We start from the raw sequence: 57,671 nt of genomic DNA, 5'->3' as shown, positions 1-57,671 counted from the left end.
AGCTTTGATGATATACTTTTTTATCTTGCGGCAGCTCTCCGCTTCCAAAACGCACGGCTCAGCAATTTTGTAGATATTGTTGATGAAAAAGAACAGACACAATTTGCAGCGTTTCATATTACTCTTTCTATAATACGGTTTATATCGCTTTTCGAGGAACCGACTTCACTATCGTTGGCTGGTGTGAAGATTTTATGATGGGGTATCAGGTTGTACCAGCACAGCGTTATGCAGCAAAATATAATAAAATTGTAAATAAAGTAATACGCATTGTGCCGGAATTCAGCAACATGATTTATTAATTTGGAAAGTTTCTGTAAACCAAGTTAAGCAGTGTGAAATCCTAACTTCCCAATGTCGTATGTGCAATGACGTCATTGACCGGGGGTGCATTATAGTCATTAGGCACGGCATTTTTCTTGTTTCTGCTGTGTTACGCTTCTTTACAACTCCGCCGTTTTTTCTGCCAATGGAGGAACAGTCAACAGATAAAGAAAGCCAAGGCAATTTTTTATGGAAGTGTGGCGGGAATCTACCTTACCATTCACAGTATTTTGCAAATTAATAATTTTGAAACAAAACTCAAACATTAGGCAAACAAATATCTGATATGTTATATAAAACAATGGCAGAGTGGGAGGTGGATTTATGTCAAATAGGATACGTTCTATCCGTGATACCAATAAATTCATCATTGAAAAGGTCGGGAAAAATAAAAGCTGGTCAATGCACATTACCGGTGCATCCTGCATGGGAAATCTTTTTGTAGGTATAGGGAAATTGGTCATGGGAATTATGTCCCTGTCTTTTTTTACCTGCTTCAGTGCTTTTTATACATTTGGAATGGTAATAGCAAAAGTCTATCTGCTTAAAGGCTTGATTCAGGAAAATGCACAGGAAAAGCAGTACCGATATTACAAATTATCTGGTATGATATTGATTGCAGCGAGTGTGCTGTATGTGATTTATTCCACCCGGCTTTTATGGCATCCTATGGTCAGCCATTATGACAAATATATTGGACTTGGTATTGCTACCTTTGCCTTTACAGAGCTTGGATTAAACATTCGAGGAGTTATCGTGGAGCGTCATAACCATACGTTACTTTTCCACGCAATCAGAATGATTAATCTGGCGTCTTCGCTGATCTGCCTTGTACTGACACAGACAGCCATTCTATCTTTTACTCATGATACTATGCCGGACTATGATCCGTCTGTCTCAAATGGGCTGATGGGGATTTTAATGGGAACAGCAGTAACTTTGATTGGCTGTGTCATGTTGCGGCGTGTGCAAAGACTTAAACGAAAATAGGAAACGGAGGAAAATAAATGATACACATTCTGGTGGTTGATGATGACTGTAAGCTGAACCAAACAGTCTGTACTTATTTAAATGACTGTGGTTTTCAAGCAAAAGGCGTTTTGGGTGCTGAGGCTGCTTATGATGAAATGTATAACAATTTATACGAGCTTATTATATCGGATATTATGATGCCGGAAATTGATGGTTTTGAGTTTGCACGGACAGTACGGCGGCTCAATAAAAACATTCCCATTTTATTTATGTCTTCCAAGGATGATATACCCTCCAAGCAGAAAGGTTTTCAGTTAGGCATTGATGATTACATGGTAAAGCCGATTGAACTGGCTGAATTGGAAATGCGAGTCCGGGCGCTCTTAAGACGGGCGAATATTGAAATGGAACGCAGATTGGTGGTGGGCAATCTGGAACTGGATGCAGATGGCATGACGGCGGAAGTCGGCGGCGAGGAAATTATGGTAACTACAAGGGAATTTAATATCTTATATAAGCTGCTCTCTTATCCTAAAAAGACATTTTCCCGCGCCCAGCTAATGGATGAATTTTGGGGGATGGAAAGCGAAACCAGCCTAAGAGCGGTGGATGTTTACATCACGAAGCTACGGGATAAATTTTCTGTTTGTGATGGCTTTGAAATTAAAACCGTGCGCGGACTTGGTTATAAGGCGGTATTATTATGAGGGAAAAGAAACAGTTTGCAGACCGGCGTGTGAAGAAAAAGCTATTTCCGATTTCAACCTTTATTTCCGTTTTCTTCGCATTTGCTGTGTTTACTACCATTCAAATGAAAATATTGGGAAAGTCTATTGATGCTGCCAATATACCAAAATCAAATGAAATTGCTATTTTTGTGGTTTGGCTTTTATCAGCGGCAGCTTTTACGCTGTGGACAAATATCCAAATTACAAGGCATTATCAAAAACCAATTGAGGAATTTTCGGAGGCTGCCCGCAAAGTGGCGTCAGGTGATTTCTCAGTTTATCTTGCCCCGCACCACACAGCCGATAAATCCACGCATTTGGATGTACTATTTGAGGATTTTGATAAAATGGTGGAAGAACTGGGAAGTATTGAAACACTGAAAACGGATTTTTTCTCAAATGTGTCGCATGAAATAAAAACACCCCTTGCGGTAATCCAGAATAACGCAGAGCTTTTGCAAAAAGACAGCCTGACAGAAGAACAGCGCAAGGAATATGCAGAAACAATCCGTCATGCGACAAAGCGGCTTTCTAATCTCATTACGAATATGCTGAAGCTCAATAAGCTGGAAAAGCAGGCGATACAGCCGCAGCCACAAATTTATGATGTCTGCGAACAACTTTGCTCCTGCGCCCTTCAATTTGAGGATATGTGGGAGGATAAAGGAATAGAATTTATAGCAGAAATAGAGGATTACGCCAAAATAGAAGCGGATGCGGAACTGATGGATTTAGTATGGACGAATCTACTCTCCAACGCACTTAAATTTACTCCACAGGGAGGAACTATTACGCTGCTCCAAACCTCAGAGCCGGAGGAAGTTATTATATCTGTAAAAGATACCGGCTGTGGCATAGATGAGGAAACCCTTCGCCATATTTTTGATAAGTTTTATCAGGGAGACACCTCCCACTCTACTGAGGGCAACGGTCTTGGCCTTGCTCTTGTTCAGCGTATTTTACAGTTATCTGATGGCAGTATCACAGTAGACAGCACCGAGGGGAAAGGCTCAACCTTTACTGTCCGGCTGCCGGTATCCTATCGCAAGGAGGCTTGATGAAGAATCATGCAGGTTGAAAAAGGAAACAAAACCTTTGTCGGATATGAATATAAGAAAATTACGGTAAATAAAAATGCGGTGTCTATGTATCTGGACTGTTACAAAAACTTCGGTTGGTTCATCGATGAAAATGTAGCAGATGAAAGCGGAAAATCCCAGATATCGATACAGATGAAGCGAGACCGGAAGCTCATAAACAGAGTGGAGCTGACACGCTTGCAGAAACATTTTGAGGCTTGTGCAAACGAGATAGAAACTCTGGAAAAATCTAAGACTTCCACTGCGGCTGTGTGCGCACTCATTGTTGGAGTGATTGGCACTGTATTTATGGCTGGCTCCACCTTTGCCGTAACACATGAACCGCCCGTTATATGGTTGTGTGCCGTACTTGCCGTGCCTGGTTTTGCAGGGTGGGTGCTTCCTTACTTTCTGTACCATTTCATGATCCGGAAACGAACGAAGAAAGTGTTCCCTATCATCGAAGCAAAGCGGGAGGAAATATACGAAATATGTGAGAAAGGGCATTCTCTTTTATAAAAATGATGATGCAGATGTGCCGATGCTCCGATTGGAGTGTCGGTGCTTTTTTTTATTTCAGATTAATATTACGCAAACAATATTCAAGCAATACCGAAACAAAAGCCAGATATACTAAAGGCATAGTCAGAGACAAAAAAATCAAAAAAAGGAGAATAAAATCATGAGTAACTTTAACGCAAACGGGCAGGAGCAAAAGAAAGCGGAAAGTATCCGCCGCCAGTACATTTCCCATGAGGACAACAAAATGGAACAGCTCCAAAAGCTGGATAACAAAGTGAAAGCACCGGGTAAGGTAATTGCCAGCATCCTTGGTGTCATTGGAGCCCTGGTCATGGGGGCAGGAATGGCACTGGTCATGGTATGGGGCAACATGACAATGGGGTTGGCTTTAAGCATCCCCGGTCTGGTTGTGGCACTGCTGGCAATTCCGATTTATGCCTTGATTACAGCCAGCCGTAAAAAGAAATATGTATCTGAAATTATGCGGCTGAGCGACAGCCTGATGCACCAATAAGGAGGGGAAATCATGCAGGAAAACAGCTTTATCGGATATGAATATCAGGAGGTATCTGTCAAACGCAGCATGGCCTCCGTATATGCTGATGGATATAGTAATTTTGGCTGGCAGATAGATGGCACGACAGAGCAGCCCGGTAAAATGGGTTCTATTTCTATGAAGTTTAAACGAGACCGTAAAATCCGCAACAAGGCGGAACTTACAAGACTTCAACGCAATTTCGATTCATGTGTATCGGAAATTTTAACGCTGGAATCCTCTAAATATATTATGGCCTCTGTGGCAGCTTATGCTGTGGGAATTATTGGTACTGCTTTTATGGCAGGCTCCGTGTTTTTCATTACTGCCAATATGCCCATTCCATGCGTTATCCTTGCTATTCCCGCTTTTGCTGGTTGGGTGCTTCCCTATTTCCTCTATCGGGGCATTATGAAGAAAAAAGCATCTCAGGTCACACCATTGATTGACCAGAAGTATGATGAGCTTTACACAGTATGTGAAAAAGCAAATGGCCTTTTAGACGGCACAGACAAATTAAGAAAGGACGGAGATATAGATGAATAAAGTGATTATTTCTATTGCTGCCATTGGTACATTGGTTGCCGCTGGCATAGCATTTTTCGTACATCGAAAACACAAAGCTGACTACTAACACATCCATAATATTCGGATAAATCGAGGAGGTGGTGAGTTCCATACTGTGTTGCCTTATTATAATTGTTAGAATTTTTGAAGACAAGGAGAGTAAGATATATGAGAGCAGCAATTTATAATGGCCGAAAGAATATCTTATTGACTGAACTTCCGACTCCCAGTGCCGGTGATGATGATATTGTGGTACGAAATATATATGCCAGTATTTGTGGAACGGATGTGGCAGTGTATCAGCGCGGCCCCAACACCGGACATCGTGTGACATTGGGCGGTGAGTTTGGACATGAAATGGTGTCAGAGGTAGTGGAAGTCGGAAAGGGTGTCAAAGGGATTCAGGTGGGAGATCGGATATACCCCTACCCCCGCCTTGCGAAAGGCGATAGCAAACGAGCAGGAACGGTAGGTGGTTTCTCGGAGTATGTGTTGATTCCCAATGCAAAACTAAATGAACAGGTCTATCACATACCTGATCAGATTTCGTCTAAAACAGCTTGCCTGATTGAACCTTTTACAGTCGGCTGGCGTGCCGCACGGCGCTCAGAACCGAAAAAAGGTGAAAACGCGATTGTTTTCGGAGCCGGAACCATTGGTCTTGCTGCCGCCATTGCGCTGAAAAGTTTTGGCTGCAGTCAGGTGATGGTCTGTGACTATTCGGATTTCCGTCTTGAAAAAGCAAAGGCATTGGGTTTTGCTGTCTGCAATAATGGGACAGAGGACTTGCGGGAAATAGCAAAAGCGTATTTTGGAGAGGCTTCCTGTTTGACAGGAGCCACCGCTGATGTGGATATTTATATTGATGCGGCGGGCGCCGAATCGATTCTGGAACTGTATCAATCTATGGGGAAGTTTGAGAGCCGCATGGTTGTGGTTGCCGTTTTGGCTGGAAAGCGCCCGGTGGATATTTTGAATATGACCTTTGCACAACACGCACTCATCGGTTCCGGCGGCTATTTTCCGGTCGATGTTGATGACGTGATTACAATGATGGACAGCCATAAGTGGGATATAGAAAGTATCATCACTCATGATTTTTCATGGGAGGATTTTCCGCAGGCGATTGAAAAAGCATCCTGTGTCAATGAAGCGCTTAATGTGGTGATTCATTATTGACGGTGAGACATAAGCCCTGGACGGTCGGTGCAACCCGACCGTCTTTTTTTGCGTACAATTGTCAATTAATAATACATAAACAGGATATAAGCAAAACTCAAATATTGGAAGGTTATTCTTTTCTCAGATTAAATAGAGAAAGAGGAAAATGAAATGAAAAAGATTAACAACAATATTTGTTATTTGATAATCCTATTTTTTACTGGAAGTATGATTGGTTGGTTTTTGGAAATGATTGCTTTCAAAAGCTCACATAGTAATTTTACTTGGGTTGAGATTATCTTAAATCTACGTGGCGTTTTGCACGGCCCGTGGGTGCCTATTTACGGTTTTGGTTTCGTATTACTTGTTTTACTTGGGCAGAAATTGAAAAAACGGCCTGCTGTGCTTTTCTTAGGGAATGTTGTGGTCTGTGGTCTTTTAGAATATATCACTTCCTTTGCTCTGGAATTGATTTTTCATGCACGGTGGTGGGATTACAGTGCAAAGTTTCTGAATCTTAATGGGCGTATTTATGCTGGAGGACTGCTGCTTTTTGGACTGGCTGGCATGATTGCCGTCTATATCTTAGAACCGTGGTTGCGTTCCCGGATTGTGCATATCCGACATCAAATAAAAGGAATTCTTGTTACTTTTCTGGTCATTGCTTTTTGTATGGATACCTTTGTGGCATTACAGTCTCCCAATCTTGGAATTGGAGTATTGATCACGGAGGTGAGATAGCATGAGGACGATTACGGTTTTACTAACAAAATATTCGGATTGGATTTCCACCCTTGTTTATTATATTGGGGGCCAAGGTTATACCCATGCATCGTTATCGTTGGACGAAGATGAGAATACATATTACAGTTTTAATTACCGTGGATTTTGTGTGGAAACATTAGAAAAGCATCGCCATCGTGGAGTTAAAAAAAGTTTAAGTTACCAGTTAAGTGTTTCTGACGAAACCTATGAAGAAATGAAAAAGAGCATTGGACAATTCAAATCTCATAGGACAGAATATCAATACACAAGAATAGGCGTGGCTTTCTGTGCATTAAGAATACCGTTCAAATGGAAAAAGCACTATTTCTGTTCCCAGTTTGTAGCAGAAATGTTGGCGGCTTCTGGTGCTGTTAAACTGAAGAACAAGCCGCAGTTATATCTCCCTAATCATTTTACCCGTGAGTTACGGGAAAGCAGCCAGCTTTTATCCACACATTATAATTTGGTGTAAATTAATAATTTGCAAACACAATTATAGCATTCAAGAGTTTTTTCTGGAAGCTTTATATTGTAGTATCAAAATACAACAACGTGTCGGATATACTATACACATAGCTAAATTAGATGTCAAACAGGTGGCTTATGGATAAGTTTATGAAAAAATACAGCTTTTTTCTAACGTCGTTGCTGGGAGTCATAGCGGTAGTATAGCTGGTTATAGGATGGGGTGAAATGGATATGTTAAGAAAGCTCCCAATTATTTATATCGTGGCATTAGCTGTTCATGAAATTGAGGAGCTAAAATTTCCGGGTGGTTTTGTGGAACTGGTGACGGTCATGACGGGGTTGAAACTGAAGAAATTGGGACTGGCCCAATTTGGCTTACTAATGTTTACTTTATTCGCAACCATTATTCCTACCTTTATCAGCGGACATGTCTGGACCGTTATGGCAACGTTGTTTATTGGTATTATTGAGATTTTTGCCCATTTAGCTGCAGGAAGAGTCAATCCAAAGAAGTTCTATTCTCCCGGAATGCTAACGGCCATTGTAGTACAGCTTCCTGTAGCCGTGTATGGATTTTACTATTTATTTTCTAATCAGATGTTTGCCCCCATGATGAAAGATGTTCTTAAAAATCTTGAAGTGGTAGTCATAAGTTCAGAGGATATGGATTCCGACGTATACACATCAAAAAATGCAGGACTTGCCGATGAACTATTCTTTAAGTTATTCTCAGTTGTTATAAATGGAGGCGGCAAATAAGAAGGTGGAGATTAGTATATATGAATCCTGCCGCTATTACGCAGTAAAACTGAGGGTTGAATTGCTAATTATAATATTTTACAGATGTAGTGTATCAACACTGAGTTTATACATAGTAAACTAAAGAGAAATTCACGAGTCACCTCAAAGGTGCTAAAATAACAGAAAAAAGCATACATAAAACACAGTTTTATATGCTGTTAAAGCCAGTGTTTTCAACGCATAACAGTGAAGGGCTACATTTTATTATCCCAACTGGTGAGGAATTGAAGTCTGATATTCAGAGCTGGGCAGCCGGGCATGGTTTGTAAAAGAAAGGAGAAAAAAATGAAAGATGTAGTGATATTAACGGGAGCAGGACAGATTGGGATGGCGATTGCAAGGAGGACTGGCTATGGAAAGAAAATCCTTATCGGAGACAAGAATCCGGAACATGCGCAGGCTATTGCAAAGACGATGAGCGATGCGGGCTTTGACGTGGAAGCGATAGAAATGGATTTGTCTTCCAGAGATTCTATTCTAAATATCATTGCAAAGGCGAAGGAATTTGGTGATATCACTGCGTTGATCAACGCGGCAGGGGTGTCTCCCAGCCAAGCTCCGGTAGAGGCTATTTTAAATGTGGATCTTTATGGGACAGCCGTGCTTTTGGAAGAGGTTGGTAAAGTTATCAAAGAAGGAGGCGTAGGCGTGACTATTTCCAGCCAGTCCGGGCATCGTATGCCGGCTCTGAGCGCCGAAGTGGACGCGCAGCTTGCCACGACGCCGACAGAAGAACTGCTGAATTTGGAGGTGCTGAAGCCGGAGAATATCAAAGATACGCTTCACGCGTATCAGATGGCGAAACGGTGTAATGAAAAACGTGTCATGGCGGAAGCTGTTAAGTGGGGGAAAAAGGGTGCAAGAATCAATTCTATCTCACCGGGAATCGTTGTGACTCCTCTTGCGGTTGACGAGTTTAACGGGCCGAGGGGAGATTTTTATAAGAATATGTTTGCAAAATGTCCGGCAGGAAGGCCGGGAACAGCAGATGAGATTGCAAATGTGGCGGAACTCTTGATGAGCGATAAGGCAGCGTTCATTACAGGAGCAGACTTTCTGATCGACGGAGGGGCCACTGCATCTTATTTCTATGGGCCACTGAAACCGGAGGAATAAATTTCAAAGAATGCAGATAGAAAGAAGGTAGTATTATGGCGATTACGAAATGTTCAAGAGAATATCATGAAAAAATGTTTCCGGGATACCACTCTTCACTTTGGGAGACGGATCCGGAATTTATAGAGCGGTTCGATAACTTTGCCTTCGATGAAGTTATCAACGAAGAAGGGCAGGGGCTGGAGGACAGGACAAGGTTCATGGCAATCCTTGCGGCACTGCTGGGATGTCAGGGAGTGGATGAGTACAGGGCCATGCTTCCGGCGGCTATGAACTTTGGGGTGGCTCCGGTGGAAATCAAGGAAATCGTCTATCAGGCGGTGGACTATCTAGGTATCGGCAGGGTGTTCCCGTTTTTGAAAGTAACCAATGAGGTCTTGACAGAACAGGGGATTCAGCTGCCTCTTGAAGGGCAGGCGAAGACAACAATGGAAGACCGGCTGGAAAAGGGGATTCAAGCACAGGTGGATATTTTCGGCGAGGGTATGAGGGAGTTTTACAAGTCCGGGCCGCAGGAATCCCGGCATATCAACCGCTGGCTTGCAGAGAACTGTTTTGGAGATTTCTACACGAGAAGCGGTCTTGATTATTGCCAGAGAGAGATGATTACGTTCTGCTTTCTTGCGGCGCAGGGTGGGTGCGAGCCGCAGCTTATAAGCCATGCGGCGGCAAATATGAAACTGGGAAATGACAGGCGGTTTTTAATCCGTGTGATTTCCCAGTGTCTCCCTTATATCGGTTATCCGAGAAGTTTAAATGTGCTGCAGTGTGTGAACAAAGCGGCGGAATAATTTTATCGGGGATGTTTAGGTATAGAGTGAATAAGAAAACACAATCAGAATAGGAGAGAAGATTATGAGTACAAAACAGGAAGTAATAGAACAGATGATATTCCCTATGGGGGAGAAAAATGATGTATTTGCCAAATACTTTGTGGGACAGAGCTATCTGAACATGATTTCTACAGAACAGGTCGTGGTGGGCAATGTAACCTTTGAACCGGGCTGCCGTAACAACTGGCATATTCACCATGCAGACAAAAACGGCGGACAGATGCTTCTTTGTACAGCCGGGGCAGGCTATTATCAGGAATGGGGGAAGGAGCCAAGAAAGCTTCAGCCGGGAGATGTCGTTCATATCCCGACAGGTGTGAAGCACTGGCATGGTGCGGCGCCGGATAGCTGGTTTACGCATCTGGCTATAGAAGTCCCGGCAGAGAACGCTTCTACAGAATGGTGTGAAGCGGTTTCAGACGAGGATTATGGAAAACTAAAAGGATAGTTCCCTATACCAGTTCTTACATGGTTTTTATAAAATATAGAATGTGAATCATGGAAGAAATCAAACTGGATTTACGAGAGGGGAATGAAGAAAATACGGTCGTCGGTGCAGGAAGTATCATGACGAAGGTTATAACGGAGAAATAGTAATAGACTGAAAAGACAAATAGGAGGTAATAAAGATGAAACAGACTTATATCACATTGAATGATGGTAACAAGATTCCACAGTTCGGTATGGGTGTCTATATGGTGCCGGAAGGCAGGGAAACTTACAGGGCGGTTCTGGAGGCGCTGACGCTGGGGTACCGGCATATTGATACTGCACATGCTTATCAGAATGAACGGAGCGTGGGAGCGGCGGTAAGGGAGAGCAGAATTTCCCGGGAAGAGATATGGATTACTACCAAGTTGTGGCCAAGCGAATATGGAGAAGGCAAGACGGCGGCAGCCATCGACAAAATGCTTTCCAGACTGGATACCGGCTATATCGACCTGCTTTTGCTTCATCAGCAGTTCGGCGACTATCTGGGGGCATGGAAGGATATGGAAAAGGCTGTGGAAGCCGGGAAGGTTCGTTCGATTGGAATCTCCAACTTTGAGTCGGAACGTTTGGAAGAACTTTGTGAGGCCGCGGTAATCAAACCTGCCGTTCTTCAAGTGGAATGCCATCCATATTATCAGCAGAACGCGCTCAAGGAGCGTATTGCACCCTATGGCACAGTCATTGAGAGCTGGTATCCCATTGGCCATGGAGATGAGGGGCTGATTAATGAATCCGTGTTTACCACACTGGGAAAGAAATATGGGAAAAGCAATGTGCAGATTATACTGCGCTGGCATATTCAGGAAGGGAATATCATCTTCCCGAAGTCTGCCAATCCGCAGCATATTCGTGACAACTTTGATATCTTTGATTTTGAACTGACCCCTGAGGAGATGGATGCCGTCCGCGCGGTGGACAAGGGCGAGCGATTCTTTAACATGAGCCTTGCTGAACAGGAGGCAAATCTGGGGCAGTTTGTTCCGGCAGATTAATGAAATACGATTACTTTTTCAGCTGCAAACCGTCTTTGAAGGCTTCGCCAACTCTTTCAGCCACCCTATAGTAGCCATGCGTATATGGGTCAAAGGCGATAGCGTTTACTAAGGACATGTCGATTTTATCGCCGGTCATGACACTTTCATCTGCGGTTACGTTTACCACCTTACCGATAACACCACACCCGTATTTTCCGTCCTGATACTCAATGAATTCGCACTCCAGACAGAGTGGGAATTCATTGATGACTGGCGCGTCCAATTTCTCGGATTTACTTGCGGTAAGACCACTGTTTTCAAATTTGTTTGAAACCCTGTTTCCGGACTCGACACCGAAATAATCCGCCTCGGCCACATGGGCGGCATCGGCAATGCTTACTGTAAACGCACCCCTTGCCTTGATGTTTTTAACTGTTTTATGTGTCTCTGTCAGGTTGAGGGCTACATGGCCCCTTTCCTGCATAGTGCCCCATGCGGCATTCATGACATTCACACTGCCATCTTCATTGTAAGTTGCCACCATCAAAACGGGCATAGGAAAAATACCTTCTGTTATATTAAGCTTTTTTCTCATCGTTATTACCTCTTTTCTTTTATAGGATTGACAAACAGCATGCTCTTATCTATGATTGTAGCATGCAACAGAAAAAGTACAAGATGATTATCCTCTACTGTCTGATGGAGTTTGAAATTGTAAGGTTTAATGAATTAAAACGATATTTGAAAAATGTGACAGATAAAACACTCAGCAATCATCTGAAAGAACTTGAGTCAGACAGGCTTATTATCAGGAAAGAATATCCCCAGATACCGCCAAAGGTTGAATACAGCCTGAGCGACAGAGGAAAATCTCTGATGAAAGTTTTAGACCAACTATGTATTTGGGGCGAAGAAAATAGAGAATAATTGAATTTTAAAAGGGCGCTACTTCAAGTTGCGTATAAGCAAATATAGGTTGGTAGAGAAACCGGCAATGAAAGTATATATTGTAACCATAGAATATGAAGGGAGATGTATTTTATGAGTTTCGCAGAAAATTTGAAGAATATAAGAAAAGAAAAAGGCATGTCACAGGAAGAGTTAGCGGAAATAATGGATGTCAGCAGACAAGCGGTTTCTAAATGGGAGCAGGGGTCAGGGTATCCCGAAGTTGAAAAGCTCCTGCTTCTTTCCAGTAGATTAAATATTTCTTTGGACAGCCTTATGTCTGAAGAAATTGCCCAAAGTTATAATTCAGAAAATCAAAAGGCTACAGGGACGATCTGCATCTCATCCCCAAATGAAAATGTGATAGCAACGTGTTATAAAGTGATGTCATCGGGCAAAATGGCGGGCGGAAAGAAGTCTCCGCAATATGCCTTGTTTGGTGTCGGTAATGGAAGCTCTTCGTTTTGGGGAGAACCGACTGTCTTTTTAGGCTGGTATGCAAGCCATGAATTACTCTCAAAAGAAGTTAACGAGATACAAAAGGCCATTGCTGCGGGGATTCCTACGTATGAATTAAAATATAATGCCAAAGTCGAAAGAAAATGGCTGAGGATGAAACTTATAGATGAGGGAGATAAGGATAAGCCTTAAAGGAGGCGAAAAGGTGAAGGGAGAAGGGCATGAGTTGGAGAATCACAGCAATTTTAATTCTGCTGGTTTTTTATGTTGTATATATAGGAAAAATGATTCTGCAGAGAAAAAAAGGCATACGTACAGACCAGATTGCAAAGAGGCAGAGGCGGGATAAGATATTTTATACAGAACTAGTCATGAAAATAGCAACCTACTTTGTAGTACTTGTGGAGGTAGTAAGTATTTTAGTGGTGAAGCCAGATTTCCCGGCTGCTGTTATCATCATCGGGATGCTTTTGGGGATTGCCGGAGATATGATTTTTGCTGCTGCGGTAGTGACTATGCGGGATAGCTGGAGGGCTGGAATTGCAGAGGAAGACAAGCGGGAAATGATTACTTCCGGCATCTATAAAATCAGCAGGAATCCGGCATTTTTAGGTTTTGATTGTGTATATCTTGGAATCCTTCTTATGTTTTTTAACTGGATATTATTGGCCGCCTCAGTGTTTGCTACTCTTATGCTGCATTTGCAGATATTGCAGGAAGAAAAATATTTACCCGCTGCCTTTGGTGAAGCGTACATAAGTTATAAGAAGTGTGTGCGCAGGTATTTGGGAAGAAAGGAATAGGGTGTGGACTGTTATGAGAGAATATAAGATAATGATTGATAGAATTCCGGCAATTGTCTATGGGGAGGCCTCCGAGAACTGCTACTTGTTCATCCATGGGAAACAGGGATTCAAAGAAGAAGCAGAGTCCTTTGCCCGAATCGCCGTCCCAAAGGGCTGGCAGGTTCTTAGCATTGACCTGCCGGAACACGGAGAGCGGAAAATGGAAAAGGATAGGTTTAATCCATGGTGCGTTGTGCCGGAATTGAAAATGGTTTTGCAATATATGAGGCAGCATTGGACAGTGGCAGCACTAAGGGCGAATAGCATTGGAGCATGGTTTGCCATGCAGAGCTTTTGTGGCTTGGAGTTTGTGAAATGTTTATTTGTTTCCCCCGTGCTGGATATGGAGAAGCTGATTCAAAATATGATGCAGTGGGCGGCGGTATCTGAGGAGAGATTAGAGACAGAATCGCTGATTCCTACGGATTTCGGAGAGACACTTTCATGGGACTATTATAAATATGCAAAAGCACATCCGGTTGTGGAATGGCAGTGCAGGACTGATATCCTTTATGCTGAACACGACCAGATGACGTCACGGGATACGGTTACGGATTTTGCGGAGCGGTTTCATGCATCACTCACCGTTATGAAGGACGGTGAGCATTGGTTCCATACACCAGAACAAGTGGATGTGATGAACAAGTGGACGGAAGAGTGTGTGCAGGTGTTGGGGAAAAACTAATAAAAATTTTATTCATGATGATATTTGCGGTACTCTGTCGGCAGCACTCCAAAGTATTCTTTGAAGGAGGCGGTAAACTTACTCTGATTTCCGTATCCTACGGCCTGCGCGATTTTGGAGATACTGTCTTGGGTTTGCAGCAGGAGTCTGGCGGCCCGCTCCATTCGGTGTTCTTTTGTGTGGGCGGCGATAGAATTTCCATAAACCGCCTTGAATACGGTTTTTAAGGTGGTAGGATTTATCAAATACTGCTTTGCCAGAGACTCAATTGTAAAGTGCTGCTCCATATGCTCGGTCAGCAGCTGATGAATATTCCGTATAATCTCAACCTGCTCTGATTGATAGCCGCTTAAATGCTCTTTAGAAGAGACATCACGCTTGCCTAGGTACAGCAACAGTTCCAGCACCTTTAGCTTTTGATAAGGAAGGCGGAAGGATTCCCGCTGCTCGTAGAAACCGGAGAAAATAGACTCGGTCTCTGCATTTCCGGCAAAGGAAGCAGGGGTACCGTTTGTACAGAACTTATTCAGTAAAAATTCTCCGGTGATTCCTGTGCCGGCGAGAAGTTCCGGGGGATTCTGGGTAAGTATGTTCGAATCTATACAAAGTGTGAAGCCTTCATAATAGTCGTTGGGCAAAGTCATGACAGAATTTGCACAGGCGTCCATCGTATGCAGGCTGTAATCTCCCGCGCCGAGGTAAATAGTCTCTCCGCTTGCCATTTTCCATCCTATACGGCCGGCTCTGCAGTAATTAATCTCCAAAATGTGTTTGAGCGCGTCATGAGGGAGCGCTATCTTATCGGATTTGAGGGTAAGAAAAGAAAGCTCTATACCGTGGTGTAGGCGGCATGTTTCTATCCGGTTTTCGTCTGGAAGCTGGGAGAGGCCGGTTTCTATTTGTTCTAAATTATACTTCATCTTATTCTCCTGTTCTAATCGGGACATGTGATTTCCATTATTTTTTCTATCATTTGATGCAGCAGGCGGCTCTGTTCGGTGTCGGCTGCTTTATAATACACTTCTTTACCCATACGTCGGCTGACGATCAGGCCGGTACTACGCAGCAGGCGGAGGTGGTGGGAAACAGCGGGGCTTGACATTTCCATCATGGCAGAAATATTAATGACACATTCTTCACAGTGGCATAACAGCCAGAATATGCGGATTCTGCTTGTATCACCTAACTGCCGGAAAACTTCGGAAACGGTCTGAAAGTTTTGAACTTGTGAGAGCTGCTCTTGCAAGTGATGAGAAGTATCCTGCGCTCCATGTTGATGCGGTAATTTCATTATATCCATATAAATATCTCCTTTTTGCTCTAAATAGAAATGAATTTAGCCCGTTTGGCAGGGGATGCCGGAGGGGCATTGACTTGTGCATTTACCCGTATTATACTTCAGTCATAACAATTAAACAAGTGCTTAATTGTAAAATTAAAAATGAATTCTAGAAAGGGGTATATTCACATGAAAAAAACTTACAAAATCGAGGTAGACTGTGCAAACTGCGCAAATTTGATGGAGGATGCGGCCCGCAAGACTTCTGGTGTGGCTTCTGCTGTTGTCAACTTTATGACACAGAAGATGACGGTAGAATTTGTGGATGGACAGGAGCCGAAAGCGGTTATGCAGAAAGTACTCAGAGCATGTAAAAAGGTGGAGCCTGACTGTGAGATTGTACTTTGATTCATATGTCTGACGGGGTAAATGGAAAGAGAGGGTCATTATGAACAAAAAACAAAAAAGGATGCTGGCCCGCATTGTGATTGCGGCCGCCATGCTAGTTGTATGGAACGTTATTCCGATTGCCGGAGCGCTGCGCCTGATCTGCTATCTGATTGATTATCTGGTCATCGGTTATGATATTTTGAAAAAAGCAGGAAAAGGTATTTGGAACCGCAGAGTATTTGATGAGAATTTTCTAATGGCAGTGGCCACAGTGGGGGCGTTCGCGCTGGCGCTATACTCCGGAAGCGGCGACTACAATGAGGCTATAGCCGTGATGCTGTTCTATCAGGTTGGGGAATTGTTCCAGAGCTATGCTGTGGGTAAGAGCCGCAAGAATATCAGTGCGCTCATGGATATCCGTCCTGACTATGCCAATATGGAGCAGAATGGAAAGTTAGTGAAAGTGGATCCGGACGAAGTGGAAATCGGCAGTGTAATCGTAGTGAAGCCGGGGGAAAAGATTCCGCTGGATGGAGTTATCACAGAGGGAAATTCCAGTTTAAATACCAGTGCACTCACTGGCGAGAGCCTGCCCCGGGACGCCAAGGCAGGGGATTCTGTCATCAGTGGCTGTATCAATATGACCGGTGTGCTGAAAGTGCAGACCACGAAGGAATTTGGCGAATCAACAGTGTCTAAAATTTTGGAACTGGTGGAAAACTCCAGCTCCCGTAAATCCAAATCCGAAGATTTTATTTCCAAGTTTGCAAGAGTTTACACACCTGCCGTCTGCTATAGCGCGCTGGCATTGGCCTTTCTTCCGCCTCTAATCCAGATGGCGGCGGGGAATCCGGCCCAGTGGAGTGTCTGGATTTACCGTGCGCTGACATTTTTAGTTATCAGCTGTCCCTGCGCGCTGGTCATCAGTATTCCGCTCAGTTTCTTTGCCGGTATCGGTGGAGCCAGCAAGGAAGGGATATTGATCAAGGGCTCCAACTATATGGAAACCTTATCACAGGCAAAATATGTTGTATTTGATAAGACCGGAACTCTGACGCAGGGAGTGTTTGAAGTCAGCGGCGTCCACCATAATGAGATGGAGAACGCCAAGCTTTTGGAATATGCGGCATTGGCGGAGAGTGCGTCTTCCCATCCAATCAGCAAGAGCCTTCAAAAGGCTTATGGCGGCCAGATAGATTTGAGCCGGGTAGGCGATGTGGAAGAGATTGCCGGATATGGCATCAAGGCTCAGGTGGACGGCAGAACAATTGCCATCGGCAACAGCAAACTGATGAAGGAGCTTGGCATTGAATATTACGACTGTCACTCTGTGGGAACGATTGTCCACATTGCTGTTGACGGCGAGTACGCCGGCCACATCGTGATTTCTGATATCGTAAAGCCTCACTCCAAAGCTGCTGTCGCGGAGCTGAAAAGGGCGGGCGTAGAAAAAACGGTGATGCTGACCGGAGACGCAAAGCGTGTGGCAGAGCAGGTTGCCGGTTCTCTGGGAATCGACGAGGTGTACAGCGAGCTGCTGCCCGCGGATAAAGTCGCCAAAGTAGAAGAGCTTCTCTCCGCAAAACAGGAAAAGGCAAAACTGGCTTTTGTAGGGGACGGAATCAATGACGCCCCGGTATTGACCCGTGCAGATATTGGCATCGCTATGGGGGCTATGGGCTCCGATGCTGCAATTGAGGCGGCGGATGTAGTGCTGATGGATGATGACCCGATGCAGATTCCGAAGGCTGTCAAAATCTCCCGTAAATGTATCCGCATCGTGTACCAGAATATTAGTTTTGCGCTGGTGGTTAAATTTGGCTGTCTGATTTTGGGAGCCATGGGTATCGCAAACATGTGGTATGCGATTTTTGCGGATGTGGGAGTGATGATTCTGGCGGTTCTCAACGCCATTCGCGCTCTGCGGGTGCATGGGCTTGGAGAAAAACAGTGAATGTTACCTTAATCCAATCAGAAAGTTTTTTGAGCCAAATAGAAACAAGCGCTCAGAACATATTGACTCTTTCCATAAAAATGCTATTATGATAAAGAGAGATAGTTAGAATCTGCTAACTAGAACGGAAGGATGAGACATATGACGCTAAGAGATTTGAAAATTGGAAATACGGCAACAATCCTCTCTGTCGGGGGAAACGGGGCTTTGCGGCAGCATTTTTTGGATATGGGGCTGATACAGGGCGCCGAGGTGACGGTTGTCAAATATGCCCCTATGGGAGACCCTATAGAGCTTCGGATTCATGGGTATGAGCTGACTATCCGTCTGGAGGATGCAAAGAAAATTGAGATAAGCAATCCCCATGAGGCAAAGCAGGAAAAAACAGCGCGACGAAAAAAGGAAACCATTCCCCATCCGGGTTACGGAGAAGGGGGGAAGTACCATGAACGCAAAACAGAAAATCCTCTGCCGGAGGACACGGTGCTCACCTTTGCGCTTGTGGGAAATCAGAACTGTGGGAAGACGACGCTGTTTAACCAGCTGACAGGCTCTAACCAGCACGTAGGCAATTTTCCCGGGGTAACGGTGGACCGGAAAGACGGAGTGATTAAAGGACACAGCAATACGCTGCTGACCGATTTGCCGGGAATCTATTCTATGTCGCCATATAGTAGTGAGGAACTTGTCACACGTGAATTTTTGCTGAAGGAAAAGCCAAAAGGCATCATCAATATTGTGGATGCCACCAATATTGAGCGTAATATGTATTTGTCCATGCAGCTTCTGGAGCTGAACATGCCTATGGTTATAGCGCTGAATATGATGGATGAGCTGCGGGATAACGGAGGCTCTGTACTGGTGAATGAACTGGAGGACTATTTAGGTGTGCCGGTGGTTCCTATCTCAGCCTCAAGGGCAGAAGGGATTGACGAGCTGGTAAAGCATGCCATACACGTCGCCAAGTATCAGGAGTGTCCGGAGAACACAGACTTTTGCGATGAATCCACGGGAGGCATCCATAGGGGAATCCATGCAGTAATGCACCTGATCGAGGATCATGCCAAAGATGTAGATATCCCAGTGCGCTTTGCGGCAAGCAAGATTCTGGAGGGGGACAGGAAGGTTCTTGAACATTTGAACCTCACACAGAATGAGACGGAAACGTTGGAACATATTTCCCGCCAGACGGAGGAGGAGACCGGGCTTGACCGGGCGTCGGCGATTGCATCCATGCGTTTTGACTACATAAAGAAGGTCTGCGGAGAAACAATTGTAAGGCCGCATGAAAGCAAAGAGCGTATCCGTAGTAGGAAAATGGACCGGATACTGACCGGAAAATATACTGGAATCCCGGCGTTTATCGGAATTATGGCCTTGGTCTTCTGGCTGACCTTCAGCGTGATCGGCGAAGGCCTTAAAAACCTGCTGGAGATGGGAATCACATCTCTCACCGGCCTCGTAAGCGAAGCTATGGCTGCGGCGGGAGTCAATGAAGTGCTGCGCTCCCTTGTGGTAGACGGCATATTCACCGGAGTGGGAGGCGTGCTTAGCTTCCTGCCCATTATCGTTACCCTCTTTTTCTTCTTATCGATTCTGGAGGACAGCGGTTATCTGGCCAGAGTGGCGTTTATTATGGATAAGCTCCTGCGCAAGTTAGGATTGTCAGGACGCAGTATTGTACCGATGCTGATCGGGTTCGGGTGTACAGTTCCCGGCGTGATGGCAAGCAGGACACTGCCGTCCGAGAGAGACCGCAAGATGACCATTTTACTGACACCGTTTATGAGCTGTACAGCAAAACTGCCGATTTACGCATTCTTTACAGCGCTGTTTTTCCCCGAGCACGGAGCTCTCGTTATGATCGGACTGTATTTGTTCGGGATTGCCGCAGGAATCTTGATGGCGCTTATTTTCAAGAAGACAATGTTTCAAGGGGAGCCGGTTCCGTTTGTACTGGAGCTGCCGAACTACCGGATGCCCGGGGCAAAAAACGTTGCCCAGCTTCTCTGGGATAAAGCCAAGGACTTTCTTCAGAGGGCCTTCACCATTATCTTCATTGCGGTCCTTGTGATTTGGTTCCTGCAGAGCTTCGATTTGAGTTTCCATCTGGTAACGGATTCCAAGGATAGTATGCTGGCAGCCGCCGCAGGTTTTATTTCTCCAATTTTTACGCCCATTGGCTTTGGCGACTGGAGAATATCCACAGCCCTCGTCACAGGGTTCATGGCAAAGGAAAGTGTTGTTTCCTCCTTGACAGTCCTGTTCGGCACTACGGACGCACTGCTTGGCACGCTTACTACGGCCAGCGCCGCTTCCCTTCTCGTATTCTGCCTGCTGTATACACCTTGTGCTGCGGCAGTGGCTTCTATAAAACGGGAGCTTGGCGGTAAATGGGCGCTGGGAGTTGTATTTGGACAATTTGCTATTGCGTGGATCGCGGCGGTTCCAGTGTATTACATCGCAGTGCTGTTATAGGACAAGTAACCAGTCAAAGGATGAATTAAGAATAGACAAACAGTCAGATGTAGAAGTCTGACTGTTTTTTTGCGCAGGCAGAAATTGCAAACGTTTGCATTTTTGATTGACAAAAGTAAAATAAGAGTCTTATAATGAGAAAGACAAAATGCAAACGTTTGCAAAAAGGATGTGAAAAGATGGTTACAATCAGTGATATTGCTAAAGAATTAAATCTAAGCATAAGCACAGTATCGAGAGCCTTTACTAATCCGGAAATGGTAAAGGAAGTGACTCGTAAGCAGATTATAGAAAAGGCGGATGAGATGGGATATCAAGTCAATATGATTGCAAGCCAGCTTCGCAACAAATCATCCAAACTTATAGCACTTGTATCCCTGCAGCCAAGGATGTCTTGGTTTACTGACGATTTATTAAATGGAGCACAAGAATATGTGCGGGAGGAAGGCTATGAGATAGTGACCTTGAACGCGCACAATGCCAAGGTAGACAGTATATCCATATGTGAGAGAATGCGGTTTGCCGGAATTATCATCGCCGCTACGGAATTGGGAAGAGATGTTGAAGTAAAGAGGAGTAAAATGCTGCCCACTGTATACGTGAACCGCATGAGCGAGGAAGGGAACAATATTTTAACAGATGACGCTGCGGGGATATCTGATTTGATGGACTATTTATATTCTATAGGTCATCGTAAAATTGGATATATCAGCGGTCCCGAAAATTCCCTTAACTCGGTGATAAGACTTAATACATTTAAGAAAAAAATGCAGGAGTACGATTTGCCAGTCCGGGATGAGTGGATAGAAAGAGGAGAATGGATGGCAGAGGATGCCCGTGAAGCGGCAAGAAATATTTTAAGTCTTCCGGAGTACCCTACCGTATTAGTCGCAGCAAATGATCAGATGTGTATCGGTGTGTATCAGGCAATTCAGGAAAAGGGATTGGTGGTGGGGAGAGATATCTCTGTAGCCGGCTATGACAATACTGAATTTTCCCAGTGGATGAATCCGCCATTGACAACAGTGTCTTTACCCCTATATGAGATGGGGCAAATTGCTGCCAGAACATTGTTGATGAAAATCGAAGGAAAAGAAGAGATTAAAAAGGAACAAATAGTCAGAGGTGAATTGATTATAAGAGAGTCTACCAGGACAGTTTAAAGATTAGAATGGAGGAATCAACCGATGAAGAAAACTTTTTATACGCCAATAGAAGTCGGAGATTATAAAATCACCGATAATTTCTGGAAGGCGAAGCTGGATATTGTGAAGGACAAGATGATACCTTATCAGTGGGAGGCCTTGAACGACCGGATTGCGGACGCGGCGCCCAGTCACTGCATCCATAATTTCAAGATTGCCGCTGGTATGGAAGAGGGAGCGTTTGCCGGCTGTGTGTTTCAGGACAGTGATCTGGCAAAATGGCTGGAAGCGGTTGGGTATATACTCCTCTATAAAAAAGATGAAGAACTGGAAACCATTGCCGACAGTGTGATAGATATCATTGAGAAAGCGCAGCAGCCCGACGGATATTTGGATACTTACTATATTATTAATGGACTGGATAAGCGTTGGACAAATCTGACCGATCATCATGAACTGTACTGCGCGGGGCATATGATTGAGGCGGGGATTGCCTATTATAATGGTACGGGCAAGGAAAAGCTTCTGGAGGTCGTGAAGAGACTGGCTGATTGTATCGACGGCACGTTTGGCCCCGAGGAAGGAAAAATCCACGCCTACCCCGGTCATGAAATAGTGGAGATGGCCTTGGTCCGCCTGTATGAGACGACGGGGCAGAGGCGCTACCTTAAACTGGCGCAATACTTTATTGACGAGCGGGGAAAAGAACCACTGTATTTTAAGGAGGAAATAGAAAAGAATGGACGCTCTTTTTATTGGGAGCGGAGTCTGTTCCAATACCAGTATTATCAGGCCGGCAAGCCGGTCAGGGAGCAGAAGACGGCGGAAGGCCATGCGGTGCGGGCGGTATATCTTTACTCTGGGATGGCGTCAGTCGCCAAGGAGACCGGGGACGAGACGCTGACGGCGGCCGTAAAGGAGCTTTGGGAGAATGTTACAAGGCGGCAGATGTACATAACCGGCGCAATAGGTTCCTCGGATTATGGAGAAGCCTTTACCTTTGATTATGATTTGCCTAATGATGAGATATACGGAGAGACCTGCGCTTCAGTTGGCCTGATTTTCTGGGCAAGGCGAATGCTTGAAATGGAGTTGAAGGGGGAATATGCGGATGTGATTGAGCGCGCGCTCTACAATGGCTGTCTCAGCGGAATGTCTCAGGATGGGACAAGATTTTTCTATGTGAATCCGTTGGAAGTGAATCCGGAGGCCTGCCGGAAAGACCAGCGCAAAAGCCATGTGGCTGTGGAGAGACAGAAGTGGTTCGGGTGTGCCTGCTGTCCGCCTAATCTGGCCCGCCTGATTGCCTCACTGGGGAATTATGCCTGTGCCTTCTCTGAGAACACGATGGCCGTGCATCTCTACATTGGTGGAGAGATAAAGACGCCCTTTGGGAACACAAGGCTGATTGTTGACAGCAATTTCCCGTGGGAGGGCAAGGTGAAAATCAAGGTTATAGGAGGCGGAGGGAACTTCAATCTAGCTCTCAGAATTCCGGGGTGGGCCCGCGGATATACCGTAACGCTTAATGGAGAGCCCACGGAGGGAAGCTGCAGGGAGGGATATCTGCATTTGAGAAGAGACTGGAAGGACGAAGATGAACTTACGTTGGAATTCCCGATGAGAGTTGAGAAGAACTATGCCAACCCCAATGTAAAGAGCGACCTCGGCCGGGTCGCTCTCACCAGAGGCCCTCTGGTATATTGTCTGGAAGAGATTGATAACGGCAAGGGCCTGACAAAAATAGGAATCAAAGAACATGCCGGTTACCAGCTTGCCGCAGATGGGATGGAAGCCGGTGAAGTCGACATCATCACACAGGGAACGATTGCTGATGACAGCGGCTGGGGAGAGAGCCTGTATCGGTTTGACGGGCCCCCGAACCTGAATGAGATAATGTTAAAATTTGTACCCTATTACCTTTGGAATAACCGGGGAACAGGGGAAATGATAGTCTGGATAAAAGACTGTTAAAATGTTGTGGTAAATGCTCAGCTGGGGCCATCGTTTAATTGTTCTCTCAAGATTGTGATGAACTTTTCAGCCGGTTTGGATAAGATCTGGTATTTCTTCCATATGAGATTCATCTCGGCCTCTACCTTCGGAGTCAGGGGACGGAAACAGAGGTTACTGTTCCCTGTCGTATTGATGATTCTGTCGAAGCTTATGGCATATCCCAGACCTTCATCCACCAATATGGAGGCATTAAAAATAAGATTAAATGTGGCCGTAATATTTAATTCCCCTGCCTGCTTCTTGAGCCACTGGGTTATGTCCCCGCCCCGGTTTTCCTGCTGGGACAGGATCAGTGGCTTATCCCACAAATCTTCGGGGGAAATCACTTCTTTGGACGCCAGCGGAGAATCTTTCCGCATCAGCACGCCCCACACATCTTTGGCCGGTATCCTTATGGCGTTGTATTTGATTAGATCCACTTCTCCAAATACGATTCCAAAGTCGAGCAGGCCTTTATCCAGACGCTCTTTCACAAATGTCGCATTGCCGCTGGAAAGGTGGTAATGGATTCCGGGATAATCCTTCTGTAGTTTCTTTGCCGCTTTGGCGATAATACGCATGGCATCGGTCTCGCCGGCGCCGATATAAATGTCTCCGATGATAATTTCGTCGGAGCAGGTAATTTCTTTTTCTGTCTTTTTCACCAAATCAAGAATTTCTTCCGCACGTTTCCGAAGTATCATTCCTTCTTCCGTTAAAGTTACCTTCCGTGAACCCTTTGTGCCCCGGATGAGAAGCTGCTTTCCAAGCTCTTCTTCCATATTCCGAATCTGTGTAGACAGTGTGGGCTGGGAGAGGTGCAGTGATTCTGCCGCCCGCACGATACTCTGCTCCCTAGCCACGGCGAGGAAATACTGTAATACTCTTAATTCCATCGAAGACTCTCCTTTCAAAATAACTTTTTACAATAGATTTATTAGTCACTAGTTTATCAAAAAGATGAATAGGTTTCAACAATACAAATCTATTTAATATAAGTATTTGATATTTGAATATTGCAGATTTATAGTAGAGTTGTATTAAGGTATAGGAATTCACCGCGGGTATAGGCCCGCTCATAACAAGGAGGAATAAATAATGTTAGGAAATTTTGTGTTTTCAAATCCCACGAAGCTATATTTTGGAGAGGATTCTTTGAACTATCTGAATGAAGAGCTGCCAAAATACGGAAAGAATGTGCAGCTGGTGTATGGCGGCGGTTCTATCAAGAAAAATGGAATCTATGACAAGGTAATTGATATTTTAAAGGCAAACGGAAAGGCAATATTTGAGGATGGCGGTGTCATGCCGAACCCAACGGTAGAGAAGCTTTACGAAGGGGTTCGAATCGCGAGGGACAATCAGGTGGATTTTATTCTCGCTGTTGGCGGGGGCTCCTGCTGTGACTATGCCAAGGCAGTGTCCATTTCTGTGAACTGTGAGGAAGATCCTTGGGAGAAGTATTACTTGAAGTTTGAAGACGTGGATATGGATACAAAAATTATCCCGGTAGGGTGTGTGCTCACTATGGTGGGAACCGGCTCTGAGATGAATGGGGGAGCGGTGATTACGAACCACGAGAGCAAGCTGAAAATCGGGCATGTCTTCGGAGAGCGTGTATTCCCCAAATTTGCAGTGTTGAATCCGGCTTTCACATATTCCCTGCCAAAGTATCAGATGACAGCAGGGTTCTATGATATTATGAATCACATTTGTGAGCAGTATTTTTCCGGTGAGGATGACAATACATCCGATTATCTGATGGAAGGGCTGATGAGGTCTCTCATTTACAGCTCCAGAATCGCAGTCAAAGACCCGGAGAACTATGAGGCAAGAAGCAATATTATGTGGACTGCCACATGGGCGCTCAATACGCTGGTGGCCATGGGCAAATCCACAGACTGGATGGTGCACATGTTAGGGCAGGCGGTGGGCGCGCACACAGATGCGACCCACGGGATGACGCTTTCCGCAGTCTCCCTGCCCTATTACCGCCACATTATGCCCTATGGACTTGCCAAATTCAAACGTTTTGCAGAGTGTGTATGGAATATAGAGCCGGAAGGGAAATCGGATAGGGAGATTGCAGAAGAAGGACTGCGTGCCATGGAGGCATGGATGAGCGAAATCGGGGTAGCCATGAACATCAGGGAGCTTGGTGTGACGGAGGATATGCTTGAGAATCTTGTAAAAAGCACCCTTGTCATGGAAGGCGGATATAAAGTGCTGACGCAGGAAGAAATTTTAGAAATATTCAAAGAGAGTCTGCAGTGAAGAAAATGATGAATTTAGAATCCAGAGAAAAAGTTGTTCAAAATCTGAAGGATGCGGGGTGCGGTCCAGATATCATTGAAGATTTTCTTTTATACTTTGACAGGGAGCAGAAGGAAGAGCAGATTACACTGCTGGAAAAGCATAGAAGAGAACTACTGAACGTTGTGCACAAGGCGGAAAAGAAGATTTACTGTCTTGATTATCTGATATACCAGATAAAAAATGAAAAAGAAAGAGGGATATAGATGGAAAAAAATATTTTAGTCATTTCGACCAGCCTGCGGAAAGGAAGTAACTCGGAAATTCTGGCTGACGCATTGATACGTGGGGCCAAAGAGGCGGGACATCGTGTGGAAAAAGTATGTATCCGGGATAAGGAGATTGCTTTCTGCAGAGGCTGCCTTGCCTGCCAAAAAACAGGCAGATGTGTGATTCAGGACGGCGGGGATGAAATCGCCCGTAAAATGCTGGCGGCCGACGTTCTTGTTTTTGCCACACCGATTTATTATTACGGGATGAGCGGACAGATGAAGACGATGCTAGACCGGGCAAATCCGCTGTATTTTCTGGATTACCGGTTCCGGGACGTCTATCTGCTGGCGACGGCGGCTGATGAAGAGGAACAAGCTATGGACGGCGTACTCAATGGCATTCAGGGTTGGATTTCCTGCTTTGAAAAGGCACGGCTTGCAGGGAGCGTTTTTGCAGGCGGAGTCGATCAGGCGGGAGAGATTGAGAACCATCCGGTACTTGAAAGAGCGTATCAGATGGGAAAGGAAATATAAGGAGAACATAGACTATGGATGCAAAGATGTTAGAAGGAAAAGTTGCAATTATTACAGGGGCAAGTTATGGAATGGGCCAGACAATGGCAGAGCTGTTTGCAGAAGAAGGAGCCAGTGTTGTGCTCACCGCCAGAGGACAAGAAAAACTGGATAAGGTCGTGAACGGAATCCGTGAAAAAGGCGGGAAAGCCATTGGCGTTGTGGCGGATACCTGTTCCACGGAAGATACAAAGAGAGTGATGCAGGAAACACTGGCGGCTTTCGGCGATTTGGATATCCTGATCAACAATGCGGGAATCGGGGAGCAGAAAATGATCGATGAGACGGACGACGAATGGATGATGCAGGTGATGAATACGAATTTGGGCGGGCCTATGCGGTATATCCGGGAGGCACTGAAAATATTTATGCCCAAAAACGAAGGGGTCATTATCAATATCTCCTCCGTAAACGGAGACAGACCTTTCTGCGGGGCTACTTATACTTCCACAAAAGGCGCGCTGAATACGCTGACGAAAAATGTAGCCATGCGGCTTGTAGATACGAACATCCGGTGCAATGCCGTTGCGCCCGGAGCGACCATCACACCGGCCCATCTTGCCAACAAGGCGGGAGAACAGCCCGGGGGCAACGAGATGCTCAAATACAGCGGCCATTATGTGTATTTCCCGGGGCCGGAATGCGATGCCATGGATCAGGCCTATGCCTGTCTGTATCTTGCCAGCAAGATGGGAAAAGCGGTGAAGGGGCAGGTGCTTCAAGTCTGCAATGGAGCGTTTCTGTAAGTATGGCAATGACAATCAAGAAAAAAATCAGGCTGTCCAATATTATGATGGTCCTGATACCAATCCTGTTTACGGCAATCGTGATAAGTGTGTGTCTGCACACATCTCTGGGCAGTTTTTGGTATACGCTGGAAGCTATGTACAGCGATGAAAACAGCATACAGTTTGCCCAGAGCATGATTTATACCTACCAGAAGGAGCTGTGGGAGAATAACTGGGGGCAGGACGGGCATACGGATGACGCCGGGGAAATTAGAAAAAGTGATGAAATGTACCATCTGGAGAATAAACTGTCCGGTATGGGCTATCAGTTCATGATTACAAAAAATGAGAAGCTTATTTATACCAACCTGACAGAGGAAGACATGCAGGCCGCTCGGTCTGTGGCTGGAGATGCCATTGATACGGCGAAATCTCTGACTGCCAGCAGGCACGAGGTGTCCGTCATTAAAAATACCTTTTACCACGGGGAGAAGGCCTTCTGTATCACTGCTGTCCACAGGCAGCAGACGGATGGAACCGTGGTGAATTATCTGAAAAACTATATTTTACGGTATCTGTATGGATTCATCCTCTTGTTTGTGGTTCTTACGGTATTTGTAAATGGAATCACTTCCTGGTGGATTTCCAAAAGTATCCTGAAACCCTTGAAGCGCCTGAGCATGGGAACAAAGGAAATCAGGGAGGGAAATCTGGACACGAAAATGGAATACCGGAAACAGGATGAATTTGGGGAAGTGTGCAGGGATTTTGATGAGATGCGCGCCTACCTACAAGAATCCGTAGAGCAGCGCCTGAGAGACGAAAAGCGAAGGAGGGAGCTTATAACAGGTATTTCCCATGATTTGAGGACCCCTCTGACTTCTATCATTGGCTATCTGGACGGCCTGATGGATGGGATTGCGGATACTCCGGAAAAAAGAATGCGCTATTTACAGGCAATCAAGACAAGGACAGGGAATCTTGTGAGCCTTGTGGAGAGCCTTTCGGAATACAGCAGGCTGGATGACGGTTTCCGATACCGTGTGGAAGAAACAGATTTCAAAGAATTTGTGGAGCAGTATCTGGAAACCTGCAGGCATGACACAGAACAGAATCAGGTGACGGTTTCGTTTGTATATGGAAAAGAGACTTATCCGGTACGGATTGACCGGGAGGAGTTAAAGCGCGTGTTTGACAATCTGTTCACGAACACAGTGAAGTACAGGACTTCGGAAAAATCGCAGATTGAGATATCGCTGAAACGCACTTTAACAGGTATGGATATCGAGCTGGTATTTAAAGATGACGGTCCGGGCGTGCCGGAAGAAAGTCTGGAACAGATATTTGACAGTTTTTACCGGGTGGATGACGCACGGACCCAGTCTGAAAAGGGAAGCGGCATTGGACTCGCCGTGGTCAAAGAGATTATCCTTGGCCACGGAGGAAAGGTTCAGGCGGAAAACAGAGAGGGACTGGCAATCATCATCCATCTGCCGATTGCCGGGGAGGACATAGATGGAAAAAATACTGATTGTGGAAGACGATGAATTGATTGCGGAGCTTGAGCGTGATTATCTGGAGGCCAACGGGTTCGAGACAGAAATTGCTTCTGATGGTCTGGAAGGAGAGAAAAAGGCGAAAACAGGAGAACATGACGCTGTTCTGCTTGATGTGATGCTTCCGGGGAAAACCGGCTTTGAAGTATGCCGGGAGCTGCGGCGTTCTTTGCACCTGCCTATTATTATGGTGACAGCAAAGAAAGAAGATGTTGATAAAATCCGTGGATTGGGCCTTGGCGCAGACGATTATCTGATAAAACCTTTCAGTCCGGCGGAGCTGGTAGCCCGGGTCAAGTCCCATATTCATATTCATAACCTGCTTCTGGAATCCCAGACAGAAAAAGAAGAGACGGAGATTGCGTACCAGAATCTCACAATTCTCCCAAAATCCAGAATGGTCTATCTGGACGGAAAGGAGGTTGTTCTCGTGAATAAAGAATTTGAACTCCTGCTTTTTTTGGCAGAGAACCCCAATATTGTCTTTTCTAGGGATACCCTGTTTGACCGAATCTGGGGGATGGATTCCCTTGGGGATGCGTCCACCGTCACGGTACACATCAACCGTCTGCGGGACAAAATCAGTAAAAATGCTTTAAAGACACAGTTTATTGAGACGGTCTGGGGGGCGGGGTACCGTTTCCGGATTAGTTGACGGTTGAAAAGCTGAAGGTCCTTTCCATGTGAAACAGGAAACCCGTATGGAAGAGATTGCAGATTATTTTACAAAATATGTATAGAAAGAAGGAGTTTTTAATGATGAAAGAGCAGTTGAATTTAACAAAAGAATGGGATAAAACGTTCCCACAGAGTGAAAAGGTAGACCACAGCAAGGTGACTTTCCACAACCGATATGGCATCACGCTGGCGGCGGACATGTATGTGCCGAAGAACGCAGAGGGGAAACTGGCAGCAATTGCGGTATGCGGGCCGTTTGGCGCGGTAAAGGAGCAGGCTTCCGGACTGTACGCGCAGACCATGGCGGAGAGAGGCTTTTTGACCATCGCCTTTGACCCCTCCTTCACTGGGGAAAGCGGCGGGACTCCCAGATATGTGGCTTCACCGGATATCAATACAGAGGATTTTCAGGCGGCAGTGGACTTCCTGTCCGTTCAGGAAAATGCCGACCCTGAAAAAATCGCTATCATCGGTATCTGCGGATGGGGCGGAATGGCGCTGAACGCAGCGGCCATTGACACCAGAATCAAGGCAGCAGTAGCCTCCACAATGTACGATATGGGCAGGGTCAACGCGAAAGGGTATTTTGATTCCGAGGACAGTGAGGAAGCTAGATATGAAAAGCGCAAGGCTTTGAACGCCCAGAGAATTGAGGATTATAAAAACGGGGAATATGCCCTTGCAGGAGGCGTGGTGGATCCGCTGCCTGAAGATGCACCGTTCTTTGTAAAAGACTATTATGATTATTACAAGACAGACAGAGGATACCATGCAAGGTCACTGAATTCAAATGGCGGCTGGAATATCACCTCCTCCCTGTCATTCCTTAACATGCCGATTTTACAGTACAGTCAGGAAATCAGGAATGCAGTGCTGTTGATTCACGGTGATAAAGCACATTCCTGCTACTTCAGCAGAGATGCCTTTCAAAAGCTCAAAGGGGAGAACAAAGAACTTATGCTCATTCCGGGGGCAGTCCATACCGATTTATATGACCGGACAGATGCGATTCCATTTGATAAGATGGCAGAATTTTTCAAGAAATATCTATTATAAAAATGATTCCGAAAAATATGAAGGAAGAACAGCTACCATACAGAATCGTACTCAGATAGGATAGGAGAGTGAATATGAAACGAATCATGGCCGCCGCATTAATCATCTGTATGATGCTCACACTGGCATCATGCTCTTCACAAGAGAAAGCGAAAGGCGCAAAAACAAATCAACAGACTGAAACAGATGGTGCAAAGCATATATTGACCGCCTATTTTTCCTGCACGGGAACGACAGAACAGATTGCCGGCTGGATTGCGGATAAGACAGACTCGGATATCTATCAGATTACGCCCCAATCCCCATATAACAAAGACGACTTGAATTATGGTGATTCATCTTCCAGAACGACGACAGAGCAGAATGATGCATCTGCAAGACCCAAGATATCCGGCCGGGTAGAAGATATGGATAAATATGACGTTATTTTTCTTGGCTACCCCATCTGGAATGGGCAGGCCCCGCGTATTATCAGTACCTTTTTAGAAAGCTATGATTTCTCAGATAAGACCATCATCCCGTTCTGCACGTCCCACAGCAGTGGAATTGGCTCCAGTGACACACAACTGCATAGTCTCTGTCCCGATTCTGTAACGTGGAAGCCCGGAGAGAGATTTTCGGCAGATACCACAAGCGATGAGGTAAATGACTGGGTCGGTGGATTGAATATAACGATGGAAACAAGCGCAAATACAGGCATATTTCATTTCGAGACGAAAAAGGTTTTATTAAACAGCGGTTATGAAATGCCAATCATGGGTCTTGGCACTTACAGCCTGTCAGATGAGGAATGTGAGAACTCTGTTAAGTCATTGCTGGAGGCAGGAGGCAGACTGATAGACACCGCCTATATGTACCACAATGAAGGGGCGGTCGGAAAGGCTGTCCGGGAATCAGGCATTCCAAGAGAAGAAATCTTTGTTACGACAAAAATCTATCCAAGCCAGTTTGACAATGCTGCCGGCGCCATAGACGAGGCATTGGAGAAAATGGATATGGAATATATCGACCTTATGCTCCTGCACCATCCTGGTGACGGCGATGTAGAGGCTTATAAAGCCATGGAGCAGGCTGTGGCTGACGGGAAACTCCGCTCCATTGGACTTTCCAACTGGTATGTGGAGGAGCTGGAAGATTTTCTTCCCCAGATTACAATCATGCCTGCCGTAGTACAGAATGAGATTCACCCCTATTATCAGGAAAATGACGTGATTCCCTACATTCAGGAGAAAGGAATCGTTGTGCAGGGCTGGTATCCATTTGGAGGACGTGGCCACACAGCGGAATTGCTGGGGAATGAAACCATATCTGCCATCGCACAGGCCCACGGTGTCACATCCGCACAGGTGATTCTCCGCTGGAATCTGCAGAAAGGTGTGATTGTGATTCCCGGCTCCAGCAATCCGGAGCATATTCGGGAGAATCTTGAACTTTTCAGTTTTGAACTGACAGCCGAAGAGATGGAACAGATCAATGCACTTGACCGTAATGAAAAACATGATTGGTATTAAAAACCTGCTTAAATAGTTGTTATATAGATTGAATAAACTGCTCTACATAAAACAAAGCAGCGCCGATAGCTGGAGTATATTGTCCGTGCACACCGACCAATATATGATTTTTTCCCAATGCAAAAGGAGAACTTGAATTCATACGTTTTTGTAAATAATCAATATCTGCTTCTGTAAAATAAGGTGCCAGATATCCACTGATGATAATGGGGGCATCAATTACAAGATTCAGATTTCTCATGGCAAATGCCAGATGATTGAGATAGTCTTCCCAGATTTGTGTAAGCTGGGGAGACTTTTTTTCTCTTAAAAGAGGAAAAAATTCCTTTATAGACAATCCAGAAGCGTGTTCCAGCGAGTTAGCGGAACAATATGTTTCCAGACAGCCACGGTTTCCACAATAGCAAAGCGGACCATCGGGATTGACACACATATGTTCAATGGTGCCGCTATGCATGGAGCTTCCCTGATGGATAACACGATTCGTTATGACAGCGCCGCCCATATTTCTATTCAACAGAAATATCACAGCGCTGTCAAGGTCTTGATGATTCCACAATTCCAGACTGGCAGCAGATTTAGAATCATGCTCTAAATGACATGGATACGGAAGGTGAATGGAAAAGTCTTCCAGTTTCATGTTGGTATTATTCATTATAGCTCCATAAGTTACCGTTGTATGATCCGGGGAAGTGATTCCCTGAGTAGCAATGGAAATTCCAAGTATTTTTTTTTCGTCATATTGATTTACGGCAATAAATTCTTTGATTTTGTCGGCGACTTGTTTATAATATGACGAATTATTTGAATAGGGCAGAGAGATTGTATCTGCATAGAGTGTATTTCCGTATAAATCAATAGCGGTAATATGGAACAGATTTTTCAAAATACCGATACCGATTGAAATTTTATAGTTAGAGACAATCCGGATTGCGTGGGCCTTCCTTCCTCCGGTAGAGTCAAAGTATCCGTTTCTTTCAATTAAGCCTTCTTCTTCTAATAAATTCAGATTTTGGCTGACCGTAGATAAACCCATCTGCATCTCTTGAACAATTTGAAGCTTGGAGGTGGCTTTTTTCTTATAAATATATTGATAGACCTTTGATTTATTTATTTTTTTTAAGTTGATTGTGGTCAATCCCTTTTCACTCATAATATTCTCCTGACCCGGATAAAGCGGGAAAATTAGTAGTAGACGCCTAAAGTTATATCTTAATCATACGGTTAAGATTTAACTTTATTTTATTATAAATTAAAATGGAATGCAATAATCAGAGAAAACATAGTGATAATACACAAAAAACAAAATCCAATATTGTTGTTTTTGTCAATGGATTTATGAAAAATCAAGTTATATACTATACTTACAATTAAGACTTAAGCATAAGTATTGAACGAAAATGAAAAGAGGAGGTAACAGCATGAAATTAACAATCAATGGAATTAAAGACCGTGAGTCATGGGAAAGGGCAGGAATCGTACTCCCCACATATGATGTGGAGGCGGTCTCGGAAAAAGCAAAGAAGGAACCAAAATGGGTACATTTTGGTATTGGCAACATTTTTCGCATATTTATAGGCGGTATTGCAGATGGACTTTTGGAAGAAGGTGCAATGGATCGGGGCATCACCTGCGTGGAGACATTTGATTATGATGTGGCAGATAAAATTTACGAACCTTATGACAATCTGGGCCTGAGTGTGATTCTACATGGAGATGGAACCAGAGAATATAAGGTGCTGGGTTCACTCGCTGAGGCAGTGAAAGCACAGTCTTCCAATCCGACGCAATGGAGTCGGTTGAAAGAAATTTTTACCAGCCCGTCTCTTCAAATAGTTTCTTTTACAATTACAGAAAAAGGATATGCATTGCAGAAAGCGGATGGAACATGGTTTACCTTTGTAGAATCTGACATTCAGAATGGCCCGGATAAAGCTGTGGGAGCTATGGCAGTGTTGACGGCTATGCTCTATGAACGATACAAAGCTGGAAGATATCCTTTAGCATTGGTATCGATGGATAATTGCTCGAAGAACGGTGAAAAACTTCGTGAGTCTGTGCTGGCTATGACAGAAGAGTGGCAGAAAGCAGGCTTTGTGGATGCGGGGTTTGCAGCCTATGTAAGTGACGAAAATACAGTTGCTTTCCCATGGACTATGATTGACAAGATTACGCCCCGCCCGAGTGAGCAGATTGCGGAAGACCTTGAAAATCTGGGCGTGGAGGATATGCAGCCGGTTATCACAGAGAAAAAGACCTATATTGCTCCTTTCGTGAATGCTGAAAAGCCCCAGTATCTTGTGATTGAAGACAACTTCCCCAATGGCCGTCCTGCTTTGGAAAAAGGTTTTGGTGTATATATGGCTGATAGGCAAACCGTAAATCTGTCTGAACGTATGAAAGTAACAGTATGCCTGAATCCAGTGCATTCTGCCACAGGCCCTCTCGGTGTGGCGCTGGGATATGAACTGTTCGCCCATATGCTGAATACAGATGAAGATATGATGAAAATGGCCCGTATGGTAGCTTATGATGAAGGACTTCCCGTTGTACCAAATCCGGGAATTCTCTCCCCACAGGAATTTGTGGATGAACTTTTTCAAGAGCGGTTCCCCAATGAATATTTGGGAGATACAAACCTTCGTCTGGCGGTAGATGTGTCTCAGATGGTAGGTATCCGTTTTGGAGAGACGATAAAAGCATATGTGGCAAAATATGGAGATGCTTCACGACTTACCGCGATTCCGCTTGGAATTGCCGGGTGGCTTAGATATATGCTGGCCGTAGATGATGAAGGGAAAAGATACGAACTTGCCCCTGATCCTATGAATGAGGAAATTCAGGAACAGTTAAAGGACATTATCGTAGGGCAGCCTGAGACTTTTACAGACCAGCTTAAGGCAATTCTATCTAATGAGCGTATATTCTTTATTAACATTTATCAGGCCGGACTAGGTGAAAAAATTGAAACGATGTTCCGTGAAATGATTGCCGGATCTGGAGCCATAAAAGCAACCGTACATAAATATGTAGGAGGAAGGTAAAATGACAGAACCGGTATTTGCAGCCGAACCATCAAGACTGTTGATTGCAGCAGTAGCAGGGATTATTTTATTATTGTTATTAATCATTAAATTTAAAATTCACCCGGTGTTATCCCTGTTGATTTCTGCGTTGTTTATTGGCCTTGGAGCCGGAATGCCGGTTCCGGCTCTGGTCAATACTGTGGAAAAAGGGGCGGGAGAAACACTTCAAGGAATCGTGCTACTGATTGGACTGGGCTCTCTGTTCGGCGGTATCTTAGAAGTATCAGGAGGAGCACAGTGTGTTGCCCAGACATTAGTAAATAAGTTTGGAGAAAAAAAGGCAGGCGCTGCCTTGGGAATTACCGGATTAGTAGTCGGTACAACGGTGTTTTTTGAAGCGGGCGTTGTTATATTGATTCCTTTGGCATTTGGACTGGCTAAAAAGACAAAAAAATCAACACTGTATTATGTAATTCCTCTTCTGGCAGGTTTGGCAGCCGGATTTGCTTTTATCCCGCCATCTGCGGGTTCTGTACTGGTCGCAAATATGCTGCATGTAGACTTGGGAGTTATGATTGCCGTAGGTGTGCCGGTGGGTATATTGTCTCTGATTTTTGCGGGAATTTTATGGTCTAAATTTATTGGAAATAAGATTAACACAGGACTTCCCTCAAACATTCAGGAAGTCAGGGAAGCGGAGGATGGTAATCTTCCGGCATTTTCCACCGTACTGTGTATTATCCTTGTGCCCTTGGTTTTAATTCTATGCAGTACAATTTCAGCTTATATTCCGGGGATTGGTTTTATCCGTCCGGTATTGGATTTTCTTGGAACACCTTTTGTTGCCCTAATTATAGCTGTACTTTTGGCAATGTATTTTCTGGGAAAGAAGCAGGGGTATAATGGAGAACAGTTAAAGAAGATACTGGACCGGTCCCTGCGGCCGACGGGACAGATTCTTTTAGTTATTACAGGCGGCGGAATTATCCGCTGGGTATTACAGGATTGCGGCATGGGAAATATTATCGGACCTGCACTTGAAAAAAGTGGCCTTCCCCTCGTTCTTGTTGCTTTTTTGATTGCGGCGCTGATTCGCATATCTGTCGGGGCGGCAGTTGTAGCGATGACAATGGCAGCGGGAATTATGGCGGCATTGCCGGGAGTTGCAGAGCTGTCACCAGTTTATCTGGCTGCCATGGTATGTGCCATCAATGGAGGGGCCACTGCATTCAGCCATGTAAATGATTCTGGTTTCTGGCTTGTAAATTCATTGTTAGAGATAGATGAAAAGACAACCTTAAAATCGTGGACAATCATGGAGACGATTATAGGAATTACGGGATTAGTATGTGCGATTGTAATTAGCATATTTGCGTAGGGGGAAGATGGATGATTGTAAAAGTATTTTTGGGAACAATGCAAAACGCAAAGAAATTGGTTAGTATCACTGAATCCATTCCATATGATGTGGAACTATGTAATGGCCGTTATGTTGTAAATGCAAAATCTATGCTTGGCGTGTTAAGCCTGCCGGATTTTGATATAGGGGAATTACATATTCACACGGATAATGAAAAAGAATGTGAAAAGCTGCTGCATCATTTATTAGAAGAAAATCTTTTGCAGGATACGAATGATGCTGTTCGCAGATCTATTTATGATATAACGGTGTTTGGAGAAATTTTGATTGATTTTACTTCTCAGGGAATCAATGAAAATGGACAGATGCTATATGCAAGAAATCCGGGAGGAGCACCGGCAAATGTTGCTGTTGCGGCTGGAAAACTGGGAGCACATACAGCATTTATTGGAAAAGCCGGAAGAGATATGCATGGAGAGTTTCTTCAATCAGTTTTAAAAAGGGAAAACGTGGATACGACAGGATTAATTCTGGATGAACAGTATTTTACTACACTGGCGTTTGTAGAGGTAAGTGAAACGGGTGAACGTACTTTTTCTTTCGCAAGGAAACCCGGAGCGGATACGAAGCTCCAAAAAGAAGAAGTAGAGGTAGATATTCTGGATAATACGCATATTTTTCACGTGGGTTCCCTGTCACTTACAGAGCAGCCGGCGAGAGACACAACATTTTATGCGGTGAAAAGGGCAAAGAATAAAGGAAGTATTATTTCGTATGATCCGAATTACCGGGTATCTTTGTGGAAAGATGAAGAAGTGGCAAAGCAGCATATGAGAAGTCTTGTTCCATATGTGGATCTGATGAAAATATCGGATGAAGAAACGGTACTTTTAACAGATTGCAAAGATATTCAGGAAGCAGCAGAAGCTTTATACCGTCAGGGGGTAAAAATTGTAGCTGTTACACTCGGGGCAAAGGGCGCCTATATTTACTGCAAAGAAGGTGGCAGCATGGTCCCGGGATTTACTGTAACAAAGCCGGAAGATACAAACGGGGCAGGTGATTCGTTCTGGGGCGGATTTTTATATAAAATCAGTACTTCTGAAAAGCAGTTAGATGAATTAACAATAAAAGAATTGGCGGAGTATGCACGATTTGGAAATGCGGTTGCCAGCCTTTGCGTGGCGAAAAAGGGTGCGATTCCGGCTATGCCTAGATTGTCACAGGTAGAAGAAAGGTTAGAAAACTAAAATAAGTATATTGGATAAAATCGGAGCATCTGGAATTTTTAATTATTCCAGATGCTCTATTTATTGTCTGGCTGCACAAATAAGCATTGAAAAAACCTATTCAAATCAATTATTTCTAAGTATTTGTTATCCATTTGAACCAATGCTATGATAAAAGCAGTTAAGGAACACGAAAGAATCCGTTTAGAAATTGTTTATCTTTTTGTTAGCTGTGTGTTATCCGCAGACATTAAAGTATAACTTGAAGCAGCAAGGCTGGCTTTGATTCAGATTAGGAAAGGAAGTACGGGAAATGAAGAAAAAAATATATATGGCATTCCTGCTGTCGCTGGCAATGGGATTTGTCACCGGATGTGGAGAAAGTGCAAAACCATCTGATACCGTACAGACGGATAAGAATTACATCAAGCCGGATAAAAAAATCCAATCACTGGAGGAAGGGCTGTCCGTAGTCCGGTTTGAGGGTAATTACGGTTTTGACGGGTTTTTGGAGCAGGGAGGCGCCTCTTCTGATAATGGGGTCGTGGAGTATTTAAGCAGTGCGCTTATGTCCAATATACCTAAACTGCTCATGGGCCAAAGTCCATTCGGATGCAGCACCCTGTCTGTGAAGCATACAGAAGGGGGAAATCTGTTCGGGAGGAACTTCGACTGGAACACCTGTAATGCACTGATCGTAAGCGCCAGACCGGAGGAGGGATATGCCTCGGTTTCCACCGTCAATACGGACTTCATTCAGGCCGGGGGACTGGACATTTCAAGGCTGCCGGACACGGCGCAGGCGATTATCGGGCTGTATACCCCCTTGGACGGTATGAATGAAGAAGGGCTTGCCGTGTCCGTCAATATGATTGAGGACTCGGCTACTATAGAGCAGGATACGGACAAACCGGATATCACTACCACGACCGCCATCCGCCTCCTTCTTGACAAGGCGTCAGACGTGGAGGAAGCGCTGGAGCTGCTCTCACAATATGACTTCCATGCTTCCATGGGCATGATGGTTCATCTGGCTCTTTCCGACGCGCAGGGAAACAGTGTGGCAGTGGAATATATAGACAATGAGATGGTGGTCACAGAGACCCCCGTTGTCACGAACTTCTATCTGGCGGAAGGAGTAAAATACGGGGTTGGTACATTACAGTCCCACACCAGATACGACATCCTGAATGAGGCGCTTGAAGGAGCAGAGGCCATGACAGAGGCGGATGTAAGGGATGCCCTTGACAGTGTGGGCAAAGACAACTTTGGTGAATTTGAATCCACGGAGTGGAGCATTGTCATGAATCAGGAGACAAAGGAACTGACCTATTATCACAGAGAAAATTATAAACATGGATATACCATTTTGGTGGAGTAAGGAGGGAGGCGCATGAGGAACTATATAAAAATACTGGTGGCTTTATACCGATTAAAGAGGCAGGCAAAGCTTAGCGCAAGAAAGATGCGCGCCCTGCAGGAGAAAAAATTGAGGACCATGCTGCACTATGCGTGGGGAAACTCCGTTTATTACAGAAGAACTTTTGAAGCTGCGGGAATCACGGAAGAACAATTAGATGAGCTCCCCCTTTCCTGCTTTCCAACCATGGATAAGAAACTATTTCTGGAGCATTTTGACGAGCTGGTCGTGCCGCAGGATTTACGTCTCTGTGAGGTTCGGGAGTTCGATGCGGCAGAAAACGCAGACCGGAAGCCCTACAAAGGGAAATACCATGTAGTACATTCTTCCGGAAGTACCGGAAAACCCGGCTACTTTGTATATGACGAGGAGGCATGGAACAGTATGCTGGTAGGCATGCTCCGTGCAGCGCTCTGGAATATGTCCATGCCTCAGATTCTGTCCCTGCTGGCGAAGCGTCCCCAAATTGTGTATATTGCGGCCACGGATGGACGCTATGGAGGGGCGATGGCGGTGGGCGATGGGATTTCCGGAGTGGGAGCGAGCCAAATGTATCTGGACATTAAGATGCCTCTTGACGAATGGATACGGCAGATCAAAGAGTTTCAGCCAAATATCATCATTGGATATCCCTCCGCCATCAAAATTCTTGCAGAACTGGTGGAAAAGGGGAGCGTTCAGGTGAATGCGGTGCGGGTGATCTCCTGCGGGGAGCCTCTTGGGGCAAGCCTTAGAAGCTATCTGGAGAAAAGCTTTGGAACAGACGTGGTTAATTTCTATGGAGCCAGCGAATCCCTTACACTGGGGGTGGAAATGAACCCAGAGGAAGGGATGATCCTCTTCGACGATATGAATTTCATTGAAGTGGAGAGCGGTGCGATGTACCTGACCTGCCTGTACAACTTTGCACAGCCGTTGATCCGTTACCGTATCTCTGACAGCCTGATGCTTAAGGCAGCCGGGGAGAACAGCCCTCATCCATTCACAAGAGCCGTAGGCCTTCTGGGGAGAGATGAAGATATCCTCTGGTTTGAAGACGGCTCCGGAAACAAAGAGTTCCTGCATCCCCTTGCCATAGAAGGCTTTTGCGTCGAGGGGCTTATGGATTACCAGTTCCGACAGGTTGGGAAGGACGCATTTGAGATGTATGCCGAAATTACTGAATCTGCATCCGAAACGCATATCCGGACAGAATTACTGGAGCAGATGAAAAAAATACTTTCCGAGAAGAAATTGGACTATGTACAGTTCTATGTAAATTTTGTGGATGAAATCCTTCCGGATGCAAGGACTGGTAAAAAGCCGTTGATTTCCGCAGAGAGGGGATTTGATACAGAAAGGGAGGCATGGCAGGATGAAAAAAGTGTTATTGCAGGGTAGAGGACTTACCAAAGTATTTACACAGGGCCAGACAAACAATAAGGCGTTGGACGAAGTGGATGTGGATATCTTTGAAAAGGATTTTACCATCATCATGGGCTCCTCCGGGGCGGGAAAGTCTACGCTTTTATACGCTCTGAGTCAAATGGATGCAGTGACAGAGGGGACGGTGTCCTATAGGGGACAGGAGCTCACAAGACTTAAAGCGAAGCAGCTGGCGAAGCTCCGTGCAGAAGAATTTGGCTTTGTATTTCAGCAGACTCATCTGGTCAGCAACCTGACACTTTATGAAAATGTAGCTGTGGCGGGCTTTCTGGGCAAAAAGGGCAGCTCTTCACAGATACAGCGCCGGGCGCAGACTTTGCTCACTCAGATGGGGGTGGAAAAGGCAGAGAACCGCCTTCCCTCTCAGGTATCCGGCGGTGAGGCACAGCGGGCGGCCATAGCAAGAGCCATGATTGGAGAACCGGGGCTTCTGTTCGCGGATGAGCCTACCGGGGCACTGAACCGCTCACATACCGGGGAGGTACTGGACCTTTTGACAGCGCTGAACCAATCAGGGCAGAGCGTCCTGATGGTGACCCACGATTTGAGGGCGGCTGTGAGAGGAAACCGGATTTTGTATCTGGAGGACGGAAAGATTCTGGATGAACTGGAACTGCCCGCCTATCAGGCTGCACAGGACAGACAGAGGGAAGGCAGGATAAGCGGATGGCTTTCCAAATTACAATGGTAGGAGGTGCAATGCGTGGAAAACAGAATCTTATTCCGGGCCGGAATCAGAAGGCATAAAGGCAGCCTGATAGGAATTGCCGTCCTGCTGTTTTTGGTATCGCTCTCCTTATCCACCGTCCTCACTGTATCTCTTGGGGGAGGCAGCTATATCCGTCAGGAGATGCAAAGGGCGGGCTTTGGAAGCTTGACCGCATGGGTGTCCGGCGTGCCGGACATGGAGCTGTTGACAGACAGCATAAAGGCACAGGAAGGAATCGAAGGGCTCCAAGTACAGAACCTGCTTTTTTCCGACTATGAGGCAAAGGGAGTGGAGTCGGACAGCGAAGGGCAGCTTATTCTTTGGAGTGGCGGGGATAAAACATACCGTTTTTTCCGGAATGATTTATCCGGTTACAGTGAGGCGCCAAAGGAGATTGCACACGGAACGGTCTATGTATCGCCTTCTATGATTTCCATCATGAATCTGCAGATTGGAGACAGCATTACCTTTCCGATAGCAAGAGGGGGGCAGAACGTAAGCCTTACGGTTGCGGGGTACTATGAGGACCCCTTCATGGGAAGTTCCATGATCGGGATGAAAGGTTTTTTGATTTGTGAAGCAGATTACACAGCAATCCTTCAGGACATTGCGGAGACCGGTATGGACAGTTTGGCCAGAAACGGAGCAATGCTCCATATTTTCACAGAAGCAGGGAGTAATGCCAGTATCGCAGACATCAGCCAGCTTCTGAATGAGAACACGACCATATCCCAGTATACGGAGTTCATTCACAGTGCGGATGCCATCGAAGGCTTTATGGGGATTCTTCAAAATGCTTTCTGCGGACTTTTGGCGGCATTTGCCCTGATTCTGCTGGCGGCGGCCATGGTGGTTCTAGGGCACAGCATTTCCGGTGTGATGGAACAGGATTATAAAAATCTTGGGATATTAAAGACCATTGGACTGACTGGAGGCGGTCTGGTTCGGGTGCAGCTTGCGCAGTATCTGGCAGCCATGCTTGTGGGAATTTTACCCGGAATTTTGGCGGCATATCCGGCGGCCAAGGCGGCAGGCAGGATGACACTTACCACCACAGGAGTTCTCCTTCCCGCAGATTTACCGGTACTGCCATGCATGGCAGCTTTTACGGCAATCCTGCTTTTGCTCATGGGATTTACAGTCCTGAAATTGAGAAAAATCAGTTCAGTCACACCCATGAAGGCCATCCGTGGGGAAACAACGGAAATCAGATGGAAACCGGGAAAGTCATTTCAGATGAAAATAGAGGGGCTTCCCTTCCGGTTAGCCGTGCGTCAGCTTCTGTCAGGAAAAAAACGGTATGTAAGCGCCTGTCTGATTGCCGTCCTGCTTGTGTTTTTCGCTTCATTGGCCGGACGGATGAATACATGGCTTGGGCCGGAGGGCAAGGGGATGATGGATGCCTTTAACCCGGCGGATCTGGACATTGGCGTGCAGGCCATGGGAGAGCTTGAGCCGGAGGAGATGGAGAATATGGTGCGCTCCTACACGGACATAACGGACAGCTATCTTCTCGCCATGCCAAGCGTCTCCGTGAACGGGACCAATTATACGGCAAATGTGATTACTGAGCCGGAGCGCTTCCATATCAGTCAGGGGGATACCAGCCGGAGCCCGGATGAGGTGGTGCTGACGGAGACTGCCGCCTCTGATCAGGGGGTGGGCATCGGGGACAAAGTGACCGTCCGGGGCGACACGGGAAGCGGGGAATTCACGGTTTCTGGAATCTACCACTGTGCCAATGACATGGGGGCCAACATCGGAATGAACCGGGAAGGATATCTCACCATCGGGCAGGATGCCCCACAGCTTTGGTGCCATCATTATTTCCTTGCAGACCCGTCCAAAAGGACAGCGGTCACAGAGGCGCTTACAGAAGCATACGGCGGCGATGTGCATGTCCACGAGAACTCGTGGCCGGGGCTTTTCGGAATCATTGCAGCCATGCATGGGCTTTTGGTCTTTATGTATGGGATGATTGCCCTGTTTGTACTTATCGTGGTTCTCATGGCGGGAGGCAGGATTCTGGCAGCAGAGCAGAAAGACTTGGGCATCTATAAATCCATGGGATGTTCTGTCAAAATGCTGCGAGTCACCTTTTCCCTGCGGTTTGGCATCGTGGCTTCCATAGGAGCCGCAGGAGGGACGGTATTGGCGGCAATTCTTACGGATTCGTTTGTTTCCGCTGTGATGCGGCTTGCGGGAATCAGCAATTTTGCATCCCGCCCTGACCTTTCCAACATCGTCCTGCCGGGTCTGATAGTCGTCCTATTATTTCTTGGATGTTCCTATCTGGCGGCCGGCAGGATCAAGAAGGCGGATATGGCGGTCCTGACGGCAGATTAACATATAAATATATTTTGGTGCAGAAGCGCAGAAAGGATAGAGTATGAAATATAAAACAGTGAAAAAAGTAATCGGAGTGGCAGCCGTAATAATGCTGTCAGCCGTAATCCTTGGAGGGTGCGGACAGGATGAGGCAAGCCGGGATGCCGGGAGTGCCGGTCAGAATGGGGCTGAATCAGATATGGAGACCGGCAGCCAGACAGCAGGCCGTGTTTCGGAGCTTGAGGTCCGGTTCGGAGATGACGGGGAACCGTTCATGATGCAGCTGGAAGAGAATGAAACCGCCGAAGCAATTGCCCGCTATGTGGGGACATCGGACTGGCGTCTTCCTATCTATGAGCGGGACCCCGATGCAGACTACGATGTCATGCAGTATTATGATGTCTCCAGCAGATATGACATCCCTTCCGACCCGGAGACAGTAACTTCCGAAAAAGCAGGGGAGGTATACTATTCAGACCCCAACCGTATCGTACTTTTCTACCATGATGCGGAGATTACCGGGGAGTATACCAAGATAGGAACCTTTGACGCGACGGAAGCGTTTGTGAAGGCGGTAGAGGAAAATCCGGTGCTGGAGGGATGGGGAAATAAAATCGTACAGATTGCCCGTCCATAGAGAAATACCATATGGAATGATAACAATGGATCAAACAAAGAAGGAGATTAAAAATGCAGGAAATGAAAGAAATCAGACAGGAATATTTGACAGGGGAGCGCCCGCTTTTCAAAGGGGAGAATTTGAAAATATACGACACCATCTTTGCGGACGGGGAATCACCATTGAAGGAGAGCAGCCATATTGAACTTTACCAAAGCATGTTCAAATGGAAATATCCACTTTGGTACGCAAAGGATATCTTGGCCGAGGACTGCACATGGTTTGAAATGGGCCGGGCGGGGGTATGGTATACCGACAATATCACAGTGAAAAACACAGTCATTGAAGCGCCGAAAAATTTCCGCCGCTGCCATGGCGTGACTCTTCAGAACGTAAACTTTCCAAATGCCGCTGAAACTTTGTGGAACTGTGACGGTGTGACCATGGAGCAGGTGAGCGCCAAAGGAGATTACTTCGCCATGAACAGCCAGAACATGAAGCTCTATGACTTCCAGCTGGTAGGTAATTATTCCTTTGACGGAGTGAAGAACATGGAAATCCACCGGGCAAAAATGATTTCCAAAGATGCATTCTGGAACAGCGAGAATGTGACCGTATATGACTCCTTCATATCCGGGGAATATCTGGGCTGGAATGCAAAGAATCTGACTCTGGTCAACTGTACCATCGAGAGCCTGCAGGGAATGTGCTATATTGAAAACCTTGTGATGAAAAACTGCCGTCTGCTGAATACCACGCTGGCCTTTGAATATTCTACCGTGGACGCGGAGATTGAAGGAAAGATAGACAGTGTCATGAATCCGTCGGGAGGAAGTATCACGGCAGACTATATTGAAGAGTTGATTATGGAAAAAGACAAGGTGGACCCGGATAAAACGGTCATTACCTGCAGAGCAGGGAATCAGGAAGAAAAAATGGCGGTGTAGCCTCATCGAGGAGGGTGAAAGGAGGGTAACAGATGGCCAGTTTTATTTTACGGGGGATTCTCATTGGCCTGCTGTTTGGAATGCCTGCAGGTGTGGTGGGAGCTATGACGGCCCAGAGGACGTTGAATTACGGTATGAAAGCAGGTCTTTTGACCGGTCTTGGCTCATCTGCCGCAGACTGCCTTTACGCCTATGTTGGCGTTTTTGGGCTGACGCTGGTATCCGATTTTTTGCTCCGGTATCAAAGCATCATCAATCTTGCCGGCGGCTGCTTGATATTGGGAATGGGTATCCGAATGCTGCTCATCAAAACTAGCAGACCAGAAAATACAACGGCCCCTGCCAAAGGCATCTGGCTGTTTGTCTCCTCCTTTGCTGTAGGAATTACGAATCCCGCAGCCATTCTGACCTTTCTGTTTGCCTTTTCCTGGTTTGGCATAGATGGACAGACAGGACAGGCTAATGGAATAGGAGTAGTCTATGGGGTATTTGCCGGGACATTTTTGTGGTGGATTTTACTTTCCGGCGGAGTTCTTTTGTTTAAGAAAAAAGCAAGGAATCCTCGGTTTTATATCATGAACCGAGTATTCGGAAGCATTCTTATTTTCTTTGGCGCAGTGGTGCTGATTCGGAATTTCTAAGAAAGGGATGAACAAAATGAAGATATTGCTATTAAATGGAAGTCCAAGACCCAACGGAAATACAGCTAAGATGGTAGAAGCATTTAAAGAAGGTGCTGCTGCAGGCGGGAATGAAGTAAATGTCATAGATGTCTGCCGTAAGAATATCAAAGGGTGTCTTGCCTGTGAGTATTGTCACACCAAAGAGAAGGGACAGTGTGTCCAGAAGGATGATATGCAGGAGGTTTATGCTCTGCTCAAAGAGGCAGAAATGCTTGTCATTGCATCGCCTATCTACTATCACGGGATATCCGGCCAGCTAAAGTGTACCATAGACAGATTTTACTCTGCCGCTTATCCGGTCAGGCCGGAGAACCTTAAGAAAGCGGCGATGATGCTCTGCTCCGGTGACAGAGACCAGTATGATGGAGCGAAATTCTCGTATGACGGCGATTTCCTTGGCTATCTTGGTTTGGAGGATATGGGGGTCATTACAGTAGCAGGCGATGTTACACAAGATAAATTAGATGAGGCTAGAGCTCTTGGCACTTTATTGTAGAAAGAAGCAAAGCCAACGATTGACTGCTCTAAGGGGATTGCGGCTGCGGCAAAAACAGAAGACGGAGATGTATGGGGCGTAATCTCTAACATGGTTACCAATGAAAAGATTGGTTTAGGCGGAAGTGCCTTACTCCCCAGAGCCGCATTTGAGAATCCGGAGCTTAGCTTTTCACTTCCTGCGTATCAGACAGCCTGCGGCATTGGCGGAACCTGAGAATTATGAAGCAAGGGCAAATCTTATGTGGGCAAGCTCCATGGCGTTGAATACGATTCTTGACGCAGGGACAGTGCACGGCTGCGCCTGCCATGCGATGGAACATGAGCTTTCTGCATATTATGATATTACCCATGGACATGGACTTGCGATCGTGACACCCCGATGGTTAGAATATATTACAAATGAAACAACCGCTCCTGCAATCTATCGCCTTGGTACAAAGGTCTTTGGACTTGAGGAAGGATTGGACGATATGGATGGGGCAAAGAAAACTGCGGAAGCAGTGGCAGAGCATGCTTGTGGTGGTGGGGTGATAAACGGAATCAGAAACCTGAATGCTGATGATGTGGAGAATATCTATAAAATGTGTTTATAAGCATAGGGACTGTTTGGACAACGGTTACGGGTTCTTTATATGACTCAAGAGAAGAACGGCAGGAGGAAAATAACATGAAAAAAAGATGTTTCGCTCTATTATTAGCGGTTCTATCGGCAATCTTGCTGACGGCCTGTGGAAGCAGCGCAGACAGTGGAGGAGAAAAAGGCCGGTCTGTGCGTCCAAAGTCAGAGGACGTGGCACAGAATACGGAAAATAAGGAAGGGGCAGGAGATGAACAGATGCAGGAAATGATAATTGATGCAGGCGGACAGAGCTTTCGGGCTGTCCTGTATGACAATGAGACAGCCCGCGCGTTAACGGAGCGGCTTCCCATGACGCTTCCTATGGAGGAACTGCATGGAAATGAAAAATTCTATTATTTGGAGGAAGGACTGCCCACGGAAGCAGAAAACGTAGGGAGCATTCAGACAGGAAATATCATGCTGTTTGGCTCAGACTGCCTTGTCCTCTTTTACGATGGTTTTGACACCTCGTACAGTTATACAAGAATCGGACAGATTGAAGATGCACAGGGGCTGGCAGAGGCACTGGGAAACAGCACCGTGGAAGTGGCCTTCCGCGCGGGAGAATAGGAGGAAACAGATAGGATGAAAAATCTGTTTGATGAAAGAATCGACCGGAGAAATACCGGTTCTATGAAATGGGATGTGGCAGACAAGGAGCTTCCCATGTGGGTGGCAGATATGGACTTTCAGACGGCACCTGAGATTACAGAATGTATCAGGAAGAGGACTGAGCACGGGATATTTGGGTATACCGTATTGACAGATGAATGGTATCAGGCTTACCAAACATGGTGGAGAGAGCGGCATCATTTTGAAATTGACAGGGAATGGCTGCTCTTTTGTACCGGAGTCGTGCCGGCCATCTCCAGCATTGTCCGGAAGATGACAACAGTTGGGGAAAATGTGGCAGTCATGACCCCTGTTTACAATATATTTTTTAATTCCATCTTGAACAATGGACGAAATGTGCTGGAAAGCAGGCTGAAGTACGATGGTCATGAATACCGGATTGATTTTGATGATTTAGAAGAAAAGCTTTCTGACCCTCAGACTACACTTCTAATCTTATGTAATCCCCATAATCCCATTGGGAAGATATGGGACAGAGAAACCTTGGAGCGAATTGGTGATTTGTGCAGCAGATACCATGTGCTGGTGCTTTCGGACGAGATACACTGTGACCTTACAGAGCCGGGACGGGACTATACTCCCTTTGCATCTGTATCGGAAAACTGCCGCAAAAACAGCATGACCTGTGTGGCGCCGACAAAAGCGTTCAATCTGGCGGGCATCCAGACGGCTGCGGTGATTGTCCCTGACGAAAACCTGCGCCATAAGGTGAACCGGGGTCTGAATACCGATGAGGTGGCGGAGCCCAGTGCGTTTGCGGCGATTGTGCCTGTTGCGGCATTTACCCGCGGCGGGGAATGGCTGGATGCCCTGCGGAAGTATCTGTGGGAGAATAGAAGATTTGCAGAAGACTATATCGAAAGGGAGATTCCGGGAGTATCAGCGGTTGCCGCTCAGGCGACCTATCTGCTCTGGCTTGACTGCAGGGACCTGACTGGAGACTCCACGGATTTCTGCCGCTCTATCCGTAGCCACAGCGGCCTTTATCTATCTGACGGGAATGAATACCGGAATGGAGAGGGATTCCTGCGCATGAATCTTGCTTGTCCGAGACAGCAGGTGGAGGATGGACTGAACCGACTGAAAGAAAGTGTTGCTGTCTATGAGACAGGGGTCTGTGAGCAGTGTTAAACCATAGATATGGAAAATGCAGGAGGAATACTTTATGAGAAAGAATAGGATAAAGAAAGTGCTTGGCATCTTGCTTGCGCTTGCGGCAATTCTCGTATTGGCGGCGGGATTGTTTCTGATTTTCTGGCCTGCTCTGGGCAAAAATCCGTCTAGGGAACAGCAGGCAGAATATGGGGAGCGAACAGATGCTTTTTATGACGGCGCTTTTCACACGCCGGAATACTTTCAGCTTATCGTAGAGACGGAAGATAAAACAGAAGAGAAAACAGAGCAGACGCCGGAGGGTGCCATCCCGGTAAATAAGATTACAGAGCTTCCGGAGGTAGGCATTCAGGATTTGACTTTCACATGGTTTGGGCATTCTACCTCTCTTTTGCAGATGCATGGAATGACCGTATTTATCGACCCTGTACTCAGTGAGTATTCCTCCCCGGTAGGGGTTGCAGGAGCAAGGCGTATGGCGGAAGTTCCGATGACTGCTGAAAATGTACCGGAGATTGATATTCTCCTGATTTCCCATGACCATTACGACCATTTGGATTATCAGACGATAAAAGACATTGACGCAAAAGTAAAGAACTATTGTGTACCTCTTGGGGTAGAAAACCATTTGGAGCGGTGGGGAGTGAATCTGGAAAAGATTCATACGATGGCCTGGTGGGAGGACACAGAAATCGGCGGGCTTACCATATCCTCCACGCCGGGGCAGCACTATTCAGGTAGACTTCCGTGGGGAAACAACCGGACTCTGTGGAGCGGATACTTCCTGCAGGATGAATACCACAAGGTCTATTATAGCGGAGACACCGGATACGGAGAATTCTTTAAGGAAATCCGGGAACGGTACGGGGAACCGGAGCTGGTGCTGTCTGAGGACGGGCAGTATGATCCGGAGTGGCCCTACTGCCACATGAGTCCCCGGGAAGTCTTACAGGCAGCCGAGGATATGGGGACAGAATGGGTCATCCCTATCCACTGGGCCGGATTTGTGCTTTCCAGACATGCGTGGGATGAGCCGGCGGAACAGCTCACTACGCTGGCTGCCAGTTCGGATGTCTCCGTATCGACACCCAAAATCGGTGAGACAATCCGCTTGGACAGGATAGAGCAATATCAGGAGAAGTGGTGGCGTGAAGTCCAGTGACATTTATGTATAAAAATATTAGATTCCTATATTACACCGTAACCGTATCCTCCGTCTGGCTCTCCCAGCCGGCAATCTCCTCCAGCCGCCGCACGATTCCGAGGTGCTGGGTACACTCCTGCTCACATTTCCTGCACTTGATACAGTCCCCGGCCCTTCCCTTCGTGTTGGCGCTGTAGTTATAATACTCCAGCCCATACACCATATCGATCATCTCTTCCTCCGTCTTATGGAACATCTGCTTTTCGTTATACAGCAGCATATAGGCAGGAATATTGATTCCCTTTGGGCAGACACGGCAGTACCCGCAGCCGGTACATATTTCCTTTGTGGCCCCATGGAACTTTTCCTTGATACGCTCCAAATCGGACGTCTGAAACGGTACTGCATGGTCCGCCATCTCACAGGCCTCATCGATATCGCTCTTGCGGCTGAACCCAATCAAAGAAATTGTGATTTCGGGACTGGCAATATTGAAGCGCAGAGCCGCCTGCGTCACGGTCTCTCCGGGTTCGGCGAGAAAGGCCAGCTCTTTTTCATGAGCCGGGATTGTACCGCCGCAGAGCGGGTTCATGGCCACGACACCATAGCCCTTTTGATAAGCATATTCTACACCCTTCCAGCGGTAAGGAAAATTAAGCAGGTTAATCCCCATAGTTACGCCTGTAAAGGTGTGGGCATCCAGCACTTGTACCACTTCCTCGCCCGGCTGGTGGGAGGAGAAGCAGAGATGGTCGATAAGTCCCTGTTCCTGACACCATTTCAGACCCTCGTACTGTCCGCCTTTTGCCATGGACAGTTCATAATGCTCCATTTTCCGGATACACCATACATGGTAAAAGTGGATTTTCGGAATCCCCATGATTTCCAGAGAGCGTTTCACGGAAGCGATTGCCAGTTCCTTTGTCGGGCACATCTTCGGCTTGCTTTTTGTGGAGACGTAAAAGTCCGTCTTTCCTTCTGCCAAAAGCTTCCGGAAGGCGATACCGAATATTTTCTCGCTCCTGTCATCACAGTATCCGGGAGCGGTGTCAAAATAATTGATTCCCTTATCGTAGGCATACAGTATCATGTCAGCGTTCTCTTCATCGGTTTTATCAAGGCCAAACCGCAGACCCCCGAATCCCACTACCGATACCTGCTTATCAGTTCCGGGATAATTTACATATTTCATAATGACCTCCAGCTTTTCTTTCTGTTTTCTATTGTGACATAAAAATGGAAAATCTGCTACTCATAACTTTACGTCAAAAACGGTCTGTATACAATCATATATACTGTAAAAGTGATGACAAATATGGAAGCGGTATATATTGCCTTACTGTTTGTCCTTTTATAAAACATTGCTCCCAGCGTGACGGAAGCGATTATATCCATCAAAAGTTGAAATAGAAATACCTTATTATTCATAAAGTAGATCAGTACGCCTATGGCCTCTGCCGCAGCCAAGCGAAAGAACCGAATATAAAATAAAAAGATTTGTTTGAAATCCATCATTATCAAATGCCGGTGAGACCAATCCCAGTATATATTTCAATACATAAAAGCTCAGTGTCATCCCAAACATATATAAAAATGTGTTAATTCCTGAGCTTAAATTAGAAGTGCTTTTCAAAACGATAATTACAATACAGATAATCCAAAATCCAAAAAGTGTGGCGACGGATGAAAAACACCAAATGCTGTCCGCCGGACAAAAATCTGTCAGGCGGCATAGTATTCCTGCAATAATGCCATATATAAAAAATATCGGTGTCGCATTCTTTCTCATAATATTCTCCTCAATTTCATTTTTATCAGGTTCATTTTATTATTCTCCCACGCTGATGTCAAACAATTCTACAATCTATTAATCAGAAAAAAATAATTGACAGAAAAATAACCATTATTGACTTGACTTGTCAGAAAAGATATAATGATGATAGTAATTAAAAATGATAATCATTATTAAGAAGGAGGATGGATACATGGAGGCTAAGAAACTTACAAATGAAGTAGGGGCGCCGGTAGCTGAAAATGAAAATTCGTTGACGGCAGGCCCGAGGGGTCCGGTTGCGATGCAGGATGTATGGCTTTTAGAAAAGCTTGCGCATTTTGACAGAGAAGTGATTCCGGAGCGGAGGATGCATGCCAAAGGCTGGGGAGCTTACGGAACATTCAAAGTAACACATGATATTACAGAGTGGACGAGAGCAAAGGTGTTTGAGCCGGGGAAAGAAACGGAAGTGTTTGTCCGTTTTTCCACGGTGGCAGGAGAGCGTGGAGCTGCGGACGCTGAACGGGACATCAGAGGCGTTGCATGTAAATTTTACACCGAGGAAGGGAATTGGGACTTGGTAGGCAATAACACCCCGACCTTCTTCCTCAGGGACGTACATAATTTTCCGGATTTGAACCGTGCAGTTAAAAGAGACCCACGTACCGGAATGCGCTCTGCGCAGAACAACTGGGATTTTTGGACACTGCTTCCCGAGACCTTCCATCAGACCACCGTTGTGATGTCTGACCGGGGAATTCCTGCATCCTTCCGCCATATGCATTTTTACGGAGAGCACACCTTTAGCTTTTACAATGCAGAGAATAAACGTGTGTGGTGTAAGTTCCATTTCCGCACACAGCAGGGCATTAAGAACTTAAGTGACAAAGAAGCGGCTGAGCTTATAGCCGTGGACCGGGAAAGCCATGGGCGTGATTTGTACGAATCCATTGAAAAGGGAGAGTATCCGAGATGGACGCTGTATGTACAGATTATGACGGAGGAACAGGCATTGAAGCACTATGAAAATCCGTTCGACATTACAAAAATATGGCGCCACAAGGAGTTTCCGCTCCACGAAGTGGGAGTTTTGGAATTGAACAGGAATCCGGAAAACTATTTTGCAGAGGTAGAACAGGCGGCGTTCACACCGGCCCATGTGGTGCCCGGTATCGGATTCTCGCCGGATAAATTCCTGCAGGGAAGGCTGTTTGTCTACGGGGACGCGCAGCGCTACAGGCTGGGCATCAACTACAATCAGATTCCGGTAAACAAAGCGCGCTGCGAGGTCAATGATTATCACCGGGACGGGGCCATGCGTGTGGACGGCAACTACGGCGGAAGGCCGGCCTATACGCCGAACAGCGCGGGGGACTGGGCGGCACAGCCAGACGTGATGGAACCGCCGCTAGATTTGTCCGGTGCACTGTATGCGTATGATCCCAAGGACGACCCGACGGACGACAACTTCCGCGCGGGCGGAGATTTGTACCGGGTGATGACAGAGGAAAAAAGAGCGGTTCTTATTGAAAATACGGCGAATAATATAGCGCCGGTAACGGAAAATATTAAGTACCGCCATGCCGTACACTGTTATCTTGCGGATGAGGAGTACGGAACCCGCATGACAGAGGCTCTGGGATTGGATTTTGAAAAAGTGAAAGAGCTGTCAGCGCTTTCCAATGAGGAGCTGATTCGGGCGACTCTGCGGGAATAAAATGGGAAAGAATCCCGAATCGCATTGTTTTAACGGCTGAAAAATGATATACTTCACCTAAAAAAGTAGTTATCATTGGGAGGCGGGGAAGGGATGTACCGTATTGCGATTTGTGATGATGATGAGCAGTTTCTCCATCATCTGAACCGGAAAACAGAAGAGATTATGACTGAAAACGGCCTGACGCGCGGCCGGGATTTTGAAATCGATGTATTCAGCGGGGCGGCGTCGATGCAGCGCAGAATGCCGGGGGACATAAACTGCTGGAACATCCTGCTTTTGGACATCGAGCTTTCCGATGAAAACGGGATAGAGCTGGCTAGGACTTTGCGGAAACAGCAGGTTACGTGCAGTATTGTCTACATTACGGCCTACCGTGACTATGTATTTGACTGTTTTGACACGCAGCCCCTTTGGTATCTGCTAAAACCAGTGGATTTTAAAAAATTAGAAACTATTCTTATGGCGGACTACCTCAGAAATTATGCGGGGACACGGCTTTCCCTTAAGATAGAGGGCAGGCAGGTATTCATTCCGTTTCCGGATATTTATGCGTTGGAATCTACCCAGCACCGCACAAGAATATGGCTCGGCGACAGCTTCCGTGACTGGAACGGCGCACTTTCTGCCTTGAAACCTCAGCTTCCCGCATTTGGTTTCTGCCAGTCCCACAACAGTTACATCATTAACCTGAGCCATGTCAGGGAGATACAGCGCATGGACGTGCTCATGGACAATGGAAGGACGTTTCCCATAAGCCGCCGCTGTTATGACCAGTTCTTTGAGAAGTATTTTGCTTTTTTGAAAATCTGACACAATTTAAAACACTGCCATTTCCACCTGAAGGAAAGGGCAGTGTCTTTTATTGTACAGAAGAGTTTGTATCAGGCATAAGGAGGGCGGTGCGGACGATGACGGTACCGTCTTCCTGTTTTATCTGGAGCTTGCTTTGGTATTTTTTCGCAATATCTGACATGGCTTTCATGCCGTACCCGTGCCCGGCGCCTTTCATGCTTCGAAAAAGCCCTGTTTCTTTGTCTGTCAGGGTAGTGCCATCACAAGGGTTCATAGTTTCAACAAACAGATAGCGTCCGCGCACGTGCATAGTCAGTTCGAGTACCCGCTCCTTTTTTCCGGGGAGCAGAGACAGCGCCTCTATGGCATTGTCCAGCATATTCATCAGCAGAGTACACAAGTCTGCGTCGGGGATAGAAATATCTGCGGGCACTTCCACGTGTAGATTCATTTGGATACGTTCTCTCTTCGCTTTGGCAAGGGCACGTGTTACAAGGGCATTGACGATAGGATGCTGGCACACTCTTAACGGCGGGATTGTTTCTGTTTCTTTCGTCAGTTCTTCGAGGTAACGCTGTAACCGCTCCGCATTTCCCTCGTGGCTCAAATCCAGCATTGTGTGCAGATGGCGCAGCATATCATGGCGCATGCCCGCAATCTCGGTACTGCTCTCCTGAATACTCTGAATGTTCTCTTGAATCAGCTCATTTTTTGCCGATATCACAGACAGCTCACTCTGTATGGCTGCCGCTTTATGTACAGCCTGAACAAAACTGACTCCGCCACCAAGGAGCAGCAGGATGCCGCCGTAAAACTGAAAGGCTTCATACAGCATGACAGTCGGGGAACGGAGCATACTTACAAAAACGGAATCCCCGTGCCCGGCCAGTATAAGATATGAAGCGGCTGCGATGCCGGCTGCGATGACCGCAAATAAGGCCGGCGTGAACAGGCGAAAGACCGTATTCTTATCCTTCCATTCCAAAACGGCGAACACACACAATGCCAGCAGAGGAAGATACAGTAATGTATCACACGAAGAAGCGAAAGAGAAATCTGGTATGAGGTGGGCTGCAAGCGACAGTACAAACGGCACTAGTATAAATGACGCATACCATTTCTTCCAGCGTTTCATCTGCAGGAGCAGGTACAGGATTGGCAATTCCAGCGATAAAGGGATAAGCAGCCCTACCGGTATAAAATTGAGTGAAAAATGAGAGCTGAAATAAAACTCAAAGTTCAGCAGGACACGCAGTGACTGTATTAAGGCCGCTGCGGTCAACAGCAGGTTGGAATATGACTTTTGCCCGTGATACCAGTTGTAAAAGAAGAGTCCCAACAGCAGGAGGGCAGCCGCCATATAAGCCGTGGCAGGCATGGAAATCCGGTTCGCGTCACTGACAAGCAGCTGTGTCAGAATGTTTTCGCTGGACAGACGGACCATCGGCAGCCCGCGGTAGTCTGCCGCGGTATAGGACGCGGCGGCGATTGTCAGTGTCTTTCCTGCATAATCCGGGGGCAGTGTCAGGCGTACATACTCACCCATCCCCGGAAGCCCTTCATATTCTTTCGGGAATTCCACGGAGCCGATGCGGTTGTCGAGGCCCGGATTCACAGTATAGAGAAGCTCTCCATCCAAAAAGACACTCTCCTGCCAAGTTGTGCCATCCAATTCCAGTACGGTATACCCGGCCTGTTCCATGCCTTTATCCAATACACGGGAAAGATAGAACGTCTCGCCGGAACTGTCAAAAAGCTCCTGAACAGAGGCCTCTTTTTTTGTACCGTTCTCCATTTTATAGATATCCCAGCCATTAGAATCCTCAAATGTAGGCGTGAGGAACAGCCTGTCTGCGTCGGTAACTGTATAAGAGCGCATAAAAGTAAACGCCAAAAAGATGAAGAGCGCATAAAGAGGGAACAGCACTATTTTCCAGTTTGATTTTATGTAATTCAAGAAAAAAACCTCCTTTTCTATCAGCATACCAGCAAAGAGGGAAGCAAATCAAGAGCAACCTTTACCAGTTAAGGGCAGTTTCCTACCAATTAGGAAGACCCTCTTTTTTCGCCCTCCGCTTTTTTGCTAAGATTAAATCCGTAGACATCAAGTGGGTGAAAGACTTTTTGCCCCTAACATCATCACATAATTGTATATAAAAGCGCAAGGGAAGAGAGGTATATAGAAGAATGAAACGAAAGAAAAGACTGGCGGCATTTTTGGCAATCGCACTGACGCTTCTGTCCACGAACCTTACTGTCTTGGCGGAGGAGCCGGCAGACGAAATCACGGTGAGCGGCACGGTAACCGACACAAACGGTCATGATATGGACGGGGCGGTGGTGACCTTCACCGGTATCAATACAAGCGGACAGGCAAAAACCTACACCACACAGGTGGCGGACGGGGCGTACAGTCTCGGCATGGAAGCCGGAACCTATCAGGCGGCAGCCTCACTGAGCGGCAGTCAGATTATCATCACTTCCGGCGGCATCGTTACGGTGGACAGCGACAGTGTGACACATGATATCGCGTTAGAGGCTTCCTTTCTCATCCGTCAGGTCAGCGGCAGTCTCACAGAGGAGAACGGCTGCAATCTGGACGGGGCGGTGGTGACCTTCACCGGCGGCGGCCAATTCTTTGAGACGGTTCTGACAAACGGCAGTTACAGTGTCGGTGTGCCGGAGGGGACTTATACCATTACGGCGGAGAAACCGGGGTATACGATAGAAATCAAGGACGGAGCTTCCATTGAGGTGTCAGACGGCGACGTCTCTCAGAATATCAGCGCAGCGGCCACGCCGAATACGCACACAGTTTCCGGAAAACTTGCAGATTCCGGGGGGAAACTTAAAGAGGGCGGAACCATAATGTTCAACGGCCGGAGTACGGCGGACGGAACACGAAAGGTGTTTACCGGCACTCTCACAAAGGATGAGGAGACAGTTATCCCCTATAGATATAAATTTGAGGTGGCGGGCGTATGGGAAGGGACTTATGATGTTACGGTCACTGGCCCGATTACAATCGGGGGGGAGAGTAAATGCATTATGGTTACGAAGCCTCATGACGGAAGGGTCGTTGTGCAGGATACAAACGTATTCGCGAATGTGGAAGTTAATTCATCCTATCCTTCCGGAACCGTGTCAGGAAACGTGACAGATATGGGAGGAGTTTCCATGGAAGGCGCGGTGATAAGATTCACCGGCCCAACCTCTATGGACAGCCAGACTAGGACTTACAGTACAACGATTGATGGCAGTGGAAATTATGAGGTGCTGGTGTGCAGGGATTGGGAGGGTAAAGGCGGCTATACCATCACGGCAGAAAAACCGGGGTACACCGTGGAGGTTCAAAGCGGCAGTCCGGTCTCTGTCAACGATGGCTATGAAGCTGACGGCATAACCCCAAAAGCGAAGGATATGCCTGACACCAATATTACGGTAACCGCCTCCCCCAATAAGGGCAATGTAAGCGGCAGTGTGGCGGGAA

58 protein-coding genes are annotated in these 57,671 nt (G+C 46.2%); 50 read left to right on the top strand and 8 right to left on the bottom strand.

Going from position 1 to position 57,671, the window contains the following annotated elements; all coding sequences use genetic code 11:
• Positions 1-101: 101 nt before the first annotated feature.
• The 15 genes from BN6465_RS21710 (at position 102) to BN6465_RS09465 (ending at position 11,355) form a co-directional block, all read left to right on the top strand.
• Positions 102-302: an Mbeg1-like protein gene (locus BN6465_RS21710; RefSeq protein ID WP_082891639.1), complete on the top strand. Its 201-nt coding sequence runs from the start codon at positions 102-104 to the stop codon at positions 300-302.
• Between the two features lie 346 nt (positions 303-648).
• Positions 649-1,314 carry a hypothetical protein gene (locus tag BN6465_RS09530; protein ID WP_066733948.1) on the top strand — a complete coding sequence of 222 codons (666 nt, stop codon included), beginning with the start codon at positions 649-651 and terminating at the stop codon, positions 1,312-1,314.
• Positions 1,315-1,331: 17 nt separating this feature from the next.
• Positions 1,332-2,003, top strand: coding sequence for a response regulator transcription factor (locus BN6465_RS09525; protein ID WP_066733946.1), 672 nt, complete (start codon positions 1,332-1,334; stop codon positions 2,001-2,003).
• Positions 2,000-3,082, top strand: coding sequence for a HAMP domain-containing sensor histidine kinase (locus BN6465_RS09520; RefSeq protein ID WP_066733944.1), 1,083 nt, complete (start codon positions 2,000-2,002; stop codon positions 3,080-3,082). The genes BN6465_RS09525 and BN6465_RS09520 overlap by 4 nt, the downstream gene beginning before the upstream one ends.
• A 9-nt stretch (positions 3,083-3,091) precedes the next feature.
• Positions 3,092-3,622 carry a hypothetical protein gene (locus BN6465_RS09515; protein ID WP_199882813.1) on the top strand — a complete coding sequence of 177 codons (531 nt, stop codon included), beginning with the start codon at positions 3,092-3,094 and terminating at the stop codon, positions 3,620-3,622.
• Positions 3,623-3,785: 163 nt separating this feature from the next.
• The gene (locus BN6465_RS09510) at positions 3,786-4,139 is read left to right on the top strand and encodes a hypothetical protein (RefSeq protein WP_066733934.1); all 354 of its coding nucleotides are present in this window, start codon (positions 3,786-3,788) and stop codon (positions 4,137-4,139) included.
• A 12-nt stretch (positions 4,140-4,151) separates the two neighbouring features.
• Positions 4,152-4,706: a hypothetical protein gene (locus tag BN6465_RS09505; RefSeq protein WP_066733931.1), complete on the top strand. Its 555-nt coding sequence runs from the start codon at positions 4,152-4,154 to the stop codon at positions 4,704-4,706.
• Between the two features lie 189 nt (positions 4,707-4,895).
• Positions 4,896-5,906, top strand: a complete 1,011-nt coding sequence (locus BN6465_RS09500) for a zinc-dependent alcohol dehydrogenase (protein ID WP_066733928.1) — start codon at positions 4,896-4,898, stop codon at positions 5,904-5,906.
• 153 nt (positions 5,907-6,059) lie between these two features.
• On the top strand, positions 6,060-6,629 hold the full coding sequence (locus tag BN6465_RS09495; RefSeq protein WP_066733927.1) for a putative ABC transporter permease: 570 nt from the start codon (positions 6,060-6,062) through the stop codon (positions 6,627-6,629).
• 1 nt (position 6,630) lies between these two features.
• The gene (locus BN6465_RS09490; protein WP_066733924.1) at positions 6,631-7,125 is read left to right on the top strand and encodes a hypothetical protein; all 495 of its coding nucleotides are present in this window, start codon (positions 6,631-6,633) and stop codon (positions 7,123-7,125) included.
• Between the two features lie 221 nt (positions 7,126-7,346).
• The gene (locus tag BN6465_RS09485) at positions 7,347-7,880 is read left to right on the top strand and encodes an HXXEE domain-containing protein (RefSeq protein WP_066733922.1); all 534 of its coding nucleotides are present in this window, start codon (positions 7,347-7,349) and stop codon (positions 7,878-7,880) included.
• A 327-nt stretch (positions 7,881-8,207) separates the two neighbouring features.
• Positions 8,208-9,038, top strand: coding sequence for an SDR family oxidoreductase (locus tag BN6465_RS09480; protein WP_066733919.1), 831 nt, complete (start codon positions 8,208-8,210; stop codon positions 9,036-9,038).
• A 35-nt stretch (positions 9,039-9,073) separates the two neighbouring features.
• The gene (locus tag BN6465_RS09475) at positions 9,074-9,829 is read left to right on the top strand and encodes a carboxymuconolactone decarboxylase family protein (protein WP_066733917.1); all 756 of its coding nucleotides are present in this window, start codon (positions 9,074-9,076) and stop codon (positions 9,827-9,829) included.
• A gap of 64 nt (positions 9,830-9,893) precedes the next feature.
• The gene (locus BN6465_RS09470; protein WP_066733916.1) at positions 9,894-10,319 is read left to right on the top strand and encodes a cupin domain-containing protein; all 426 of its coding nucleotides are present in this window, start codon (positions 9,894-9,896) and stop codon (positions 10,317-10,319) included.
• A gap of 181 nt (positions 10,320-10,500) precedes the next feature.
• Positions 10,501-11,355: an aldo/keto reductase gene (locus BN6465_RS09465; protein ID WP_066733913.1), complete on the top strand. Its 855-nt coding sequence runs from the start codon at positions 10,501-10,503 to the stop codon at positions 11,353-11,355.
• A 10-nt stretch (positions 11,356-11,365) separates the two neighbouring features.
• On the opposite strand, the gene BN6465_RS09460 is transcribed toward BN6465_RS09465, so the two are convergent.
• On the bottom strand, positions 11,366-11,932 hold the full coding sequence (locus BN6465_RS09460) for a flavin reductase family protein (protein WP_066733911.1): 567 nt from the start codon (positions 11,930-11,932) through the stop codon (positions 11,366-11,368).
• 62 nt (positions 11,933-11,994) lie between these two features.
• Between BN6465_RS09460 and BN6465_RS09455 the strand changes: the two genes are divergently transcribed.
• From BN6465_RS09455 to BN6465_RS09440, 4 genes are all read left to right on the top strand, one after another.
• Positions 11,995-12,264 (top strand): winged helix-turn-helix transcriptional regulator, encoded by a 270-nt coding sequence (locus BN6465_RS09455; protein ID WP_082891638.1) that lies wholly within the window; start codon positions 11,995-11,997, stop codon positions 12,262-12,264.
• Between the two features lie 105 nt (positions 12,265-12,369).
• A complete protein-coding gene (locus BN6465_RS09450; RefSeq protein WP_308013051.1) occupies positions 12,370-12,936 on the top strand; it encodes a helix-turn-helix domain-containing protein in 567 nt (188 codons plus the stop codon).
• 29 nt (positions 12,937-12,965) lie between these two features.
• Positions 12,966-13,547 (top strand): methyltransferase family protein, encoded by a 582-nt coding sequence (locus BN6465_RS09445; RefSeq protein ID WP_066733905.1) that lies wholly within the window; start codon positions 12,966-12,968, stop codon positions 13,545-13,547.
• A 13-nt stretch (positions 13,548-13,560) separates the two neighbouring features.
• Positions 13,561-14,274: an alpha/beta hydrolase gene (locus tag BN6465_RS09440; RefSeq protein WP_066733902.1), complete on the top strand. Its 714-nt coding sequence runs from the start codon at positions 13,561-13,563 to the stop codon at positions 14,272-14,274.
• An 8-nt stretch (positions 14,275-14,282) separates the two neighbouring features.
• Here the strand turns inward: BN6465_RS09440 and BN6465_RS09435 are convergent, their stop codons facing one another.
• Both BN6465_RS09435 and BN6465_RS09430 read right to left on the bottom strand, forming a co-directional pair.
• Positions 14,283-15,194, bottom strand: coding sequence for a helix-turn-helix transcriptional regulator (locus tag BN6465_RS09435; protein WP_066733899.1), 912 nt, complete (start codon positions 15,192-15,194; stop codon positions 14,283-14,285).
• A gap of 14 nt (positions 15,195-15,208) precedes the next feature.
• Complete coding sequence (locus tag BN6465_RS09430) at positions 15,209-15,574, bottom strand: ArsR/SmtB family transcription factor (RefSeq protein WP_066733897.1); 366 nt, start codon at positions 15,572-15,574, stop codon at positions 15,209-15,211.
• Between the two features lie 168 nt (positions 15,575-15,742).
• Here BN6465_RS09430 and BN6465_RS09425 point away from each other — a divergent pair, with 168 nt between their 5' ends.
• The 5 genes from BN6465_RS09425 to BN6465_RS09405 all read left to right on the top strand — a co-directional run bounded on the left by BN6465_RS09425 (position 15,743) and on the right by BN6465_RS09405 (position 23,494).
• Positions 15,743-15,961 carry a cation transporter gene (locus BN6465_RS09425; RefSeq protein ID WP_066733895.1) on the top strand — a complete coding sequence of 73 codons (219 nt, stop codon included), beginning with the start codon at positions 15,743-15,745 and terminating at the stop codon, positions 15,959-15,961.
• Positions 15,962-16,001: 40 nt separating this feature from the next.
• Positions 16,002-17,897: a heavy metal translocating P-type ATPase gene (locus BN6465_RS09420; protein ID WP_066733893.1), complete on the top strand. Its 1,896-nt coding sequence runs from the start codon at positions 16,002-16,004 to the stop codon at positions 17,895-17,897.
• 141 nt (positions 17,898-18,038) lie between these two features.
• Positions 18,039-20,375: a ferrous iron transport protein B gene (gene feoB, locus BN6465_RS09415; RefSeq protein ID WP_066733892.1), complete on the top strand. Its 2,337-nt coding sequence runs from the start codon at positions 18,039-18,041 to the stop codon at positions 20,373-20,375.
• Between the two features lie 134 nt (positions 20,376-20,509).
• Entirely contained in the window at positions 20,510-21,538 is a 1,029-nt protein-coding gene (locus BN6465_RS09410; RefSeq protein WP_066733889.1) for a LacI family DNA-binding transcriptional regulator, read from the top strand.
• A 24-nt stretch (positions 21,539-21,562) separates the two neighbouring features.
• Positions 21,563-23,494 carry a glycoside hydrolase family 127 protein gene (locus BN6465_RS09405; protein WP_066733885.1) on the top strand — a complete coding sequence of 644 codons (1,932 nt, stop codon included), beginning with the start codon at positions 21,563-21,565 and terminating at the stop codon, positions 23,492-23,494.
• 17 nt (positions 23,495-23,511) lie between these two features.
• On the opposite strand, the gene BN6465_RS09400 is transcribed toward BN6465_RS09405, so the two are convergent.
• Positions 23,512-24,411: a LysR family transcriptional regulator gene (locus BN6465_RS09400; RefSeq protein WP_066733882.1), complete on the bottom strand. Its 900-nt coding sequence runs from the start codon at positions 24,409-24,411 to the stop codon at positions 23,512-23,514.
• Between the two features lie 202 nt (positions 24,412-24,613).
• Between BN6465_RS09400 and BN6465_RS09395 the strand changes: the two genes are divergently transcribed.
• The 8 genes from BN6465_RS09395 (at position 24,614) to BN6465_RS09360 (ending at position 32,142) form a co-directional block, all read left to right on the top strand.
• On the top strand, positions 24,614-25,789 hold the full coding sequence (locus BN6465_RS09395; protein WP_066733879.1) for an iron-containing alcohol dehydrogenase: 1,176 nt from the start codon (positions 24,614-24,616) through the stop codon (positions 25,787-25,789).
• 5 nt (positions 25,790-25,794) lie between these two features.
• Entirely contained in the window at positions 25,795-26,034 is a 240-nt protein-coding gene (locus tag BN6465_RS09390; RefSeq protein ID WP_066735215.1) for a hypothetical protein, read from the top strand.
• The gene (locus BN6465_RS09385) at positions 26,035-26,574 is read left to right on the top strand and encodes a flavodoxin family protein (RefSeq protein ID WP_066733877.1); all 540 of its coding nucleotides are present in this window, start codon (positions 26,035-26,037) and stop codon (positions 26,572-26,574) included. It abuts the gene before it with no gap.
• Between the two features lie 14 nt (positions 26,575-26,588).
• Positions 26,589-27,359, top strand: a complete 771-nt coding sequence (locus BN6465_RS09380) for an SDR family NAD(P)-dependent oxidoreductase (RefSeq protein ID WP_066733874.1) — start codon at positions 26,589-26,591, stop codon at positions 27,357-27,359.
• Between the two features lie 2 nt (positions 27,360-27,361).
• The gene (locus tag BN6465_RS09375; protein WP_227183457.1) at positions 27,362-28,888 is read left to right on the top strand and encodes a sensor histidine kinase; all 1,527 of its coding nucleotides are present in this window, start codon (positions 27,362-27,364) and stop codon (positions 28,886-28,888) included.
• Positions 28,857-29,552, top strand: a complete 696-nt coding sequence (locus tag BN6465_RS09370; RefSeq protein WP_066733870.1) for a response regulator transcription factor — start codon at positions 28,857-28,859, stop codon at positions 29,550-29,552. Before BN6465_RS09375 ends, BN6465_RS09370 begins: the two co-directional genes overlap by 32 nt.
• A gap of 104 nt (positions 29,553-29,656) precedes the next feature.
• Positions 29,657-30,631 (top strand): alpha/beta hydrolase, encoded by a 975-nt coding sequence (locus tag BN6465_RS09365; RefSeq protein ID WP_334292658.1) that lies wholly within the window; start codon positions 29,657-29,659, stop codon positions 30,629-30,631.
• A 74-nt stretch (positions 30,632-30,705) separates the two neighbouring features.
• Positions 30,706-32,142: an aldo/keto reductase gene (locus BN6465_RS09360; protein ID WP_066733864.1), complete on the top strand. Its 1,437-nt coding sequence runs from the start codon at positions 30,706-30,708 to the stop codon at positions 32,140-32,142.
• A gap of 19 nt (positions 32,143-32,161) precedes the next feature.
• Here BN6465_RS09360 and BN6465_RS09355 read toward each other — a convergent pair whose 3' ends face one another.
• Complete coding sequence (locus BN6465_RS09355) at positions 32,162-33,295, bottom strand: ROK family transcriptional regulator (protein ID WP_066733862.1); 1,134 nt, start codon at positions 33,293-33,295, stop codon at positions 32,162-32,164.
• A gap of 268 nt (positions 33,296-33,563) precedes the next feature.
• Here BN6465_RS09355 and BN6465_RS09350 point away from each other — a divergent pair, with 268 nt between their 5' ends.
• From BN6465_RS09350 to BN6465_RS09280, 15 genes are all read left to right on the top strand, one after another.
• Positions 33,564-35,186 (top strand): mannitol dehydrogenase family protein, encoded by a 1,623-nt coding sequence (locus BN6465_RS09350; protein WP_066733859.1) that lies wholly within the window; start codon positions 33,564-33,566, stop codon positions 35,184-35,186.
• Position 35,187: 1 nt separating this feature from the next.
• Positions 35,188-36,546 carry a GntP family permease gene (locus BN6465_RS09345; protein WP_066733854.1) on the top strand — a complete coding sequence of 453 codons (1,359 nt, stop codon included), beginning with the start codon at positions 35,188-35,190 and terminating at the stop codon, positions 36,544-36,546.
• A gap of 11 nt (positions 36,547-36,557) precedes the next feature.
• Entirely contained in the window at positions 36,558-37,778 is a 1,221-nt protein-coding gene (locus BN6465_RS09340) for a PfkB family carbohydrate kinase (RefSeq protein WP_082891637.1), read from the top strand.
• Positions 37,779-38,070: 292 nt separating this feature from the next.
• Positions 38,071-39,138: a linear amide C-N hydrolase gene (locus BN6465_RS09335; RefSeq protein ID WP_066733851.1), complete on the top strand. Its 1,068-nt coding sequence runs from the start codon at positions 38,071-38,073 to the stop codon at positions 39,136-39,138.
• A gap of 12 nt (positions 39,139-39,150) precedes the next feature.
• Positions 39,151-40,557, top strand: coding sequence for a phenylacetate--CoA ligase family protein (locus BN6465_RS09330; protein ID WP_066733849.1), 1,407 nt, complete (start codon positions 39,151-39,153; stop codon positions 40,555-40,557).
• Positions 40,532-41,293 carry an ABC transporter ATP-binding protein gene (locus tag BN6465_RS09325; protein ID WP_066733847.1) on the top strand — a complete coding sequence of 254 codons (762 nt, stop codon included), beginning with the start codon at positions 40,532-40,534 and terminating at the stop codon, positions 41,291-41,293. The genes BN6465_RS09330 and BN6465_RS09325 overlap by 26 nt, the downstream gene beginning before the upstream one ends.
• A 12-nt stretch (positions 41,294-41,305) precedes the next feature.
• Positions 41,306-43,657 carry an ABC transporter permease gene (locus BN6465_RS09320; protein ID WP_066733845.1) on the top strand — a complete coding sequence of 784 codons (2,352 nt, stop codon included), beginning with the start codon at positions 41,306-41,308 and terminating at the stop codon, positions 43,655-43,657.
• A gap of 43 nt (positions 43,658-43,700) precedes the next feature.
• Positions 43,701-44,276: a cyclophilin-like fold protein gene (locus tag BN6465_RS09315; RefSeq protein ID WP_066733843.1), complete on the top strand. Its 576-nt coding sequence runs from the start codon at positions 43,701-43,703 to the stop codon at positions 44,274-44,276.
• A gap of 62 nt (positions 44,277-44,338) precedes the next feature.
• Positions 44,339-45,205, top strand: a complete 867-nt coding sequence (locus tag BN6465_RS09310; RefSeq protein ID WP_199882832.1) for a DUF3737 family protein — start codon at positions 44,339-44,341, stop codon at positions 45,203-45,205.
• A 32-nt stretch (positions 45,206-45,237) separates the two neighbouring features.
• Positions 45,238-45,846, top strand: a complete 609-nt coding sequence (locus BN6465_RS09305; RefSeq protein ID WP_066733837.1) for a LysE family translocator — start codon at positions 45,238-45,240, stop codon at positions 45,844-45,846.
• 16 nt (positions 45,847-45,862) lie between these two features.
• The gene (locus BN6465_RS09300; protein WP_066733834.1) at positions 45,863-46,384 is read left to right on the top strand and encodes a flavodoxin family protein; all 522 of its coding nucleotides are present in this window, start codon (positions 45,863-45,865) and stop codon (positions 46,382-46,384) included.
• A gap of 148 nt (positions 46,385-46,532) precedes the next feature.
• On the top strand, positions 46,533-46,979 hold the full coding sequence (locus tag BN6465_RS09295) for a dehydroquinate synthase/iron-containing alcohol dehydrogenase family protein (protein ID WP_066733831.1): 447 nt from the start codon (positions 46,533-46,535) through the stop codon (positions 46,977-46,979).
• Positions 46,980-47,053: 74 nt separating this feature from the next.
• Positions 47,054-47,575, top strand: coding sequence for a cyclophilin-like fold protein (locus BN6465_RS09290; protein ID WP_227183456.1), 522 nt, complete (start codon positions 47,054-47,056; stop codon positions 47,573-47,575).
• A 15-nt stretch (positions 47,576-47,590) separates the two neighbouring features.
• Positions 47,591-48,769: a MalY/PatB family protein gene (locus tag BN6465_RS09285; RefSeq protein ID WP_066733828.1), complete on the top strand. Its 1,179-nt coding sequence runs from the start codon at positions 47,591-47,593 to the stop codon at positions 48,767-48,769.
• Between the two features lie 34 nt (positions 48,770-48,803).
• Positions 48,804-49,913 carry an MBL fold metallo-hydrolase gene (locus BN6465_RS09280; protein ID WP_066733825.1) on the top strand — a complete coding sequence of 370 codons (1,110 nt, stop codon included), beginning with the start codon at positions 48,804-48,806 and terminating at the stop codon, positions 49,911-49,913.
• A gap of 31 nt (positions 49,914-49,944) precedes the next feature.
• Here the strand turns inward: BN6465_RS09280 and BN6465_RS09275 are convergent, their stop codons facing one another.
• Both BN6465_RS09275 and BN6465_RS09270 read right to left on the bottom strand, forming a co-directional pair.
• Positions 49,945-51,087, bottom strand: coding sequence for an aldo/keto reductase (locus tag BN6465_RS09275; RefSeq protein ID WP_066733822.1), 1,143 nt, complete (start codon positions 51,085-51,087; stop codon positions 49,945-49,947).
• 228 nt (positions 51,088-51,315) lie between these two features.
• Entirely contained in the window at positions 51,316-51,684 is a 369-nt protein-coding gene (locus BN6465_RS09270; RefSeq protein ID WP_227183452.1) for a hypothetical protein, read from the bottom strand.
• A gap of 196 nt (positions 51,685-51,880) precedes the next feature.
• On the opposite strand from BN6465_RS09270, the gene BN6465_RS09265 reads away from it, so the two are divergent.
• Together BN6465_RS09265 and BN6465_RS09260 are read left to right on the top strand one after the other, a co-directional pair.
• Positions 51,881-53,386: a catalase gene (locus BN6465_RS09265; RefSeq protein ID WP_066733821.1), complete on the top strand. Its 1,506-nt coding sequence runs from the start codon at positions 51,881-51,883 to the stop codon at positions 53,384-53,386.
• A 93-nt stretch (positions 53,387-53,479) separates the two neighbouring features.
• Positions 53,480-54,199: a LytR/AlgR family response regulator transcription factor gene (locus BN6465_RS09260; RefSeq protein WP_066733819.1), complete on the top strand. Its 720-nt coding sequence runs from the start codon at positions 53,480-53,482 to the stop codon at positions 54,197-54,199.
• 49 nt (positions 54,200-54,248) lie between these two features.
• On the opposite strand, the gene BN6465_RS09255 is transcribed toward BN6465_RS09260, so the two are convergent.
• The gene (locus tag BN6465_RS09255) at positions 54,249-56,138 is read right to left on the bottom strand and encodes a sensor histidine kinase (protein ID WP_066733816.1); all 1,890 of its coding nucleotides are present in this window, start codon (positions 56,136-56,138) and stop codon (positions 54,249-54,251) included.
• 230 nt (positions 56,139-56,368) lie between these two features.
• On the opposite strand from BN6465_RS09255, the gene BN6465_RS09250 reads away from it, so the two are divergent.
• A partial coding sequence (locus tag BN6465_RS09250; RefSeq protein ID WP_154670251.1) for a carboxypeptidase-like regulatory domain-containing protein occupies positions 56,369-57,671 on the top strand: 1,303 nt, incomplete at its 3' end.

The organism is Bariatricus massiliensis, assembly GCF_900086725.1.
GTDB lineage: Bacteria > Bacillota > Clostridia > Lachnospirales > Lachnospiraceae > Allocoprococcus > Allocoprococcus massiliensis.
Note: the sequence above shows the minus strand (reverse complement) of the source record. Positions and strands in the feature narration are given on the sequence as shown.

Coding starts and splice junctions, on each gene's coding strand:
- BN6465_RS09365 (WP_334292658.1), top strand. CDS start 29,657: ATGAAAGAGCAGTTGAATTTAACAAAAGAATGGGATAAAACGTTCCCA.
- BN6465_RS09315 (WP_066733843.1), top strand. CDS start 43,701: ATGAAATATAAAACAGTGAAAAAAGTAATCGGAGTGGCAGCCGTAATA.
- BN6465_RS09455 (WP_082891638.1), top strand. CDS start 11,995: ATGCAACAGAAAAAGTACAAGATGATTATCCTCTACTGTCTGATGGAG.
- BN6465_RS09505 (WP_066733931.1), top strand. CDS start 4,152: ATGCAGGAAAACAGCTTTATCGGATATGAATATCAGGAGGTATCTGTC.
- BN6465_RS09480 (WP_066733919.1), top strand. CDS start 8,208: ATGAAAGATGTAGTGATATTAACGGGAGCAGGACAGATTGGGATGGCG.
- BN6465_RS09340 (WP_082891637.1), top strand. CDS start 36,558: ATGATTGTAAAAGTATTTTTGGGAACAATGCAAAACGCAAAGAAATTG.
- BN6465_RS09300 (WP_066733834.1), top strand. CDS start 45,863: ATGAAGATATTGCTATTAAATGGAAGTCCAAGACCCAACGGAAATACA.
- BN6465_RS09495 (WP_066733927.1), top strand. CDS start 6,060: ATGAAAAAGATTAACAACAATATTTGTTATTTGATAATCCTATTTTTT.
- BN6465_RS09460 (WP_066733911.1), bottom strand. CDS start 11,932: ATGAGAAAAAAGCTTAATATAACAGAAGGTATTTTTCCTATGCCCGTT.
- BN6465_RS09500 (WP_066733928.1), top strand. CDS start 4,896: ATGAGAGCAGCAATTTATAATGGCCGAAAGAATATCTTATTGACTGAA.
- BN6465_RS09425 (WP_066733895.1), top strand. CDS start 15,743: ATGAAAAAAACTTACAAAATCGAGGTAGACTGTGCAAACTGCGCAAAT.
- BN6465_RS09510 (WP_066733934.1), top strand. CDS start 3,786: ATGAGTAACTTTAACGCAAACGGGCAGGAGCAAAAGAAAGCGGAAAGT.
- BN6465_RS09485 (WP_066733922.1), top strand. CDS start 7,347: ATGGATATGTTAAGAAAGCTCCCAATTATTTATATCGTGGCATTAGCT.
- BN6465_RS09345 (WP_066733854.1), top strand. CDS start 35,188: ATGACAGAACCGGTATTTGCAGCCGAACCATCAAGACTGTTGATTGCA.
- BN6465_RS09405 (WP_066733885.1), top strand. CDS start 21,563: ATGAAGAAAACTTTTTATACGCCAATAGAAGTCGGAGATTATAAAATC.
- BN6465_RS09420 (WP_066733893.1), top strand. CDS start 16,002: ATGAACAAAAAACAAAAAAGGATGCTGGCCCGCATTGTGATTGCGGCC.
- BN6465_RS09390 (WP_066735215.1), top strand. CDS start 25,795: ATGATGAATTTAGAATCCAGAGAAAAAGTTGTTCAAAATCTGAAGGAT.
- BN6465_RS09355 (WP_066733862.1), bottom strand. CDS start 33,295: ATGAGTGAAAAGGGATTGACCACAATCAACTTAAAAAAAATAAATAAA.
- BN6465_RS09305 (WP_066733837.1), top strand. CDS start 45,238: ATGGCCAGTTTTATTTTACGGGGGATTCTCATTGGCCTGCTGTTTGGA.
- BN6465_RS09435 (WP_066733899.1), bottom strand. CDS start 15,194: ATGAAGTATAATTTAGAACAAATAGAAACCGGCCTCTCCCAGCTTCCA.
- BN6465_RS09530 (WP_066733948.1), top strand. CDS start 649: ATGTCAAATAGGATACGTTCTATCCGTGATACCAATAAATTCATCATT.
- BN6465_RS09520 (WP_066733944.1), top strand. CDS start 2,000: ATGAGGGAAAAGAAACAGTTTGCAGACCGGCGTGTGAAGAAAAAGCTA.
- BN6465_RS09375 (WP_227183457.1), top strand. CDS start 27,362: ATGGCAATGACAATCAAGAAAAAAATCAGGCTGTCCAATATTATGATG.
- BN6465_RS09330 (WP_066733849.1), top strand. CDS start 39,151: ATGAGGAACTATATAAAAATACTGGTGGCTTTATACCGATTAAAGAGG.
- BN6465_RS09270 (WP_227183452.1), bottom strand. CDS start 51,684: ATGAGAAAGAATGCGACACCGATATTTTTTATATATGGCATTATTGCA.
- feoB (WP_066733892.1), top strand. CDS start 18,039: ATGACGCTAAGAGATTTGAAAATTGGAAATACGGCAACAATCCTCTCT.
- BN6465_RS09515 (WP_199882813.1), top strand. CDS start 3,092: ATGCAGGTTGAAAAAGGAAACAAAACCTTTGTCGGATATGAATATAAG.
- BN6465_RS09290 (WP_227183456.1), top strand. CDS start 47,054: ATGAAAAAAAGATGTTTCGCTCTATTATTAGCGGTTCTATCGGCAATC.
- BN6465_RS09285 (WP_066733828.1), top strand. CDS start 47,591: ATGAAAAATCTGTTTGATGAAAGAATCGACCGGAGAAATACCGGTTCT.
- BN6465_RS09400 (WP_066733882.1), bottom strand. CDS start 24,411: ATGGAATTAAGAGTATTACAGTATTTCCTCGCCGTGGCTAGGGAGCAG.
- BN6465_RS09325 (WP_066733847.1), top strand. CDS start 40,532: ATGAAAAAAGTGTTATTGCAGGGTAGAGGACTTACCAAAGTATTTACA.
- BN6465_RS09465 (WP_066733913.1), top strand. CDS start 10,501: ATGAAACAGACTTATATCACATTGAATGATGGTAACAAGATTCCACAG.
- BN6465_RS09370 (WP_066733870.1), top strand. CDS start 28,857: ATGGAAAAAATACTGATTGTGGAAGACGATGAATTGATTGCGGAGCTT.
- BN6465_RS09445 (WP_066733905.1), top strand. CDS start 12,966: ATGAGTTGGAGAATCACAGCAATTTTAATTCTGCTGGTTTTTTATGTT.
- BN6465_RS09310 (WP_199882832.1), top strand. CDS start 44,339: ATGAAAGAAATCAGACAGGAATATTTGACAGGGGAGCGCCCGCTTTTC.
- BN6465_RS09475 (WP_066733917.1), top strand. CDS start 9,074: ATGGCGATTACGAAATGTTCAAGAGAATATCATGAAAAAATGTTTCCG.
- BN6465_RS09525 (WP_066733946.1), top strand. CDS start 1,332: ATGATACACATTCTGGTGGTTGATGATGACTGTAAGCTGAACCAAACA.
- BN6465_RS09440 (WP_066733902.1), top strand. CDS start 13,561: ATGAGAGAATATAAGATAATGATTGATAGAATTCCGGCAATTGTCTAT.
- BN6465_RS09430 (WP_066733897.1), bottom strand. CDS start 15,574: ATGGATATAATGAAATTACCGCATCAACATGGAGCGCAGGATACTTCT.
- BN6465_RS09335 (WP_066733851.1), top strand. CDS start 38,071: ATGAAGAAAAAAATATATATGGCATTCCTGCTGTCGCTGGCAATGGGA.
- BN6465_RS09280 (WP_066733825.1), top strand. CDS start 48,804: ATGAGAAAGAATAGGATAAAGAAAGTGCTTGGCATCTTGCTTGCGCTT.
- BN6465_RS09395 (WP_066733879.1), top strand. CDS start 24,614: ATGTTAGGAAATTTTGTGTTTTCAAATCCCACGAAGCTATATTTTGGA.
- BN6465_RS09385 (WP_066733877.1), top strand. CDS start 26,035: ATGGAAAAAAATATTTTAGTCATTTCGACCAGCCTGCGGAAAGGAAGT.
- BN6465_RS09410 (WP_066733889.1), top strand. CDS start 20,510: ATGAGAAAGACAAAATGCAAACGTTTGCAAAAAGGATGTGAAAAGATG.
- BN6465_RS09470 (WP_066733916.1), top strand. CDS start 9,894: ATGAGTACAAAACAGGAAGTAATAGAACAGATGATATTCCCTATGGGG.
- BN6465_RS09450 (WP_308013051.1), top strand. CDS start 12,370: ATGTATTTTATGAGTTTCGCAGAAAATTTGAAGAATATAAGAAAAGAA.
- BN6465_RS09265 (WP_066733821.1), top strand. CDS start 51,881: ATGGAGGCTAAGAAACTTACAAATGAAGTAGGGGCGCCGGTAGCTGAA.
- BN6465_RS09260 (WP_066733819.1), top strand. CDS start 53,480: ATGTACCGTATTGCGATTTGTGATGATGATGAGCAGTTTCTCCATCAT.
- BN6465_RS09490 (WP_066733924.1), top strand. CDS start 6,631: ATGAGGACGATTACGGTTTTACTAACAAAATATTCGGATTGGATTTCC.
- BN6465_RS09360 (WP_066733864.1), top strand. CDS start 30,706: ATGAAACGAATCATGGCCGCCGCATTAATCATCTGTATGATGCTCACA.
- BN6465_RS09350 (WP_066733859.1), top strand. CDS start 33,564: ATGAAATTAACAATCAATGGAATTAAAGACCGTGAGTCATGGGAAAGG.
- BN6465_RS09275 (WP_066733822.1), bottom strand. CDS start 51,087: ATGAAATATGTAAATTATCCCGGAACTGATAAGCAGGTATCGGTAGTG.
- BN6465_RS09380 (WP_066733874.1), top strand. CDS start 26,589: ATGGATGCAAAGATGTTAGAAGGAAAAGTTGCAATTATTACAGGGGCA.